The sequence below is a fragment of the Pseudomonas sp. SST3 genome (assembly GCF_003325755.1).
In genome coordinates this window covers 1-44,246 of record NZ_QORI02000029.1, presented here as the reverse complement: position 1 = coordinate 44,246, position 44,246 = coordinate 1, and the positions used below count along the sequence as shown (strand labels likewise).

Here is a 44,246-nt window from a genome sequence, read left to right as displayed (position 1 = left end):
CCTCAAGCAGATAGTTCTCGCCCTTGGGGGCTAGATTGTTGATCTCATCGCGCGGCGTGGTGAGGTTGCTGAAGAACTCGACGTCCTCACCCAGATATTTGTAGTGCCACTTCCACTGATAGCCGGTGATCTGGATGTCCACATCCGACTCGGACGCATCGTAGATATGGATCAGGGTGCGCGTTGCCGGCACTGCCATGCCCACCAGGATAAGCAGAGGTATGACCGTCCAGAGCACCTCGACTCGGGTGTTCTCATGGAAATGCGCCGACTCGAGCCGCTTGGAGCGGCGGTGGGCGAACATCGACCAGAACATCACCGCAAACACCAGCACGCCGATGATCACGCAGATCCAGAAGATGGTCATGTGCAGATCGAATACCGAGCGACTGACGTCCGTTACACCGGCCCGCATATTCACGTCCCAGGCCGCCTGGGCCTGACCGAATAGCGACCACAGCCCAATCCCCATCCAGACTCGTGGATGTCGCGACATTAGCGGGTTCCCCTTATGGTTCTTGTTATCCCGCCGACTGCCTGTCCGGTCGAAGAGCAGAGCAAACGCTCGCTACGACGACCTGGCTACGCTCTGATCTGGCTCCCCCCAATTCCTGGTTGCCAGTCCTCGCTTTGCACGCGCAGTCGGATTCAAACGGTACGCTTACGATCGGAGTATAGACAGCGATCCCGGACTGGCAATTTCATCAGGTGCCCGGGCTCGCTTCGACGTCTGAAGCACCGTGGTCATTCTTTTTCACCCCACGAATATTCATCACGGCCAGACACACCTGCAGAGCGATCAGCGCCCAGGCTTGGGCATACCAGCCCCAAATCACCCAGAGCAGGTTGCTCAGCAGAAAACACCAGAAGCCGACCGTACGTCGACCCGGTCTCAGCGAGCCGATCAACCAGGCGGCAAGCACCGTGACCACCATGGCCGGCCATTGCAAAAGATCGATCCAATCCACGATGCCTCCGGTGCGGGAATACAGGGATTGGTGCGGCAGCAGCCGAGGATAGTTCCTGCGTCGGCCCGCTTGCCGACGGGCGCGACGGCCGTGCGACAGTGCTCGCGCAGGCCAACCGACCCTCCTCTATAGGGTGGGCTTCAGCCCACCAAGGAATGTTTCGCTAAGGAAAGTTTCGCTACCCACAGCCGAGTCCTGCGGCAGCGGCCTGAAAACATTCTGTCCCGGCGCATTGGCTTGATCCGACACCCAATTTCGGTGGGCTGAAGCGGAACGCCGCCCGGCCCGCCCAACGACTGTCCGGCAGACGGCCACGGTGGTCACCACCCATTCCACCGTCGCAGGCTCTGTAGGGTGGGCTTCAGCCCACCAACGAACGTTTGAGACGGCCGCGGTGGTCAGTTATCCGTTCGGCCGTGGCATGCTCAGATCAGGCTCATCTGCTGCCCCGGCGGCGCGAAGCGACTGCAGTCGAGCCCGTAATTCTGATCGCGGCGGTTGTAACCCAGGCGCCGGCAGGCCAACTGGAAGCGCTGGGCGAGCAATTGCGCGAACTGGCCCTCGCCGCGCATGCGGCTGCCGAAACGGCTGTCGTAATCCTTGCCGCCACGGGACTGGCGCACCAGGCTCATGACGTGGGCGGCACGTTGTGGAAAATGTTCCTGCAGCCACTCATCGAACAGCCCCGCCACCTCGTGCGGCAAACGCAGCAGCACATAGCCGGCCGAATGCGCACCCGCTTGCCGCGCTGCCTCGAGCATCCGTTCGAGCTCCATGTCGTTGATCATCGGAATCATCGGCGCGCACATCACGCTCACTGGCACACCGGCGCCATGCAACGTGCGCAGCACCCGCAGGCGCGCCGCGGGCGAGGCGGCACGAGGCTCCATGATGCGCTTGAGCTCGTCGTCCAGCGTGGTCAGGCTGACCGATACGCTGACCAGTTTCTGCTCGGCCAACGGCACCAGCAGATCCAGATCGCGCAACACCAGCGAGCCCTTGGTAATGATGTGCACCGGATGTTTGTAGCGCAGCAGGATCTCCAGCGCCTGGCGCGTCAATCGCTGCTCGCGCTCGATCGGTTGATAGGCATCGGTGTTGACCCCCAACGCGATAGGCTGTGGCACATAGCCGGGTTTGCTCAGCTCCTGCTCCAACCGCTCGGCGAGGTTGGTCTTGGCGATCAGCCGCGTCTCGAAGTCGATCCCCGGCGACATGTCCCAGTAGGCATGGCTCGGCCGCGCGAAACAGTAGATGCAACCGTGTTCGCAACCCCGATAGGGATTTACCGATCGGTCGAAACCGACATCCGGTGATTGGTTGCGGGTAATCACGCTCTTCGCCGTCTCGCTGCGCACCTCAGTGGCGCGGGTCGGCGGCACGTCCTGCTCCCAGCCATCGTCGTACGCCTCGCTGCGCGTCGGAGCGAACCGATTATCTGGGTTGACGGACGTGCCGCGACCGCGCGGCGTACTCGACATAACGCCCATGGAAGCCTCCGCATACTGTTCATACATACAGTATGCCGTACCGATCGACTCATTTACTGCCAACCGTCGGGAAAAAAGCGAACCGATGGGGAATTATTTAGGCTCACTCCTGCCAAACAGAGCCACGGCTGCAAACCCAGCTTTCTTTGGTATCGACAAGGAGGTGAAGATGCCCGCCCACCCAGGCGCCCTGTTCACTCGCGAGAACAATTTCGACTTCCTGAGATTTTTCGCTGCGTCGCTGGTCTTGCTCGTTCACAGCTATCCGCTGGCCGGACGCCGCCCCGACGAGCCCATCGAACTGCTGACCGGTTACGAGAACGGCGGTGAGTTCGCCGTCGCAATCTTCTTCGTCATCAGCGGTTATCTGATCACGTCATCCTGGATCGCCAGCAGTAGTGCCAGAAGCTTCCTGATCAAGCGCGCGTTACGTGTCTTTCCAGCTTTGGTACTGGCGGTCCTACTATCGGCGTTCGTCATCGGTCCGCTGGTGACCGAGGACAGCATGACCAGCTACTTCTCGTCGCCGGTCACCTGGACGTACCTGCAGAACATCTTGCTCATCACGCGCTTCGAACTGCCGGGCGTGTTCGGCCAGAACATCTATCCGGACGTCGTGAATGGATCGTTGTGGACGCTTCCGCTCGAGGTACTGATGTACATTGGCGTGCTGATCATGGGTTTGGTGGGATTGCTGAACCGCCGCCTGATCTTCCTGCCCATCGCCGGCCTCGCCCTGGGTCACTTCTGGCTACTGGGCAGGCTCGGAATCGAGTCGTTTTTCATCAACAACATCTTCAAGCTGGGCCTGATGTACTACACCGGTGCGGCTATTTTCCTTTACCGCGACTCATTGCCCTGGCGCGGCTGGATTGCTGCGGTGCTGGTCGCGGCATTGGCGCTGACGTTCCACACCGCTGCCGGGCCGTTCGTTTACGTCATTGCATTGCCCTACCTGGTGATCTACCTCGCCTATGCGCCGATCCCTCTGATTTCCCGGTTCGGCAAGTACGGCGACTTCTCCTACGGCATGTACATCTATGCGTTCCCGTTCCAGCAGCTCACGGTCTACCTGCTCGGTCACCAGATCGGAGTGTTCTGGCTGACCGTTATCAGCCTCGTACCGACCTTGCTGCTGGCGATCTTGTCCTGGCACCTGATCGAGTCGCCAGCGATGAAGCTCAAGCAACGCTTTTCTGGCGTGCCACAGGCAGGCCTGGCGGCCCCCAAGACCGTGGTGTGAATCAGAAACGCGATGCCGAATTGGCCGACTGCGCCGATAGCCTGGTAGGGAACTTGCTCTACCTCCCGGCCGGCGTGCGTACGGTAATCGCCGAGTGGGTCGGCGAGGCGGTCAACGTAGTTTGACGGGCTCCGGCGGGCCACCTTCCTGCTGCCAGGTGCCCTGGAGTTGACCGTCGCGGTCTAGCTGAAGCTTGAGCATTGCAGGTATCGCGCTTTGCTCCTGAAGCTGTATACGACTCGCGTCAGGTTGTTGCCGCGCAACGAGATCGACCTTGCTAGCGCCTTTGTCGCGAAAGTAGACGGCTCTGGGCCAGCCTTCAGCGCTTGGCGGCGTGATCACCAGCGTGATTCGGTCGCGGTGGCCAATCTCGCCACGGTATACGCCGCCGATCTGTGGCTTCGCCAGCTGCCGGCAATCGGGGCGTTGCTCCAGCAACAGACAGCGTCCGTACGAACTTAAATCCTCGGCCAGATCGACATAAGCGAAACTGTTCGAAAACTCACCCAGATCATCCAGCGAGCGGACCGCATGTGCCGAGCACCGTTCGGCGACTAGGGTCAGTTGCGTCTGCCCGAGCACAAGCCGGTCATGGTCGAGACGGGTATCGCGATGACGCGGCAAGCAGTGTTCGTATATTTCGCGCTGAATCGCGACGGACTCCGCCTCGTCGCCAGTGCCGCTGTTATTAGCAGGAAGCCGGGCCAGGAACGTTTCGATGCGCTCTACCCGCGCCTGACTTATCCGCCCACCCAGGCGCTGCAGGCCCGGCTCGCTGAACAGGTCCGCCAACGAGAGCGGCGAACCATCTGCCAGCGCGAAGGCATAGCTGTTGCGGCCCAGGCTGAGATAGGCACCGTAATACTCACCGATGATGTCCAGCGAAAGAAAGCCGGGCGTCTTTGCATTGATTTCGTAGTCCAGGCTGACCACGCCGTGTCCGTCGCCCTCCTTCGGCCAGACTCGCTCGAACGGCGATTGCTCGAAACCGCCCGGCAAGCCGTCGAGTTCGAACGCATGCAGGTAGATGTTGATCCGCTCAAGCGCAGTCGATTCGCCTTCGAACAACGGAAAGCGATAAGTCGACCATTCGCTCCGCGTGGCTTCGAGGGTACTGATGCTCGAATCGGCAAGCGACGATTGTGGGGCGAGGACAGCGAGACAAAAAGACAGCAATGGCATGTGGCGTGTCATCAACGGGACCTTTTTAGCCGGTACTCGCCGCTTAGAGAATACGGCATGACGCCTGAGAATAGACCTATCACTCGGTTGGCAGGGATCGCATGCCCCCGCTGCGCGTGTCAGGCCACCGTGCCACCCTTGCTCGCTCAGGTTGGAAAACGGCGCACCTGCACCTTGCTGTACTGGGACTCTGCATCATCGCTGAGTTGAATGACGCCACGCTGCGCCAACGCGCGGGCGCGCCAGTAGAGAAACAGGTCGGTGGCGAAGAAACCGTCGCAGCGACCCATAACGTCGGCCATGGCACCAGCAAGCGGCATCCAGTCGTCGCCGCAAGCGGCTACCAATTCGCCGTCAATCCGAGAGTGGTCTTCGCCAACGAAACGCCCGCCAACCCAGCGACGTATCGCGGCGTTCTCTTTTACGGCGGCTCGCCACTGGTTGGCGAGTTCGGCGACGCGAGCGGGCTCGACGAGGCGTGGCTGATAAAGCGCTGCCAGGGCGTCTGGCGCACGCATCGACACCGCCATACGCGTGCCGACGCGACTATCGCCCGTGCCGCAGACAACTTCCTGGAAAGGCAGTGAGGAGCCTTCCAATGCCGCTGCCACCCGCGCCAGCATCAGCTGTTCGGAGGCGCTATCGCCATGCCAGACCGTTACCGGCCGCGACTGGTCAGGCAACCGCGTCAGCCACTCGGCATCATTGGCAATGCCCGAGAAATCCGGACGAGGCTCCAGCCCGGCAGGCCAGACGCCTTCCCAGAACGCCATTCGTGTCTTGCACGGTGCTGACTCGATATCCGCGAGCGGTCCGACCGCCAAGTCATCGCGCAGAACACGGACCACGTCGCCGCTTCCTTCGCCCAGCAGCTGCCGGACGCTGTCAGCGGCGAGATCGCCACAGGTGATATGCCACATGGCGATTCTCCGGTCTGTCAGTCAGGCTTTTTCTTCAGCTTTGGGTTGGGGAAGAACTGCACCGCCTGGACCTGCGGGTCGGCCGCTTTCGGCTGCGCCTTGTTGACCCGCGTCCCTAGCTCGGACGGCACAGACTGGCCCTGCGCATTGAGCGTGTCGGCGTAGCCGCATTCGACGCATTCACGATGCGGGACGCCGTCGACGTCCCACATCTTGATGCTGTCGCTGGCGCTGCATGCCGGGCACACGGCGCCGGCGATAAAACGTTTGGTGGTGACTTGCACATCGTCGTTCATGCCACTTCCTCGCTCAGGCCGAGGTGGCGCAGGAGTGCGTCGGTAGACGGCTCGCGGCCCCGGAAATCGACGAACAGCACCATGGGTTCCTGGGAACCGCCGCGTGCCAGGATGGCATCGCGGAAGGCCCGGCCGGTCTCGGCGTTGAATACGCCTTCTTCCTCGAAACGCGAAAAAGCGTCGGAGGACAGCACTTCGGCCCACTTGTAACTGTAGTAACCGGCCGCGTAACCGCCGGAGAAGATGTGCGCAAAGCTGTTCGGGAAGCGGTTGCTGGCCGGCGGACGCATCACCGAGACTTCGTCGCGAATGCTTTCCAGCACCTCGAGTACGCTGCGACCGTCGCCATGGGTGGCGTGCAGTTCGAAGTCGAACAGCGAGAATTCCAACTGGCGCATCATCATCAGGCCGGACTGGAAGTTCTTCGCCGCCAGCATCTGGTCCAGCTTGTCCTGCGGCAGGCGCTCACCGGTCTGGTAATGGCCAGAGATCAGCGCGAGGCCTTCCGGCTCCCAGCACCAGTTTTCCATGAACTGACTCGGCAGCTCGACCGCATCCCAGGCTACACCGTTGATGCCCGACGCCCCGGCATGCTCGACCTGAGTCAGCAGGTGATGCAGACCATGGCCGAATTCATGGAACAGCGTGGTGACTTCGTCGTGGGTCAGCAGTGCCGGGCGCTCGCCCACCGGCGGGGTGAAGTTGCAGACCAGGTTGGCGACCGGCGTCTGCAGTGTGCCAAGGCAGGTCCGGCGTTTGTCGCGGGCGCCATCCATCCAGGCACCACCGCGCTTGTTGGCGCGGGCGTAGAGGTCGAAGAAGAAGCGCCCGACGTGCTCACCCTTCTCGCGGATCTCGAACAGGCGAACATCAGGGAGCCAGCTGTCGAAGTCTTCCAGCTCGTGGATCTCGATGCCGTACAGGCGTTTGACGATGGCGAACAGCCCGGACAACACCTTGTCGATCGGGAAGTAGGCGCGCAGCTCTTCCTGATTCAGGCTGTAGCGCTGCTGGCGCAGCTTCTCGCCGAAGTAGTTGACGTCCCAGCTCTGCAAATCCGTGGTGCCGTGCTCGGCAGCGAAGGCGCGCAGCTCCTTGAGGTCGCGCTCGGCGAACGGCTTGCTGCGCTTGGCCAGATCACGCAGGAAACCCAGCACTTGCTCGGTGCTTTCGGCCATTTTCGTGGCCAGCGACAGCTCGGCGTAATTGCCAAAGCCCAGCAGCCGGGCCAGTTCCTGGCGCAGGTCGAGGATCTGTTCCATCACCGGGCCATTGTCGAACTGGCCGGCATTCGGCCCCTGATCGGAAGCGCGGGTGGAATAGGCAACGTAGACCTCTTCACGCAGCGCACGGCTGTCGGCGTAGGTCATCACGGCGTAATAGCTGGGGAATTCCAGGTTGATCAGCCAGCCATCGAGCTCCTTGGCCTTGGCCGCTTCGGCCATCTGCGCCTTGGCCGAGTCGGTGATACCGGCCAGCAGGCTTTCGTCCATGACGTGCTTGGTCCAGGCCTGGGTCGCGTCGAGCAGCTGGTTGGAAAAGGTGCTGCCCAGCTCGGCGAGCTTCATGCGGATCGCGCCGAAACGCTGCTGCTCGGCGGGCGGCAGGTCGATACCGGACAGGCGGAAGTCACGCAGTGCGTGTTCGAGAATGGTCTTCTGGGCGACGTCGAAGCCATCGGCCTCGGGGCTCAGCGACAACGCTTGATAGGCGGCGAAGAGGTCGGCGTTCTGGCCGAGTTCGGTGGCATAGGCGGATAGCTTGGGCAGGCAGGCCTCGTAGGCGCTGCGCAGTTCCGGATTGTTGCGCACCGCGTTGAGGTGGCTGACCGGACCCCAGGCGCGGCTGAGGCGCTCGTTCATTTCGTCCAGGCCGACCACCAGCGTGCTCCAATCGAGGCTTTCGGCCGGACGGCTGAGCAGTTCCTGCAGCGCGACTCGGTTGTCACCGAGTACGGTATCGACGGCCGGCTCGACATGCTCCGGACGAATCTCGGAATAGGGCGGCAGGTCGAAATCCCGAAGCAGCGGATTGGTATCGGTCACGGCAGTTGCCCCTTCTGAATAAATGATTACCGGCGCATGTTAAAGACAATTGCCCGACCGCGCAGCCTGGAAAGGGCTCGATAGAGCGGCGCTATGGCTCGCCGAGCCCGCAGGACCTATGCGATGACGAAAAGCGCCCGCCACGATGCATCATCGAGCCCGCCTCGCTCGGCCGAGTAGCTATTTTAAATGCGACGGTTTCCTGCACTACGGGTTCCCATGGCCAGCCGTTGTAGGAGCGAGGGGGACGCCAAGTCCTTGCTCGCGATCACAGCTGTGCAGCTTCCAGCAGCGTTGTGTTCGCTACTTTGGATCGCGAGCAGCGGCCGGGCGTCCTCCCGGGCTCCTACAGGTTGTTACGGGTGAACCGACATAGCGCGGGCAAGCGATTTCCTACGAAGCCGCAGGCGACTCCACGGGCACCTCGGGCCGACGCGCATAACGCTGCGCCAGCACCGTGCAGACCATGAGCTGGATCTGGTGGAAGAGCATCAACGGCAGGATGATCATGCCGACGGCACTGGTGGCGAACAGCACCTGAGCCATGGGCACGCCGGTCGCCAGGCTCTTTTTCGAGCCGGCGAAGAGGATGGTGATGCGGTCTTCCAGGTTGAAGCCGAACGCCTTGGCCAGCACGCTGGTCAGCCACAGCACGATGGCCAGCAACAGGCAGCAGGCCACTGTCAGCCCCAGCAGATGACCGAGCGGTACGATCTGCCAGAGTCCGTCGACCACCGCGCCGCTGAATGCCGTATAGACCACCAGCAGGATCGAGCTTTGATCCACGGTCTTCAGCCAGGTCTTGTTGCGTGTCACCCAGGCACCGATCCAGCGACGCGCCACCTGCCCAGCGATGAAAGGCACCAGCAATTGCAGGACGATCTTGCCGATGGAATCCAGGGTCGAGCCGCTCTCGCCTTCGACACCCATGAGCAGCAACACCAGCAGGGGCGTAAGGAAGATGCCGATCAGGCTTGAGGCCGCCGCACTGCAGATGGCCGCCGGCACATTGCCACGCGCCAGCGAGGTAAACGCGATGGCCGACTGCACGGTGGCTGGCAGCGCGCAAAGGTAGAGCATGCCCAGGTACAGCTCGTCGCCGACCATTGGCGTCAGCACCGGCTTGAGCGCGAGCCCCAGCAGCGGAAACATGACGAAGGTGCAGGCGAATACCAGCAGGTGCAGGCGCCAATGGCCGGCGCCGGCGAGGATCGCTTCGCGCGACAACTTCGCGCCGTGCATGAAGAACAGCAGCGCAATGGCCGCCGCCGTCAGCCACTCGAAGAACACCGCGCCGCGCCCCTCGCACGGAAAAAGCGTGGCGATGGCGACCACCGCCAGCAGGGCCAGGGTGAAGTTATCGAAGAGGATGCGGAGCTTGGCCATGAACAGTATTCCTTGGGACTTGCAGACGACAGGAATCGACCTTAACGTGAGTGAGCCCTTCCGACTAACGCCAGGCAGGCACTAAATGTCGCTAAACGGACAAGAAGCCGCGCTGATCACCCGCCTTGGCGAACTCGAGACGCTACCGCGGCCGGTCTATGGCCAGCTCGACTCGCCGCCAAATCTCAAGCTCGGCTACCGCCACAGCCACCCCTGGGTTCAGCTGTCCCATGCGGTCGAAGGCGTGCTCGAAGTGCGCACCGACAGCGGTCGCTTCATCGCGCCGCCGCTGCGTGCGGTATGGATTCCCGCCGGTATCACTCATCAGGTGTTCTGCGCCCCGGATACCTGCATTCGCAGCCTGTACATCGACCGCAGCGTGGCGGGCGATGCGCCCGACCGCTGCCGGGTGCTGCAGGTGAGCCCGCTGCTGCGCGAGCTGATCCGCCATTTCAGCACGCTGCCCGAAGCCTATGCCGAGGATGGCGCCGAGGGCCGGCTGGTACAGGTGCTGCTGGACCAACTGGGTTGCGCCCCGGAAGTCGAGCTGGTTCTGCCATTGCCGGCCGAGCCGCGTCTGCACCGTCTGTGCAAGCGTCTGCAGGCCCGTCCCGATTCGCAGGAAGGGCTGGCGGACTGGAGCCGCACGTTGGGCGTATCGGAGCGCACCCTGAGCCGGCTGTTCCTGCGCGATACCGGGCTGACCTTTCGTGCCTGGCGCCAGCGACTGCGACTGCTCAGCGCGCTGCCCGCGCTGGAACGCGGCGAGCGTGTCACCGACGTCGCCCTGGGCTGCGGCTATGAATCGCTGTCAGCCTTCATCGCTGCCTTTCGTGAACAGTTCGGCGCCACGCCTGGCGAGTTCTTCCGCTCCGGCGCCCAGCACGGCGGCGACCATGTCCACTGATCATCCCCGCGAGATGCCGGCACGCGTCCGCTACCCTTCTGGAAACCCTGCCCGGGTTTCCCCACGACCCGTTCAGGAGCCGTTCATGAGCATACGCACCTATCAGAATCACACCCCCAAGCTCGGCGAACGCGTTTTCGTCGACCCCAGTGCCGTGCTCATCGGCGATATCGAGATCGGTGAAGACAGCTCAGTCTGGCCGCTGACCGTGATCCGCGGCGACATGCACCGCATCCGTATCGGCAAACGCAGCAGCATCCAGGACGGCAGCGTGCTGCACATCACCCATGCCGGCCCGTTCAACCCCGATGGCTTCCCGCTGACCATCGGCGATGAAGTCACCGTAGGACACAAAGTCACCCTGCACGGCTGCACTTTGGGTAGCCGCATCCTGGTCGGCATGGGCTCGATCGTCATGGACGGTGCGGTGGTCGAGGATGAGGTGATCATTGGCGCTGGCAGTCTGGTGCCACCGGGCAGGACACTCGAAAGCGGTTATCTCTATGTCGGCAGCCCGGCCAAACAGGCGCGCCCGCTGACCGAAAAGGAACGCAGCTTCTTCAGCTATACCGCCGGCAACTACGTGAAGCTGAAGAACCAGCACATGGCCGAAGGCGTTTGAAGCGCCAGACGGACGCCCAATCCAAGCCATAACCCATCACTGAACGAGCCCTTTTCATGCACCACTCCACCATTCTTTTCGACCTCGACGGCACCCTCACCGACCCACGCGAAGGCATCACCCGCTCGATCCAGCATGCATTGGCGCGGCTGGGGATCGACGAGCCGGATCTGGCCAAGCTCGAACCCTTCATCGGGCCGCCGCTGCTGCAAGCGTTCATGGAGTTCTACGGCTTCGACGAGCCGCGGGCGTGGGAAGCGGTCGGCCATTACCGCGAGCGCTTCAAGACGGTCGGGTTGTACGAAAACCTGCTGTTCGACGGCGTATTGGACATGCTGGAGCACCTGCGCGGCCAAGGCCGCACGTTGTACGTGGCGACATCGAAGCCCTCGGTTTTCGCCCGCGAGATCGCGCGGCATTTCGCCTTCGACCATCACTTCAAGGTGATTTACGGCAGCGAGCTGGACGGCACCCGCACCAACAAGGTCGAGCTGATCGCCCATCTACTCGCCGAGGAAGGGCTGGACCCCGAACGCACGCTAATGGTTGGCGACCGCAAGCACGACCTGATCGGCGCGCGCAGTAACGGCCTGCAGGCGGCAGCGGTAGGTTACGGCTTTGGCAGCCACGCCGAGCTGATGGCCGAGTCGCCGGCGTACTACTACGCGACGCTGCCGGCGCTGCGCGCAGCGTTCAGCTAATGCATCTGGTCACGCTCGGGGGCGAAGGTCACCGGGGGCGAGCCGTCGGCATTGATCTGCTCCACGCGCGCCGGGCGACCTTCGGCATCGAGCCGGACGCGACCAATGCCTGCGCCATTCCACAACCGCTCACCGGATCGGCTGCGGCTTGGCAGCCACGGCTGGACCCGTACGCGGCGGCGCTTGGTGAACCAGTTCAAGGGCGAGCGCGGTGAATACAGCCAGCGGTTGAGCCGATCAAAGACGTCCAGCAGGCGCCGCGGAAACTCGTTTTTCACACCACTGCTGGTGATCTGCCAGAGATTCGGCCCCTCGTCGCGCCCACGGATGCGCACCTGATAGGCAAAGGAGTAATGCACGTCACCCGAGAGGACAACGTAGTTACCCGGCGTACGGGTATGACGGAAAATGTTGAGCATGACCTGCGCCGCGCCGCGATGGGCCATCCAGTTCTCCGCGTCGACCAGCAATGACAGCCCGGCCCAGCTGAACACGCGCTGTACGGTCTCGATCAGCTTCACCCCGAACATCGGAGCCGGCGAGACGATGACCACCGAGCGATGATCCAGGATGTGCTGCTGCAGATCGGTGAGCGCTTCCCAATCCATCAGGCCCGAAGGCCGACTCAGGTTGCCCTCGCTACGCCAGCGGCGGGTGCGGGTATCGAGTACCACCAGCGCCGGTTCGCCGGGCAGCACATAGCCCCAGTTGCCGTGCTGCAACAGCTCGTCCACCACCCGGTCGTGCAGGGCGCGATCGAGTTGGCCGTCGTTTCCGCTGGTCAGCAACGCCTCAACCGCTTGCAACGGCGCGGCACAGGCGTCGGGATCATTGCCCCAGGCCTGGCACAGCAGATAACCGGCCAGCGCATTGCCGACGATGCGCCGCGAGAAGGGATGACCATAGGCGGTTTGCTCCCAGCGTGCGCTGAGGTTCCAATCGTCGGTGATGTCGTGATCGTCAAAAATCATCAGCGACGGCAAGTGCGCCAGCGCCCGCGCCACTTGCGGCAGCCCCTTTCGGAACGCGTCGATGCAGGCCGCTTCGCGTGCGTAGCGCTGGGTCATTTTCTCATCCAGCGTCGGCGCCTGCGGATCGATCAACGTCCAGGGCACCGGTGACCAGACCAGCAGGTACATCGCCAGCACCTCGCCCAGCGACACCAGATGGTTGTGCGCGTTGGAGGTAGTGAACACCGGCTTCTCGACGCCGCCGAAGAAGCGCTCGCGTAGCGCCGCGTTGGATTTGAATGCAGGCAGCAGCTGCTCGCGTCGGTAATAGGTGGCCGGGTGTGCCATGAGCTCGTCACTGTCGGAGACGACCGCTCCTTCCAGACATTCGCCATACAGGCCAAGACGCCGGACCAACGCGTGAATGGCCACCAGGGTTGGCCCGGCGACATCGTCTGCGTAGATCTGATCGCCAGTCATCAGCAGCGCGGCCGGCCATTGCTCGGGTTCTCGACGCGCTTCGGCGACCAGCGCATCGACCAACACCAGCCCGTCCGACGACGCGTGATGGGGTTTGCGGCAGGAGCCGTGCAGCAGATCGTCATAGCGCGACCGCACGACAAAAGCCGGGAAGCACATGCCTTCGTGGATCAGGTGCGGCGACCATGTCGCGACGCCCTGCTCACGGCCATCGCGCAGAATCAGCAGGTCGTATTCGATCAGCCGATCGACGGGCAACGGTCTGTCGAGGCGCACATCGATCAGGTGCAACCAGGCCGAGGTGCCGATACGCAGCTGACGGCAGTTCGCGTCGTTCAGCTCCACCGAACACGGTGCATGGCCCTCGGGCTGCAGCGTCAGGCGCACCGTCAACGGCTCCCTAGCCACCAGCCAGAGCACCAACCGTTCGGCCTCGAGCCGGCGCAACAGCGGGCCGGCAATTACAACGGGTAAGGACGAAAGCGCATCGGAAGGCACAGAGTGGGTCATGCAACTGCTCTTGAGCGGAGTGAACAGGGGTCAGAGTGTAACGAACCCCGCCGGTGCGCCTACGTCCGATCCTTCAAGCGCTGCATGCGCACGGCTCCGCAAAGCCCGCCCGGACCAGAAAAGCGCAAAAAAAAAAGCGCGCCCGAAGGCACGCCAAAAGGATGAAGCGCACGCGTATCTATTTGATCTGGACCATCAGATCTCGCCGCACCAGCGTCTTGATCTTGATGAGATGGTCGTCTTCCTGATCCTTTGCCTTCTGGAAACCCTTGGCTATCTTCGGATGGCCACCCGCTTCGGCCAGCTCGATAAGCAGCTCCCAAGCGGCGTTATCCTCGAGCTCGATGGTCAGCAGGGCACCCATGCCTTGGGCGAGGTTGGTTCGTGGGTCGGTCAGCACCTGCATCACGCCCATGGCTTTCACTCCCGCCACATCAGCGCACGGCGTCTGCGCTGTAGGGTCCGCGCCGAGCGTCTCGATCGCCTCGGCGACCATGTTCATATGTTCGAACTCTTCGTCCCGAATGTGCTGCAGCACTTGGATAAGCTCCGAGTCGGCCGGGCCCAGCGCCTTGGCTTTGGCGATCATCGCGTCGTACAGACGCACACCGCTGCGCTCGAAGGCCAGCCGCTCGCCCAGCTTGTCCACCAGCAGTTCCGGGCTTTTGCCCAATGCCATGTCGAAGGTTGACTTGAGCATGCCCTTGGCTGAACCGGGGACGGGCACCGAGCCGATGCGGTCGGCCTCCTCGGCGCGCTTGACGCGCTCGAGCATGATGCCTTTGGAATCACCCGGAACGTCGGGTTTGATCTGTTCAACCGCGTCAAGCAGGCTTTGGGTGTCCTGGGGGGACATCTGCACGCCGGTGACGTTGTGACCTAACTTCGCTGAAGTCGCCATGTCAGTTCTCCTCAAGAAATCTTGCGCTTGCCCATGAGTTCGCCGCCCGGTGCCCACTGATAGCCCGCCGATACGATGTTCGAGGCGATGCCTTCGGAGTTGAGCTGGGCGCGGTAATCGAGCGAGTTCTGCGGCTCTTCACTCTTGTCGACATACTGGGTACCGCTGGTGCGCAGATTGACTTCGGCAGCCAGAACTTTGCGGACGAACTCGCGCTGGCTCTTGAATTCGATCATCTTCGGCAACGGGCCTCCGAGAATTTCCGCCGGGTCGCGGCGCTCGATGTTCTTGAAATGCTCGCAGGCGACGGTCAGATGCCCGAGCTCGTAATCGAGGAAGCGCTCCCACATGGCCTTGATGCGCGGGTTGGTCTCTTGCTCGGCGCAGCTGGCGTAGGCGTAGACCTCCATGGCCTCGTGCACCAGCCATTTCTCCATGAAGGATTCCTGCGGATCGGCCAGCGAGCCGTACTGGGTCACGTGCTGCTCTTCCACCGAGGCGATCTCGGCATAGAGCTGGCGTGCCAGCGGGTCGGCGAACAGCGGGCCGACGTTCTGGTAATAGTCGTGAGTCTGGAATTCAGCCGCGGTGATCAATGCACAATGGATCTTGGTGATCAGCGCCGCCTGCTCCTTCTCGTAGCTATCGCGCAGGTCGTTTGTCGGATGGCGATGATGCTCGGAGGTCTGCCGGCCCGGCACGATATCGGTGTAGCCCTGCAGGATGTTGTTTGCATCCTTGCCTTCGAGGCGATCGAGCATCGCCGAATAACGGTACAGGTGGTCAAAATCTTCCAGCAGGCCGAAGCGGTAGGTTTGCGCCTGGTAGGGATCGGGCTCGTTCTGAGCGACCGCAGCGGTCACCTCGATCGCCACCTGCTCATAGGCAACGGTGGTTTCCAGCGGCGAATGGTCGGCGGAAATCAGCCAGTTGACCATCGTGGCCTGGTGCTGCTCGACGCGACGAATCTCAGCAAGCGGGCCGCGTAGCTGGCCGGTGATGCGGGCGATGCCATGCTTGAGGCGCAGCGCATCGGTTTCGACACCGTTCATCAGGATGATCCGCACCCGGGTAAAGGCGTCGTCATCAAGTTTGCTGATCGGTTTGCCCGCCATTTCCTTCCAGGTGAACTTCTGTTTTTCGAGCGGCGTGCCCTTGTTGTCGAGGATGCCGGATAGATTGTCCATGGAGCCTCCATTGAACGGCTTTCTTTTAGGTGGACGTTTGAGCGCGTACGGCTCAATCACGGGTCAGCCAGGCTGACGTCCTAAAAAATGGACGGGGGCAAGGGGAAAACAATTCCATGGTTTGTGGCTTGAAAAAGCCGGAAGTCGATAAGTGGCGCAGCCAACCCCTTCGAACAGGACGCTATCCGACCTTCAGCGAAACATCGCTACGCCTTGTCACGGCTGGCTTTTAACGAAGCGACGAAGGACTCAGCGAAGCGCCTCGAGCTGCTGCGCCCGCTCGTCGGCCGGTAGCTGGCCCAGAGCTTCAACCCGTTCATGAAAACGCAGCCAATCGCCGCCGACCTGCTCGAACAATGCCGCGAACGCCGGCACCCAACGATCATAGAGGCCGAACGGTAGAAGGCTGGCGTTGTTCAGTGGCTGGGCCATCCAGCGGTCGAAACGGGAGTCGCCCTTCCACGCACCGTCACGCAGCTGGCGGTAGGCCTGACGTAATCGCGTGAACTCAGCCTGCTTGGCGGCGCGCATGGTCGCTTCGTCTAGGTCCGAGGCATACAGCTCGGCCAGCCGTTCGCGGGTATCGAGCATCAAACCGCTGAATTCAGCATAGCGTCGCGGCGCTGTCTCATCGATCGGTGGCAGACCGCGGCTGGCACGCCACTGACGCGAGCCCTCACGCTCGACGAAGGACGCATACGACTCGTTAAATGCCGTGTCACCGGCGATATAGAGCTGCTGATGCGCCAGCTCATGAAAGATCAGCGCGGCCAAGCGCTCGTCGTCCCAGCGCAGCATGGAGCTGAGCAGCGGGTCATCGAACCAGCCCAGTGTCGAGTAGGCCTGAACACCGGTCACCAGGGTGTCATAGCCTTCACGCTTGAGGATGGCTGCCGCCCCGCGTGCCCGGCCCGGTTGGTAGTAGCCGCGATAGGCCACACAACCGGCTATCGGAAAACAGTGGGTCAACGGCGCCACGGAGAACGCCTCGGTGGCAAACAGATTCCACACCACGAATGGCCGCTGGATATCGGCGTAAACGCGATAGCTGTCGTTGTCCGGCAATGCCAACGTGGTGCTGGCGAAGCGTCTGGCCTGCAGGGCGAGACCAAGCCGCTGGCGCAATTGCGGGTCGGTTTCGGGACTCTTGATGATCGTGGCGACCGGCTCGCGCAGCTGCAGCACCTTCAATTGGCCGACCGCCAATTGTCCGTAGTAGGTGCTGCATCCAGTCAGACCAACCGCCAGCAGCAATGGAACCCAACGCCCGCTGCGGTTGTCGACTAGGGCGGTTTTCAGCTTCGAAATGAACAAACGCCTGCTCGCATTTGAAGACCCGAACGGTCGGTGCGCTGAGCCTACAACGACATCGAAGCCCACCCAACCATTGAAGGCACCCGTGCCCTTGCAGCAGACCGCCCCGTCAGCGGCCGGAGATCTATCCATGCGAACCCTGATGCTTGCTCTTGCGCTGTCCACCCTCGGCGGCTGCGCCCTGTGGATGCCCCAGCCAGACCCGAACCAGGCCTGGATCGAGCTGGCCCCGCGCGATGAAACCGAATTGAAGGCCGTTGCGGTGGACCAACGCCCTCTGAACGACCATCGCTACTTCCAGGTGACGCCGGGCAGCCACCAGCTGGGCATGCACTATCGCTTCGAGGTGGGTGCGGCCAACGTCGGCGGCGACAGCGAAGCGCTGGAGCGCAATTGCCGCTTGACCCTGGAGTACGACAGCTTCGATGCCGGTGCGCGCTATCGCCTGGTCGCCGGCGGCTATGGCTTCCGCCCGTGGGCACGGCTCTATGATCAGCATGATCAATTGCTCGCCCGAGCCAGCGAACGCGGCTGCGGCGGTGTGGCCATCCGGTGAGCTGCCAGCTCCGTTCATCCCACTGACTGGAGGCGTTGAAAAAGCGCCGCCGCTGGCTCAGTCTCAGCAGACGACCGCGGCAGCACTGGGCTAGCTGCGGCCTGTCGAGGAATCCATCATGCGCCTGCTATTTGTCCTGCTACTGGTCGCCGGCCTAACCGGCTGTGCCGGCCCGCTGCCCGTACACAATCCAGACATGGCCTGGGTCGATATGAGCGCGCAGCCCAGCGACATCTTCATGTCAGACCGGCTGGATGACAAACGCACGCCGGACGGCCGCTTTTTCCAGGTCAGCCCCGGCGCGCATGAACTCGAGGCACGTTACGAATTCGAAATCAGCAGCGGCGGATTAGGCGACTTCGGCGACACCGAGTACCTGCGTTGTACCATGGTCATCCGCTATGACGATTTTCAGGCCGGGCGGCGCTATCTGTTTCAGGCGCGCTCGCTGGGCTTCACGCCACAGGGCTGGCTGTACGACGAGCAGCGCAACGTTCTTGCCCGCGCCGAGGCCGAGCACTGCTACTGAGTCGTCCTTGCCAGCCGCCGCGGCCAACGGAGAGATAAAACGATGTCCCGTATCGAACATACCCGCTTTTCCACCTTGGACCTGGCGCCGATCCGCGATGACGGCGACGCCGGGCTCGCCCTGCGCAACGCCCTGGCACTGGCGCAGCATGTCGAAAAGCTCGGCTTCGAGCGCTTCTGGGTGGCCGAACACCACAACATGGACGGCATCGCCAGCGCCGCCACGTCGGTATTGATCGGCTACCTGGCGGCCGGCACGTCGCGGATTCGCCTGGGTGCCGGCGGGGTGATGCTGCCCAACCATGCGCCGTTGGTGATCGCCGAGCAGTTCGGTACGCTGGAAGCGCTTTACCCCGGGCGTATCGACCTTGGCCTGGGTCGTGCGCCGGGTGCCGACCAGTTCACGGCCCACGCACTGCGCCGCGACCGCATGGGCAGTGCCGACGACTTCCCGGCGGATGTCGAAGAACTGCAGTTGCTTCTCGGCCCCCGCCAACGCAACCAGCGGGTGATCGCCATGCCCGGGGTCGGCAGCAACGTGCCGATCTGGCTGCTCGGCTCCAGCCTGTTCAGCGCTCAGCTGGCGGCGGCCAAGGGTCTGCCCTACGCCTTCGCCTCGCATTTCGCGCCGCGCTACGCTCATGAGGCGATTCGCCTCTATCGCGAAAACTTCCGCCCCTCGGAGGTACTCGACAAGCCCTACGTGATGCTCGGCGTGCCGTTGATGACCGCCGACACCGACGAGCAGGCCGAGTACCTGGCAACCACCGCCTACCAGCGCATCCTGGCGCTGATCCGTGGCCAGAGCCTGGTGCTGGTGCCGCCAGTACAAAGCATGCAAGGCAAATGGCTGCCGCATGAGCAGGACGCGGTAGGCAACTTTCTCGGCATGGCGCTGATCGGCGGGCCGGAGAAGATCCGCGCGCGGCTGGAGATCCTGCTGGAACAGACCCAGGCCGACGAGTTGATCTTCACCTGCGATTTCTACGAAACCGCCGACCGCCACCACGCCTTCGAGATCCTCGCCGGCCTGCGTTGAACCGCTCCAGTAGGAGGCGCGCCCCGCGGCGAATGCAGGCCGCAGGCCTGCCAAGGCCCCAAAAGCTTCGCCCCGAGGGCGGGCCTCCCACAAAAGCAAAAAAGCCAAAAGCCCCAAGCCAAAAAGCTCAAAGAGCTCAAAGAGCCAGAAGCCAGAAGCCAGAACCCAAATCCCTGCACAAAGCCGCTCCAGTGGGAGGCGCGACCCGCGGCGAATGCAGGCCGCAGGCCTGCCAAGGCCCCAAAAGCTTCGCCCCGAGGGCGGGCCTCCCACAAGAACAAAAAAGCCAGGGGTCCAAAGCCAGAGACCCAAAGCCAAAGCCCAAAGCCCAAAGCCCAAAGCCCAAAGCCTTGACTGAACCGCTCCAGTAGCAGGCGCACGCTGCGACGAACGCCGCTGAACCCCATCGAACCATCCCGATCGAACCACCAGCCATGCGCACTTCTGCGCGTCAGGCTTGTTTGCGGAAGGCTGAATGAATTTTCTCGAATGGATGGCCGTACTCGGCGTCCTGCTATTGATCCTCGCCCTGGCATCGGCCTACCTGCGCTGGCTGCCGGTCACCACGTCGCTCATCTACCTCGGCTTCGGGCTGCTGATCGGACAGCTCGGCATCGGCCTGTGGGAGATGGAATTCCTGCTGATCGCCGGCTGGATGGAGCACCTCACCGAGGTCGTGGTGCTCGTATCGCTGTTCGTCAGTGGCCTCAAACTCCGCATGCCGCTAGGCCATCCGGCCTGGAGGAGCACGTACATCCTGGCCGGACCGGTGATGGTCGCCTGTATCGCCGGCGTCGCGCTGTTCTGCCATTACCTGCTGGGGCTCGGCTGGGGGCTAGCGATACTGACCGGCGCGATCCTGGCGCCCACTGATCCGGTACTGGCCAGCCTGGTTCAGGTGAACAATTCCCGCGACAGCGATCATGTACGTTATGGGCTGTCCGGCGAGGCCGGATTCAACGATGGCACCGCGTTCCCCTTCGTGGTGCTCGGCCTGCTGCTGATCGAGCAGGAAACCCTGGCCCTGGGCTGGGTCGGTGAATGGGCGCTGCATCGGCTGGTCTGGGCCGTTCCGGCCGGGCTGCTGTTCGGCTATATGCTCGGCAAGCTGATCGGCAAGCTGGCGATCTATCTGCGGACCCGGGATACCGACACTTCGATGTCGCCGAACGACTCGCTGGCGCTGGCCCTGATTGCGCTCGCCTATGTCGGCGCTGAGCTCATCGGCGCTTGGGGCTTTCTCGCGGTATTCGCGGCGGGCCTGGGCTTGCGCCGCGCCGAAGTCTCGGTCGCGAAAAAATCCGAAACGCCGTCCGAAGAGTTGATTGCCGACGCCATTCCGCATGTGGTCGAAGGCGGTCTGTCACCCCGTGAGCTTCCGCTGGCCGGCAAACGCATCGATGAACCCAAGATGGCCGCAGGTGTGATGATGGGCGATATCCTGACCTTTGGCGGGCAGCTGGAGCGCAGCCTGGAGGTGCTGCTGGTGACCATGCTCGGCGTGCTGGTGTCGGTGCACTGGGATTGGCGCGCGGTGCCCCTGGCGTTCGCGCTGTTTCTGCTGATCCGGCCATTGAGCGTATGGCTACTGATGCCACGTCGCTACCTGGATCGATCCCAATTGCTGACCGTCGGCTGGTTCGGCATCCGTGGCATCGGCAGCCTGTACTACCTGAGCTTTGCGGTGACTCATGGGCTGCTGCCGGGTGAAGCCGAGCAGGTCATCCAGCTGGTGATCCCGGTGGTGGCGCTGAGCATTCTGATTCACGGCCTCAGCACCCAACCGCTATTGCGACGCTACGAGCGCAGCCGAACGACCTGACGAATCAGCGAGCGCCAGGCTGCCCCGGACAGCCGACCTTCAGGCGCTGGCCGGGTGGCCTGAAGCGATCAGCTGTCAGCGAGGCGAAAGCCGACCTTCATGGTGACCTGATAGTGGCCGACCTTGCCGTTTTCGACATGACCACGAATTTCGCCGACCTCGAACCACTCGACATTGCGCAGCGTTTTGCTGGCTTCGGCGATGCCGTTCTGGATCGCCTCGTCCACGCTGGTGCGCGAGGAACCGACGATCTCGATCTTCTTGTAGGTGTGATGATCCGACATGAATGTATCCCCTTGTGGTCTGAGGAGCCTCCGCTCGGAATTGACGCGTCCTGTCCATTGAGGCCCGTCCAGCCCGTCGGAAGTTCAGCGCAGCGGCTCAATTGGAATACCGATAAGGAGATTCGACGGGGGTGGATGCGTGTACAAGCCAGCCAATGCGGCGGCAAACCCCCAAGGCCGTAGGGTGGGTGTTTCGTCGTTTTCTGTTCGACGACTGCGCTTTCATGCGGAAAATGTTCACGACCGCCCTCGCGGCTAAAAGCCCTCGAACCGTAGGGTGGGCTTTAGCTCACCGGTAAGCTCAACCCCTCTGGTGGGCTGAAGCCCACCCTACGAGACGGCGCTCACACGAGGCCACCACGCTCGCCAATCAACCCAGCCGGATTATTCGAGGCGCCGGTAGCGGTAATGCTGCGCCTTGAATATCTGATTGAAATACCGCCCCAGGGAATCGGCTTCTAGCAGCGCCTGTACCACCTCAGCGGGTACCTGTTCGTAGCGGTATAGCGAGCCGTTGTGAAACAGCACCTCCAGCGCTTGCTCATCCGGGTCGTAACCCAGCTCCCGGAGGCTGCGCGATTTAACCGCGACGCGCTTCATACCGCCGGATCGGGCTGCTGCTTGAAGCCCTCGGCCTGCATGCGCCACAGCGCGTCAAACGCGCCGCCACGGTTGCGCAGCTCATGCGGCGGGCCGTCTTCGACGATCTGACCGTCGCGCAACACGATGATCCGGTCGAAGCTCGACAGCGTTGAAAGACGATGTGCCACGGCGACAACGGTCCGGTGATGCACAAGATTGTTGAGCGCCGCCTGGATTTCCGCTTCGGATTGAGTGTCCAGCGCCGACGTGGCCTCATCGAGGATAAGGATCGGTGCGTCCTTCAGGAACGCCCGAGCGATCCCCAGGCGTTGGCGCTGGCCTCCAGAAAGCATCACCCCGCGCTCGCCGACCAGGGTGTCGTAACCCTGCGGCAGCTCGCGGATGAAACTGTCGCAGAACGCGCTGCGTGCCGCTTCGACCACCTCGTCGTCAGTCGCACCGGGGCGACCGTAGCGGATGTTCTCGCGAATGCTGCGGTTGAACAGCGCGGTTTCCTGCGGGACCACGGCGATCTTCTCGCGCAGGCTGTCCTGGCTGACGCTGCGGATGTCCTGGCCGTCGATGAGAATGCGCCCATCCTGCACATCGTCCAGCCGCTGGATGAGATTGATCAGGGTCGACTTGCCGGCCCCGGATGAGCCCACCACGCCGACCTTCTCCCCGGCCGGAATATGCAGATCGAGATGACGGAACACGGCGCCGCGATCGGGATAGCTGAAACTGACGTCCGCAAAGGTGATGTCGCCTTCGGCCAGCAATAGCTGTGCATCGCTGTCCTCCAGGCCGTGAGGCTGAACGATGATGCGCAGCGTGTCATCGATGGCACCAATCTGCTGGGTCGCATCCACCAGCGCCAGCGCCAGATCGCGCGAACCATGCAGGATGCGGAACGTCAACGCGCTGACCAGCACCACGTCGCCAGCGGTCACTTCCCCGCCGACCCACAGGCTGATCGCCCAGATCAGCATGCCGCCGGCCATCACCGACAGGCAGATGTCGTGCATCACCCGCGCTTTTTCCAGGTACATCCAGCTGCGTCGCTGAGCGCGCGCTTCGTAACCGATCTCCTGCGCGAGCCGTTCGGCCTCGCGGTCGCGGGCGGAGAATGCCTTGATGGTCCACACATTGGACACCGCGTCCACCAGCTCACCGCCGACCCGCGCCGACTGCGCGGCGAAGCGTTGATGCTTTGAGCGCCCGCGGATGCCGAAGCCGGTGATCAGCGCGGCGACGATCGCGACGAATAGAATCAGCGCCACGGCCATCCGCACGTCAACGGTGAGCAGTACTACCACCGCACCGATGAAATCGACGATGGGCGGTACGATCTTCCATGCCAGACCGCCGTAGATGGCGCCAGCCGCCTGACCCACCGCGGAAATACGATTGCCCAACGATCCGGCGAAATGCTCGGTGAAGTATCGCATCGGGTGGCCGGTCAGATGCTTGAACAGGTCGACGCGCAGATCCACAACGCTGGCCACCACGGTACGGCAGCCGAGCCAGCCACCGAGGCGCCAGAACACGTTTTCGACGACGATCAGGCCGACGAACAACCCCAGCGGAAACCAGACGTTGGCAGCGCCGCGATCCGAGGAGCCCTGAGCCATGGCATCGACCAGCAGCTTCATGCCGTACTGCACGGCCACCGCACAGCTGGCAGCGCCGACGATCAACGCCAGCAGACCGCCGAAATGCCAAGGCCGCACGCAGATGTAGTGCCACAGAAAGGCTATCGGTCGGCTCGGCAGCGGCACCGCGTGTGGCTTCGCCTTGGGCGCCTGAGCCGGGGCGTTCATGGCAATGTTTCGGCGAGCTGCGGGGCGTGGTTGAGCTGGCTGAAACGCGTCTGCTGTAGTCGCAGCTCGTCGGCCAGGCCTTCGTGTACGCAGCGGTTACCGTTTTCGTCCGGGAAGCCCAACAGGCCGACCGGACAGTGGCGATCATCGGTCCAGCCGGGGTAGTCCAGCACCGGATACAGACAGATGCCTTCGACCGGAACCCCGCGCTGCATGGCCAGCCCGGCCTGCTCACTGACGTAACGCAGCCAGTCGCCGCGCACGTCACCCTCGGCGCCGGTTTCGGCGATCAGCAGCGGGCGCTTATAGCGTTGCCAGATCTCCGTGAGGATGCCCTTGAAGGGACGGTAGTCCGGGTTATCGCGTTCAATGGTGCGGCCGTCACCGTGGTACCACTGGTTGTCCGAGTAATAGTTCACCCCGAGCACGTCGAGGTAATGCGGTGCACCGCCGAGGCCGGGCCAGGCCTCGCCGCAGAGCATGTCCCAGGCTTCGAACTGCGATTGACGATAGCGCTCCGCCTCGCGCTGCGGGCCGGGGCGGTCGTTGCTCGCCGCCACGTGAATGGCCGGATCGACCTGAACGAAACGTGCCCGCGGCTCCACGTCACGGATCGCTTCCATCGCCGCGATGGTCGCGCGCACCAGCTGATGTTTTAGTTCGAAGCCTCGGCCGCGGGTCATCGGGTTGAAATACGCCTCATCACCACCGGCCCAGGCCCAGAACGAGATTTCGTTGAGCGGCGCATAGAAGGGCACCGTATCGGTTTCATCCTTGATCAGCTGCGCCGCCGCCGCGGCATAGCGGGCGAAACGCTCGACGAACTGCGGCCGCCAGATATCCACATTGTCCGGCCAGCCGTAATGGCACAGGTCCCAGATGACCTGGGTGCCCTGACGCTGCGCCGCCTGCAGCATCGGCAGGAAGCTCGACCAGTCGTATTCGCCGGACACCTGCTCGATCAGGTGCCAGCGCAGGCCGTCGCGTACGCTGTGCAGGCCATGACGATGCAGCACCGCATAGTCATGGGCGGCCCAGCGATCGTGTCCAGTAGCAGCGAGCAGATCGAGACGCCGGCCGTCGCTGCGGCGGTGACTGGAGCATTCGAATCCCCCCATGAAAAAGCTCTTGAACAGCGTGGGCTGATGCATCTTGCGCCTCGTCTCAGGGTGCCTGTTCAGCCAGCGACTGGCTGTGTTCGGTGCTTTCGCCGGGCTCAGGACCGCGCTCGGCTTCCTCGATGCGTTTGTACAGCGCCAGCGCCTGCCCCACCACCTGGTCCATGTTGTAGTACTTGTAGGTGCCGAGACGCCCAACGAAGGTCACGCCCGGCGTCTCGTCGGCGAGCTTCTGGTAGCGCTTGTACAGCTCGGCGTTTTCCGGCCGTGGGATCGGGTAGTACGGATCGCCCTCGGCGAGGGGTATTCGTAGGTGATGCTGGTCTTCGGATGGACCTGCCCGGTGAGGTGCTTGTACTCGCTGATACGCGTGTAGGGCACGTCCTCGCTCGGGTAGTTGACCGTGCCGACGGCCTGGAACTGCTCCTGGTCGAGCTGCTTGTGTTCGAACTTCAGCGAGCGGTACGGCAGCTTGCCGAAGCGGTAGTCGAAATACTCGTCGATCGGCCCGCAGAAGATCAGGTGATCGTGCTGCACCTCGTCGCGGATTTCCCGATAATCGGTGTTGATCATCACCTTGATGTTCGGATGCGCGAGCATCTTCTCGAACATCTTCGTATAACCGTACTTGGGCATCTGCTGGAAGGTATCGGTGAAGTAGCGGTCATCGGTATTGGTGCGCGTCGGGATGCGCGAGGTCACCGACTTGTCCAGCTGCGATGGGTCCAGCCCCCACTGCTTGCGGGTATAGCCGCGGAAGAACTTCTGATACAGCTCACGGCCGATGCCGTTGATCACCACGTCTTCGCTGGTCTGGATGTCATCCACCGGCTCGGCACGACTGGCGAGGAAATCAGCTGCTTCCTGCTCGGTGGTCATGCTCAGGCCATAGAGCTTGTTCAGCGTGGTCATGTTGATCGGGATCGGCACTTCCTGGCCGTCCACCTGTGCCAGTACGCGATGCTCGTACGGCCGCCATTCGGTAAAGCGCGACAGGTAGTCGACGATGCGCTGGGCGTTGGTGTGAAAGATGTGCGGGCCGTAGCGATGGATCAGTACACCGGCTTCATCGTAGTGGTCATAGGCATTGCCGCCGATGTGCGGGCGCCGATCGACCACCAGCACGCGCTTGTTCAGCCCCGCCGCCAGGCGCTCGGCCAGTACGCTGCCGGCGAAACCGGCACCGACGATCAGGTAATCGAAGCCGCGGCGGCCACTGGACGAGCCGTTGCTGGCGCCACCGCCTGCGTGCTCGGGATTGCTGTCTCGCAGGCTCACATCGCGCATTGCATCTTCTCCTTCATCAACGCCCAGGTATGGTCCCAGGACATGTCGCCAAGAATCTCGTCGGCGGTCTTCAGCAGACGGTCGCGGTCTTCCGCGTCGGCCAGCGCTTTTTCCACCGCATCGATGAACGCATCGGGCGTGTCGGCGATATGGACGATCTCGGTATCGCCATAGGTGCGCACCACGTCCTTGATCGGCGTGGACACCACCGGGCAGCCGCCAGCCAGGTATTCGGGGGTCTTGGTCGGGCTGATGAAACGCGTCGATTCATTCATGGCGAACGGCATGATCGCCACGTCCCAGCCAGACAGATAGCGCGGCAATTCGTCGTAGGTCTTGCCGCCCAGGTAGTGAATGTTGTCGCGCTGCGGCAGGTCCGCCGGATCGATCTTGACCACCGGGCCGACCAGCACGAACTGCCAGTCGGGGCGTTTTTCCGCGACCTCGGCGACCAGCTGGATATCGAAGCGCTCATCGATCACGCCGTAGAAACCGAGCCGAGGCTGCGGGATCTCCGCCTGGTCATCGGGATCGGCCTGAGTCCGCCGCGCTTCGGCGAAATGCGCCACGTCGACGCTGCTGGGAAAGGCGTGGGCGTTGTCGTGCAATTTGCGCTTGGCTTCCCAGATGCTGTAGCCGCCGGTGAAGACCAGGTCGGCGCGCTGCAGCAGTTCGCGTTCGCGCTCGACCAGTTCCGGTGGCGCGCCGCGGAAGGCGGACAACTCGTCCATGCAGTCATAGACGGTGAGTTTGGGCTTCAGATGCCCGGCATAGCCCAACGCCATGGGCGTGTAGTACCAGAGCAACAGCTCGTTGACGCCGAGCTTGTGAAGATAGCCATCGAGCAGGTCGCGCTGTACGCGCAACGCCGTATCGCCCTCGCAGCCCTGCGGCAGGCGCGGAACCAGCACCTGCACGTCGTTTTCCTCGGGACGCACTTCCAGCCAGGGCTGGGCGTCCTCGGTGGGAATCGGCTCCTCGACGAACAGCACGTTGAAATCCCGCGCGAACCGGGACATCAGGTGCTGGGGGCGCTGATAGACAAAGCTCCAGCGAAGATGCGAAAGACACAGCAGCGTCGGCACCCGCTCATCGAAAACAACTTCGGGCGGCGTTTCCCGCTTGTCCGGGGATTTTCCAATCTCGTATTGATAAGGGCCGGCCCAGCTCATGGCTACCTCGTACAGATGGCGAAGTCCTCCAGAGTCCCTTCTGCCGCATCGCATAAACCCCCGCAGCCTGCGTAGGTAGGAAGAGTCGAGGCGCGCTGCAGCCTGAACAGCGGTGGCGATCCCAAGCGCAGCTCGCCGGCTATGGACGACACAGGGCGAGCCAAGGTTCCCCGTAGCGCAACCGGGAGGTCGGTCATCGGCTGACCGCCGCCTCGTTGGAACTTGCTCGCACCTTCCCCCGTCCCTATCACAGGACGCCTGATTTACCCCGGCATCGGCGCCGTGTGCTTCAGCAGTCAGCACCGCCCGACTCGCCGACACCAACCCTGGAGATGCTTGCAGCGGCCGCGCTCATACGGTCAGCGGTGTATCTCCGTGCGCGTCGAATATTCGGTATGCGAGGTAGACACACATGATTCTCGTAACGGGCGGAGCCGGTTACATCGGGTCCCATGCGGTACTGGAACTGCTCCTGGCGGGCCACGAAGTACTGGTGCTGGACAACCTTTGCAACAGTTCGAAGATCGCGCTGGACCGAGTCGAAGCGCTCGCCGGCCGCAAGGCTCAGTTCGTCAAGGGTGACGTGCGCAACCGCTCGCTGCTCAATGCACTGTTCGCCTCATACCCGGTGACCGCGGTGCTGCACTTCGCTGGGCTCAAGGCTGTCGGCGAAAGCGTGCGCGAGCCCCTGCGCTATTACGAGACCAACGTCAGCGGCAGCATTGCGCTGTGTCAGGCGATGGCCGAAGCGGGCATCTTCAAGCTGGTGTTCAGCTCGTCGGCCACGGTCTACGGCGATTCGCCCAAGATGCCGATCACCGAAAACTGCCCGACCGGCCTGCCGACCAATCCCTACGGACAGTCCAAGCTGATGGCGGAAAACGTACTCAAAGGCTTGGCCGAATCCGATCCGCGCTGGTCGATTGCCCTGCTGCGCTATTTCAACCCCATCGGCGCGCATGAGTCCGGCCTGATTGGCGAGGACCCCAACGGCACGCCCAACAACCTCCTGCCCTACATGCTTCAGGTGGCGGTCGGTCGGCGCAAGCAACTCAACATCTACGGCGCCGACTACCCGACCCCGGACGGTACCGGTGTGCGCGACTACATCCACGTGGTCGACTTGGCCAAGGGGCACCTGAAGGCGCTGGAGCGGCTGAGCCTGGTGCACGGTGTTTCCACGTGGAACCTCGGCACCGGCCGAGGCTATTCCGTACGGCAGATGGTGACTGCGTTCGAAGAAGTCATCGGGCGACGGCTGCCACACGTGTTCAAAGCGCGCCGCCCCGGCGACATCGCTCAGTGCTGGTCAGACCCGACCAAGGCCCGGGAGGAGCTTGGCTGGCAGGCGGAGAAGGACCTGCTGGCCATGCTCACCGATGCCTGGCGCTGGCAGAGCCGCAATCCGCAGGGTTATGCCGTGGAACAGACCGCAACCGGAAAGACCGAAGCAAACCCCGAAACCGCGCTGGCGAGCTAGGCATCAGTGCGGTTGCGACCATCGAGAGTCATGTCAGGACGCGCTGCAGGCCAGTTCACGGCGGATCTTGGCCACGTCCAGCCGGCGGTTCAGCTGAACCACCCCGGTCAGCTGCGGATCACGCACTGCGAGCCTCAGAAGCGCCGTGCGGATCTGCGCTGCCGTCGCACAAGGATTCAACGACGCGTACAACGCAGCAGCACCCGCCACGTGGGGCGCAGCCATCGAGGTGCCGCTCATATAGGCATAGCCGGCCGCACCGGTGGAAGTCGGCACCGTGGACACGATGCTCACTCCCGGCGCCGCGATGTGCACATTGTTCACGCCATAGTTGGAGAAGCTCGCACGGCGGCCTGCCTTGTCGATAGCGCCCACAGAAATCACGTTTGGCAGCGTGTAGCTCGCCGGATAGCTGGGCGTTTTATCGATGTTGAGTCCGCTATTTCCAGCAGCGGCAACGAACAGGATGTTGGCGTTACCTGCGGCCTTGATCGCATCGTAAAGCGCCTGCGAATAACCACCCCCGCCCCAGGAGTTGTTGGTGGCGACCAGATTGATCTTCTTCGCCAGCTTCAGCTTCGTCAGGTAATTGATGGCCTTTACCGCACCCGCCGTCGTGCCGCCGTTGGCGCCGAGGAACTTGGCGGTAATGAGCTTGGCCGTAGGGCATACGCCGAACACGCCCACGCCATTGTTAGCGACTGCGGCGACAGTCCCGGCCACATGGGTGCCATGATCATCTGCCGGTCCGTCGTAGATACTGGCGTTGTTGGCGGCGAAATCCCAACCCTGAATGTCGTCGATGTAACCGTTTCGGTCATTGTCCTTGCGGTCAGCGCGGCTGCCTTCGCCCGGATTGATCCAGGTATTGGCGCGCAGGTCACCGTGGGCGGTCATGACGCCTTCATCAATGATGCCGATGTGAATCTTGTTCGAGCACAACGCTCCGGCATTCCAGGCGCCTAGCGCGCCGCTACCGTAAGGCGAGGCCGGTGACGTGGTCGCGCCCTGCATGCCCCAGAGCAGGCTCAGTCCCGGATCTTTGGGGTTGGCGAGCTGGCGATGATAGATCCAGTTGGGCTCGACGAAGGCCACCGCAGGATCGGCAGCGAGCCGTGCGATGAGCGCCGCATTCACCTTCTTGCCTTTGCCCAGCTTGGCCTGCACCAGATCGCCTTTGGCGTCCTTGCGGGCCGCCTTGTCGAGCAGCTTCTGTGCCGCCTTGGCGCCCTGCTTGCTCAGCGCGGCACTCTTTGCCGCCTCCGACGCGCCAGGCTTGAATTGCACCAGCAGCTCGCCCTCGACGAAGGCTCTGCCCGCCTTGAGTGAGGCGTCTACCGCCGGGTTCGGCTTGGCCGCTACCTGCTCTGCGCCAGCTGCCAATACAACGAACAGACAAAGACCGACACGCCGCTTCTTGACCATCACTGTTCTCCTCGAACAACTGCAGATAGCCTGCGCCGAATCGCCAGGCAGGTCCCAGGGAGGGACGATAACGACTGTATCGGCAGCGACAGCGGCGGTTGAGTGACAACGGACAAACGGCTCGCCGCCTGTCGGTGACCTAGCCCGTAGGGTGGGCTTCAGCCCACCGAGAGACACCGACATTCCCCATCTGACCGCCCATCCACCGACACCCATCGAAACGCTTGGCCCGCCGCTACCGCTCTGCTGCTTCCCTGCCGCTCAGCTCGTTGCGCAGCCACTCGGCCAGCCGCTCCGCACGGCGATCCAGCCGGCGGGACGGTACCCAGAGGGCCAGCCTGGCGCGGGTCTCGACAAATCCCCAAGGCGCCAGCAAGCGCCCCTGGCGCAGATCGTCAGCCACCAGCTGTTGCGGCGCGATGGCCACGCCGAGTCCTGCCAGCGCCGCTTCCAGCAGGAAATAGAGATGCTCGAAACCCTGGCCCATCTGCAATCGGGCCGGATCGAGGCCGTTGCCGATCGCCCAGGCCGGCCAGGCCTGAGGACGCGATACGGTGTGCAGCAGCGGCTCGCCAAGCAGCTCGCCCGGTTGCGCCTGGCTCAGGGCGGCACAGCGTGGATGGTGCGGACTCAATACCGGCCCGATGCACTCGACGACCAACTCGTGCACCTGCATGTCCGCCGGCCAGGGCGGCTCGGCATACCAGAGCGTGGCGTCGAGGCCGGCGCGCCGCGGGTCCAGCTCACCCTCGCTCGCCGACAGCTGCAAATGCAGATCCGGCAGTTCACGGTTGAGACGATCCAGTCGCGGGATGAACCAGCGCGCCAGCAGGCTACCCGGGCAACCCAGCACGAAAGGCGCATCGGCGGTCTGCTGGCGCAGCTCAACACAAGCCCCCCGCAGCCGCTCGAAGGCATCGCCCGTCGCATCACGCAGTCGCAGCCCGGCATCGGTGAGTTTTACGCCGCGACCTTCCTTGCTGAACAGGACAACGCCTAGGTGTTCTTCCAGCAGGCGAATCTGCCGACTGATCGCCCCATGGGTCACGCTGAGTTCGACTGCCGCCTGGCTTACGCTTTGCAAGCGTGCCGCAGCCTCGAAGGCGCGCAGTGCATTAAGCGGAGGAAGTTCTTGGCTCATCGGTGAGTTTTCCTGACAGATTGCGGCGATCTTATCGCTTTTTATCGGACCGCAAGTCGGTTAATTTTCACCCTATCGCGCATCCGCCGTTACGCGGAGCACCGCTTCCCTGCAGGAGATGACCATGACCTCATTGCGCAACGGCCCTGACGCCAAGGGCCTGTTCGGCCACTTCGGCGGTCAGTACGTCGCCGAAACCCTGATGCCGCTCATTCATGAGCTGGCCGCCGAATACGAAAAAGCCAAGACCGATCCCGAATTCGCCAAAGAGCTGGCCTATTTCCAGCGCGATTATGTCGGTCGCCCTTCCCCACTGTATTTCGCCGAGCGCCTGACCGAGCATTGCGGCGGTGCGAAGATCTACTTGAAGCGTGAAGAGCTGAACCACACCGGCGCGCACAAGATCAACAACTGCATCGGCCAGATCCTGCTGGCCAAGCGCATGGGCAAGCAGCGCATCATCGCCGAGACCGGCGCCGGCATGCACGGCGTGGCCACCGCCACCGTTGCTGCGCGCTTCGGCATGCAGTGCGTGATCTACATGGGCACCACCGACATCGATCGTCAGCAGGCCAACGTCTTCCGCATGAAGCTGCTCGGTGCCGAAGTGATCCCGGTCACCGCCGGTACCGGCACCTTGAAAGATGCGATGAACGAAGCCCTGCGCGACTGGGTGACCAACGTCGACAGCACCTTCTACCTGATCGGCACCGTCGCCGGCCCGCACCCTTATCCGGCCATGGTGCGCGACTTCCAGGCCGTGATCGGCAAGGAAACCCGCGACCAACTGCAAGCCCAGGAAGGCCGTCTGCCCGACTCGCTGGTGGCCTGCATCGGCGGTGGTTCCAACGCCATGGGCCTGTTCCACCCCTTCCTTGATGACCAGGGCGTGAAGATCATCGGCGTAGAAGCGGCCGGCCACGGCATCGAGACCGGCCAGCATGCCGCGAGCCTCAATGGCGGCGTCCCCGGCGTACTGCACGGCAACCGCACCTTCCTCTTGCAGAACGAAGACGGTCAGATCATCGACGCCCACTCGATCTCAGCCGGCCTCGACTATCCAGGCATCGGCCCCGAGCATGCCTGGCTGCACGACATCGGCCGTGTCGAGTACACCTCGATCACCGACAACGAAGCGCTCGCCGCCTTCCACAAGTGCTGCCGCCTGGAAGGCATCATCCCGGCCCTGGAAAGCGCCCACGCGCTGGCCGAGGTGTTCAAGCGCGCACCGACCCTGCCGAAGGATCACCTGATGGTGGTCAACCTCTCCGGTCGCGGCGACAAGGACATGCAGACCGTCATGCACCACTACGACGAACAGGAAGAACATATATGAGCCGCCTGCAGACGCGCTTCGCCCAGCTGAAACAGGAAAACCGCGCCGCGCTGGTGACCTTCGTGACCGCTGGCGACCCGGATTACGCCACCTCGCTGGAAATCCTCAAAGGCCTGCCCGCCGCGGGCGCCGACGTGATCGAGCTGGGCATGCCTTTCACCGACCCGATGGCAGACGGCCCGGCGATCCAGCTGGCCAACATCCGCGCCCTGGCCGCCAAGCAGGACCTGGCGAAAACCCTGCAGATGGTCCGCGAGTTCCGTCAGGGCAATCAAGACACGCCGCTGGTGTTGATGGGCTATTTCAACCCGATCCACAAAATGGGCGTCGAGCGCTTCCTGGCCGAAGCCGTGGAAGCGGGCGTGGATGGTCTGATCGTCGTCGACCTGCCGCCGGAACATAACGAAGATCTCTGCGACCCGGCCCAGGCCGCGGGCATCGACTTCATCCGCCTGACCACCCCGACCACCGACGACAAGCGCCTACCTGTCGTTCTTAACGGCAGCTCGGGCTTCGTCTATTACGTCTCGGTGGCCGGCGTGACCGGGGCGGGTTCCGCCACCCTGGAGCACGTCGAAGAAGCCGTCGCGCGCCTCAAACGCCACACCGATCTGCCGCTGTGCATCGGCTTCGGCATCCGCACACCGGAGCAGGCGGCGGCCATTGCCCGTCTGGCCGATGGCGTGGTGGTCGGCTCCGCATTGATCGACAAGATCGCCAGTGCTGGAAGCTCTGACGAAGCCGTTAAAGGCGTTCTTGGCCTTTGCCGAGAGCTATCCGGAGGCGTACGCGCCGCCCGCGGGTGAACCGGTAGGGTGGGCCGGGCGGCGCTCCGCTTCAGCCCACCATTGCCTCACCCCTCGAGCTCAAAGCTGGTGGGCTAAAGCCCACCCTACAAAAGCGTCTCGACCGGCCCCATTGCTCCGAACCCCGGCGGACCGTAGGGAGGGGTTTCCTTGTGGGCTTCAGCCCACCGTCGCGCGTCGAACCCCAACTTCAACACCGTTAAGCCCACCTTTTCCGCTATGCCCCAATCGCCATATCCATGTAGGCAAGGAGGCCTCCATGTCCAACTACCGCCGAAGCCAGGTGCCCGGCGGCACCTGGTTTTTCACCGTGACATTGGCTGACCGCCGGTCCCGACTACTCGTCGAAGAGATAGACCATCTTCGTCATGCTTACCGCCAGGCGCAGCAAGCCCACCCATTCCGCACCCTCGCCATCTGCGTCCTGCCCGATCACCTGCATGCCATCTGGACGCTTCCGGACGGCGACTCCGACTTTGCTGGCCGCTGGAGCCTGTTGAAAAGCACCTTCTCCCGACAATTACCCGCGCACAGTCGAAACCCAAGCAAGGTCCGCAAACGCGAGAAAGGCATCTGGCAGCGCCGGTACTGGGAGCACCAGATACGGGATGCATCCGACTTGCAGCGCCACGTTGATTACATTCACTACAACCCGGTCAAGCATGGCCTGGTCGAGCGGGTTGCCGATTGGCCCTATTCGAGCTTCGAACGATACGTGAAGAACGGGCTAGTGCGAGGCGACTGGGTAGGTAGCACGGTGGCCGATGGCTGCTTTGGTGAGTAATCGTCGTTCATCTCTGCCTTCACGGGCATCTCGGTCTTGGCGGGCTGAAGCCCACCCTACAAGGGTCGTGATATCACCGACGCCACGCCCAGACCGCAGCCGTAGGGTGGGGCTTTAGCCCACCGCCTGCCGCGGAGCCAAGCGAACAACCTGACCCATCAACGCCGCCCGATGGTTTTGGTGGGCTGAAGCCCACCCTACGAGTTTGTCACGGAATCAGGGGTTACATACCCTGCTGCGGGCCTTCGGGACTTGGTCGTTTGAACATCGCAGAACAAACCATTCCTCATCGATGACCAATATCGATCTGCTTGATTTCGGCAGCGATGGCCGAACGCGTAGCATGCCCTGCACATCCCCAGTACCCGCTCGAGGAGATTGTCCATGCCTGATACCCCTTACGTACCGCCGAAAGTCTGGACCCACGACGCACCTTCGGGCGGCAAGTTCGCCAGTATCAACGCTCCCACCGCCGGCGCGCGGGAGCAAAAGCCGCTGCCGGTCGGCAAGCACCCGCTGCAGCTCTACTCGTTGGCCACACCCAATGGCGTAAAAGTCTCGATCATGCTCGAAGAGCTGCTCGCCCTCGGCCACAGCGGCGCCGAATACGACGCCTGGCTGATCCAGATCGGCGACGGCGACCAGTTCGGCAGCGGCTTCGTCGAGATCAATCCGAACTCGAAGATTCCAGCCCTGGCGGATCACAGCGTCGACGGCGAACCGCTGCGCGTGTTCGAGTCCGGTTCGATTCTGGTTTATCTCGCGGAAAAGTTCGGCGCCTTCCTGCCGACGGAAACCCGCACCCGCACCGAGACCCTCAACTGGTTGTTCTGGCAGATGGGCTCGGCGCCCTTTCTCGGCGGCGGCTTCGGGCACTTCTACGCCTACGCGCCGGAGAAGTACGAGTACCCGATCAACCGCTACTCCATGGAGGTCAAGCGCCAGCTCGATGTACTGGACCGCCAGCTGGCCGACAACCGCTTCGTCGCGGGCGATGATTACAGCATTGCCGATATGGCGATCTGGCCGTGGTACGGCGTACTGGTCCAGGGCGAACTCTACGAGGCCGGCGAATTCCTCTCCGTACAGGATTACAAGCATGTACAGCGCTGGGCCGCCGAAGTGGCTGGGCGCCCCGCCGTGGTCCGCGGACGCAAGGTCAACCGCACCTGGGGCGACGAGTCGGAGCAGGCTCCCGAACGTCACGACGCTTCGGACCTGGATTAAGCCGCACATTGAAATATCGGGGCGGAAAACGAGCCGTTCTCCGCCCGTCGATATCCGTCGCCGTAGGGTGGGCTTCAGCCCACCAACGTTCAACTGAACGGCTGAACCGAAAGGCGCCCAGCCCACCCTACCGCTTGCTTCTATCGGCGCCGCTCGATCGTCAGCAGTAGCTACAGCTTGAATCCGAGCGATCCTGCCACCGGCTTCGGCTCGCACCCGCGTGTTGCAACGCCACCGCAACGCTCAGTCCAATCGAAAGACTAATCGCCACCCGCGCCACCGCAATGTCGCTTGGAACGACTTGCCGTTCCGACCGCTGATCCTCCCTCGCTGAACTATGGCGGTACAGCCAGACCCAATATCCATGAGCGTTGCTCTTGATCGCCGATGAGGCAGCCATCGTTTCCGGTTGCTCGCACCCAGACGTGTCGTCAGGCCTATAAGCGCAGCGCTCGTCTACCCAGTTGTTCAACACAACGCGAGGTGAACCATGAAACACACATTGGTAGCAGCGTTCGCAACGCTGACCGATGCCACTCGAACCCAGGGCGACCTGATGGCGCGGGGCATTGCGAAAGAGCAGATTCATTCAGTAGGCGCCGATAGCGCTGAAATCCATGCCTATGACGCGCCCTACTCCACTGCGGGCGGCACTCTGGACCGCGAGCATCACGAATCCAAGGTCGCGCATTTCTTCAAATCGCTGTTCGGCCATGAACCGCACGATGAGCATCGCCGCCACGCCACCGCCTATCCTGAGGCCGTGCGCCGGGGCTCTCTGGTGATCGCGGTTGACGTGTATGACGAAGATCAGCTGATCCGTGCGCGGGATGCACTGGAATACAACGGCGCGCTCAGCATCGATGACAACGGAGCCGGTGCTGGCGCGACGCCCGGCTATGCCGGACCCACCAGCCCTTATGCCGGTGCGACTGGCGGCGACAGTCATCTCGACAAGCATTTCGCAGGGACCACCCACACCGCGAGCGATACGCGGCCGGCGGGCAGTGCGCACCTTGACACGGGAGCACCTGTCGGCGGCGCGGCGGCTACAGGCCATACCACCACGACGGGGCCAGCCGAGACTGACCGCTACGGTGTCGGGAGCGCGGCCAAGCGAGCAGGCACGGGCTATCCGGAAACGGCCGCCACTGCCGCTCCAACCGGAGGCGGTCTGGCTGGCGAGACGGTCGGTACGCGCGATGCCACCCAAGGCATGGATGCGACTCAGGCCGGGGCCTGTACCGATCGTGTCTGTGTGATCAAACGGCCAGGTTGATTGCCAACGCTACGTAGTCACGGGCCGCTTACTGCGGCCCGTTTTCCATAGGCAGCGATCATCTCCGAATCTCTCCGCGGCTGGCGCAACGATCACGGTCATGCTGAAGCGAAAACGCTCGCCTACAGACCCGACGGATATCGGGCTATTCAGCCACCCTACGAAGCGCATGCAAGCTGCAGCATCCATCGCCGTTGCAACACTTGTGTAGGGTGGAAAACGGCAACGCCTTTTCCACCTTTGCGGCTTCCACTTCTAGGTCAGTTGCCCTCGACTATCGCTCCAGCGCCTGCCGTATCCCGGCGCTCCCCAATGTCAGCGCGACACAGTCCTCCGTCAGCCCCAGCGCGGCGTTGGTCAGCGCCTTCTTCTGGTAAGGCTTGCGCAGCTTGAGCCCGATCTCGGACGCAATCAGCGCCGCAGACGCCCCGATCAGCGCCGGCAGCCATACCGGCTCGCGCCGTGCGCTGGCCAAGGCCGCCGCCGTCACCCCTCCGGACAGTGCGCGAAACATCATCGACGGAACAATCGTCCGATCCGGTGCGAAGGGCATCTTGTCCCCCAGCAATTCGGCGGCAGCCATTGGCAGCAGGAGTTGCTGCGCGCGGCGCGACGCCAAGGTGCGCGCCGGCTCGTCAACGTTATCCATATCGTCCCGCGCAGCCAAAGCACGGCTGACCATCGTCGGCGCCAGCATGCTGCGCATGCCCGTCACCGCGCCAAGCGCCAGGGCGCCCCAAAACAGATTGCTGGATGTCATTGCCGTTTCTCCCGGTGGTTGTTAATTGCGACCGGACGCTCGCTGCCAACGTTCGTTGCGGCACGCGACTTGCGACGGACGACATGACTACCGGGCGATGCGGCGGCTGACATCAGCGAAACCGCACGTCGCCTCTCGCCAAAACGCCAACAAGCGGTCATCAACCTGCCACGCGCGCTTTCTAGTTTCGGTCCGACCCCACCGCACCGAGGAAACAACAATGCAAACGCGCGTACTGAATTGGCTGTTCGCGGTAAGCCTGATCGGCCTTGCCGGCCCAACGCTGGCCCAACAGGCACTGCCCGAGCACGGCTCCATTGAGCAGGACTACCGAGACCAGCAGCAGGACGGCCTGAGCGCCAGACAGCGGGCCAGCGAGCGCCGCAGCTGGCGCGCGCCGGACTGGCGACCGGAGCCGGTGGTGTCGGTCAATATCCTGAGCATCAACGACTTTCACGGCCAGCTCTCCCCGCGCACCGTGGCCGGACGGCCTGCAGGCGGCGCTGCGGTACTCGCCTCCTACCTGAAATCGGCCAGCGGCGAATACACCCTTATCGTGCATGACGGTGATCAGGTCGGCGCCTCCCCGCCCAACTCCGCCTTGCTGCGCGACGAGCCTTCGATCAGCCTGCTCAACCTGTTGGCCAATGCGCATTGCCGCCCGTTCGGCCGCCAGATGGAAATGTCCCGCAGCGCGCAGACGCTCGCGCAGCAGCGCTGCAACCTGATCGGCACCCTCGGCAACCACGAGTTCGATAACGGCAAGACCGAGCTGCTGCGTCAGCTCACCGGCGGCAACCACGCCAACGGGCCGTTCCTCGAAGACGAATGGCAAGGTGCCCGCTACCCCACGGTTTCAAGCAACGTAATCGATCAGGCGACTGGTGAATCTCTGCTGCCGCCCTACTCCATCTACTATGCCGGCGGCGTGCGCATCGGCGTGATCGGAGCCGTGCTGAAGGAAACCCCGTCCATCGTCTCGCCGAGCGGCGTCGCCGGCCTGCGCTTCATCGACGAGGCGGACGCCATCAACCGCTCGGTAGCGGAACTGCGTCGCCAAGGCATACGCGCTATCGTGGTCGCCTTGCACCAGGGCGGCCAGCAGACCAGCTACGACGGCGCAACCAACCCTGAGGCGGACGAGGTGACAGGGCCGGTGGTGGACATCATCGAGCGCCTGGATGATGAGGTGGATGTGGTGATTTCCGGTCACGCCCATGGCTTCACCAACGCGCTGGTGCCCAACGCCAGCGGCAAGCCGATCCTCGTGACCCAGGCGTTCTCGGCGGGCACCGCCTATGCGGATATCGAACTGGTAGTCAGCCGCCGCAGCCGCGATATCGTCGAGAAGTCCGCTGCCATCCTAACCACCTGGGCCGACCAGGGCCCAGGCCTTTCGCCGGACCCAGAAGTCACCGCACTGGTGGCCCAAGCAGACGCACGAGTCGAGCCGCTGGTGGCTCGCGTGGTTGGGCTTGCGCAAACCGCCCTCACCCGCACCGAAACGCCGGCCGGCGAATCGGCGCTGGGCAACCTCATCGCCGATGCTCAACGCGTAGCGACCGACGCCCAGATCAGCTTCATGAACCCGGGCGGCATCCGCGCCGACCTGGAGAGTGGCGAGGTGAGCTGGGGTGAGCTGTTCGCTATCCAGCCGTTTGCCAATGACCTGGTTTCCATGGACCTGACCGGCGCGCAGATCAAGACCATGCTCGAACAGCAGTGGATCGGCCAGAGCTACCCTCGCCTGCTCAAACCCTCCGGTATCCAGTACAGCTGGTCCGCCAGCCGCCCCGAAGGCAACCGCGTAATCGAGATGCGCGACGCCGCCGGCGCGCTCATCAACCCGGCGGCAATCTATCGGGTCACGGTCAACTCCTTCCTGGCGGGCGGCGGCGATAACTTCACCGTACTCACCGAAGGTACCAACCGCGTCGTCGGCCCGGTGGATCTGGATGCGCTGGTGAGTTACATCGAGTCACTGCTACAGCCGTTCGGTGCGAGTGTCGAGGGACGGATTCAGCGGGTTGATTGATCTGCTCAGCTAAATAACAAGAGAGGCGGATAGGTGGTCTGTCACCTCCTCTAGAGGGAGCGCATCGAAGGGGGCAAGCCAGTAAACGGATGGCTGCATCAGCCATCCAGGACCCTTCTATTGCGCGCGCCGAAGCCGGTGTTAAGGCGCTTGAGCCTGGATCCTCGCAATCCGGCTCATTGCTTTTTCGCAACGCATGAAAAAAGGCGGCTCGAGGCCGCCTTTCATATTTGTTCAGCAGTTTTGTTCAGCAATTTACTGACCGAGCAGACCGGCACCCTGTACCGAACCGAAGGCAAAGCCGATGAATTCCTGCACGCTCATGTCGCGGCCGTTCAAGGTCACTTTGTCGTTGGCGTAATGCAGCGAGCTGGCGAGGCGGTCACCTTGCAGCTGGAACCAACCAGTATTGATCGCCACACCACTGAACAGCTCGGTCGTGGCATCAACCTGCTGCTGCACCGCACCCGAGTCTGCCTGGGCGCCGCCCTGCTGGCGCTGCGCAATCAACCCTGCAACATCGCGCACGAGGCTCTTGTCGATGCCGGCCTCGGCTTTGAGCGAAGCGAGCATGCTGGTGATCATCACGTCAGGCGTGAACGCATCGTCGCTCGGGCTGCGCAGGTCGAGCACAACGGACAGGCGGGCAGCGCCGTGCGCGGTCTCGAAGCCGAACTCGTCGAGCGCCAGGGTGGGATTGTGCTCGAGCAGTTGCAGGGCCAGCGCCTGCAGCTCCTGCTGCTGGGCGTCGGTCATGCTGGCGAGCGCATCTTGCGGGGTGGGGCTGCTGTCGAGAATTTCCTTGTAGCTGTCGACCAGCGCCTTGACGCTGCTTTCCTCTAGATTGCGCAGGCTGAAGGCAACGACGAGGTTACGCAAGGTCTGGCCCTGCGCGCTCACCTCGCCGATGCGGTAGGCGAACGTCTGGTCAAGGCCGCGGTTGCCACGGCTGAGCATTTCGTCGATGGAGGCTTTCTGGATGACCACCGCGGGCTCGTCGCCGGCCTGGATTTCCATACGTTCGAGCGTAATGGCAGACGGACCTTCACCGAAGCCGTCGGCGTAGTCCTGCTTATCAATACTCAGGCCGAAACCGAGCAGGCTCACGCGCACTGGCTTACCGCTGTCGCTGCGTTGCAGGTTGATATCGACTTCCGGCAGTTCACCGTCCATGCGCACATCGGTGGCGTCTTTCGACGCATCGAAGGTGACAGTGCCGGCGGCGACACGGACGGTGCCGTCTTCGTTCTGCATGTTGAGGGCGGCCGAACGCAGCTCGCCGGACTGGCCGCCGTCGTAGCCGATGGCGACGTCGCCCACCAGCGGCGTTTCGCCCGAAGCGGCGTCGAAGAGCTTTTCGGTCAGCGGTGTCCGCTCAAGCTGAAAATGGCTCTGAGCAGCGACCGGCATCAGTTGGCCACGAGCCAGACGCGAGACGGGGAATGGACCGTGCTCGAGGCGGTCCTGCAGGATGACCGAGTACTGCTTGGTGTTGCCTTCATCATCAGGCACTTCAACATCGATCTGGTAGCGGGCGGCGCTGGACAGCAGGCCGCGGTCGAAGCTGAGCAACTTCAAGCTGACGTCGGCACCGGCGCCAACGCTCATTTCGCGCAGCTTGACGTTGGCCTGGTCGACGGCGTCGCGGGCGGTCGATTCGACCTGGGTGCTGGTGTAGAAGGTGGCGGCCCCGAAAAGGGCCAGGGGTACGGCAACGGCGAGTGCGAGCTTTTTCATTGAAGCATCCTGTGCAGCGGCTGGGCAGACGTCCTGTCAGCCGATAGTTGGCGAGCGGCGGCACTCTATCAGCGAGGCTGCGTAGCCTCCAGCGCGCGATGCAACGGAATCAAAAGCGTGAGAACGCGACAACAAACCGCGCCATCACCACCGATACAATCCATAGATCACCACGCCCAGGCCAAACCCCATCTGCGCCAACAGAAGCGCACGAATGGCGAAGGTATAGCTGATGACCGGGTTCTGCCCCAGCGCATCGTTGGCAAAAATTCGGTAGCTGGCGGGAAACTCGGACTCGATCTCTTTGAGCGCCGTGATGGTCAGTTGCAACAGCTGGCGACTGCGCGCATCGACCAGCCAGAACACTATCGCCAGCAACACGGTGAAGGCACCCAGCAACATCAGCAAGCCTGGCGAGAAACCCCGCTCCAAGGCGGCCAGCACACCGCCATCGGCAAAGATCGCCAGCACCACGAAGAAATTGAAGCCGCGCAGGCGCTGCTCGGCATTGAGCTTGAAATGCGCCCAAACAAACCCTCGACTGTCCACGTGCCTCTCCTTTATCGAATGGCCGGGCCTTGCTGGCCCACCGAATCCGGCGATGCGGCGCGGCGGCTCTTTTGCAAACTAGTGGCCTGTACGGTTAGTTGGCTAGCTCAAGTTCGCAGGTTGAGCCTTACCTGTGGGAGGCCCGACCTCGGGGCGAAGCCTTTGCCCTACACCGCGACACTACAACTTGACAGCCCTGCGGGCTGCATTCGCCGCGGGGCGCGCCTCCTACAAGATTGCGGGCCGGCTTGAATCCATGGAGAAACGTTTTAACCGTACTAGCCACTAGCCAAGGTTGCTGGAAAAGCCTCAACGCCCCTCACATGAGAACGTGGTCGGTGCGATAAATCCCATGGCGGGCAATTCAAATAGCGGAGCAAAGCCAGCCGTTTGCTCGTGCAATGGGTGAGTCTCGAAGCAAGCCCGAGCAGCCCTCGCTTGCAGCTGCGGCGCCGAGTCATATGGCTCGATCTTGTAGTTCGTCAGTTCATCGCCCGAGCAGGACGCGAACATGAGCAACGGCCTGCTGCTCACGCCTGGCCCAATCCCCGGCAATCTCCACAAACGGCTGCTGATGCCGCTCAAGCCAGGTTCGGCAAGCCTCATGAAAGTGCCAGCGCTCGCCGACATCCGGTTGGCAACGCTGACCATCGGCATGCCACTCGGCGCCTTCCGGTGACAGCAGCAAACGCTGGTCATACCGCCGCGCGAGCAGCTCATTCTCCAGCCACGCCGGGCAGCTGCCGAACAGCGTCTGGCTCCAGACCATGTTGCTCAGCAGATGCGTATCGAGGATCAGCAGCTCAGGCGCCGTGCTGCGCGCGGCGTCTTCCCACAGGAGCTGGCCTCGCGCGATTGCGGAAATATCGTCCAAGCAGGTGTCGCGCTGCTCCTGCTCGATGAAATGACGGACATACTCGCCCACCACCACCCCACCGAAGCGTTGCTGCAACCGCGCGGCGAGCCAACTCTTACCCGTCGACTCGGCTCCGGTGAGCACCAATACTTTCATCGGACCGCGAGCCTCACCTGCCGCCATTCGCGTATGCCCGCGATCGCCAGCAGGGTGAACAACCCGTAAAGCCCCGCGGTGAGCCAGTAGCCTTGGAACAGGAAGAACCCGACGTAGAGCGTGTCCACCACGATCCACAACACCCAGCACTGCCACCGCTTGAGCGCCATCCACAGCTGCGCAAGCAGGCTGAAGGCTGTCAGCGTCGCATCCGGCCATGGATAAGCCGCTTCGGTAGTAGTCGCCATCACCAAGCCCAGTCCAACGCCACCCAGCACCGCCACAGCCAGGCCCGCGCCCACCTCCATCGCCGTCGCGCCCACCACAGGCCGGCCGCCTTCCCCACCGCTGCCCCGCGTCCACTGCCACCAGCCATACAACTGCATGGCGGCGAACACACCGTTGAGCAACACCTGCGAATACAACCGCGCCTCAAAGAAAAACCAGGCATAGAGCGATACCATTACCAACCCAATGGGCCAGCACAGCGGGTTCTGCCGCACGGTAAGCCAGACGGCGAGCACACCGAGGACGGAGGCGATGAGTTCGAGGGTGGTCATGGGGCTGGGTCAGCGGTAGAAACGGGTGGGCATGATACGGCAGGTGTAAGGCGTTGCTTGATACGCGCCGGGACAACTCGGAGTAACCGTAGGACAGATGCGAGGCATCGCCATTGAAAGTACGCGTGGACAAGCAAAGCGTTGTCCACCCTGCGCCACCAAACTAGCCTGCTCCGCCGACGCTTCGGTATTGCGTAGGGTGGACAACGGCGGAGCCTTTTCCACGCACCACTCCCAGACTACCTCGCTATAAATAACGTTTGGATCTGATTGAGCGCGACCAGCAAGCGAGAGGACGGATAAATTAATCTGTCCCCTTTTTCCGTTGGCTCGCGATAGAAGATGCAAAGCGCCATCAGCTGGCGGAAACGTTAACAAGTTGGACTCCTCGGGATGGCGGAGTCGATGAGCTCCGCCAGACTTGTTAGGGTCTTGAGCCTCCACTCATAGATTACGAAAGGAACTCGTATGGCCAAGCCCGCTGCTCGCTTATCCGACACCCACTCCTGCCCCATCCCCGGTCACGGTTTCCAACTCGATAGCGGTTGGTTCGCCGGACGTCTTATTCAACAACCTACCTGCTGCCCGAGTCGGCGACGCCAGTAGCTGTGGCGGCGCGATATCAGAAGGCGAAGCCACGATTTTGGTCAACGGCAAACCGGTTGCATTCCTCGGCATGCTGATCGCATTCTGTTTCGCCCGAGAACATTGCTGTTCTATGCCGAGGACAACTACGACTTCAACGACGATGGCTCAGTGTTCAGCCAGCCGCTGGGCTTCTGGAACTTCGATGGTATCGCTCCCA

At 62.9% G+C, this 44,246-nt stretch carries 41 protein-coding genes and 2 pseudogenes; 18 read left to right on the top strand and 25 right to left on the bottom strand.

Translation table 11 applies throughout. The features are described from left to right. The 3 genes from DQ405_RS20870 to DQ405_RS20860 all read right to left on the bottom strand — a co-directional run. Positions 1–496: cytochrome c oxidase subunit II (locus DQ405_RS20870; protein WP_168425952.1), on the bottom strand; the 496-nt coding region annotated here is incomplete at its 3' end. A gap of 208 nt (positions 497–704) precedes the next feature. Next, on the bottom strand, positions 705–935 hold the full coding sequence (locus tag DQ405_RS20865; protein WP_178114178.1) for a hypothetical protein: 231 nt from the start codon (positions 933–935) through the stop codon (positions 705–707). Between the two features lie 458 nt (positions 936–1,393). Beyond that, the gene (locus tag DQ405_RS20860) at positions 1,394–2,458 is read right to left on the bottom strand and encodes a PA0069 family radical SAM protein (RefSeq protein WP_168425950.1); all 1,065 of its coding nucleotides are present in this window, start codon (positions 2,456–2,458) and stop codon (positions 1,394–1,396) included. Between the two features lie 169 nt (positions 2,459–2,627). On the opposite strand from DQ405_RS20860, the gene DQ405_RS20855 reads away from it, so the two are divergent. Together DQ405_RS20855 and DQ405_RS28140 are read left to right on the top strand one after the other, a co-directional pair. Beyond that, a complete protein-coding gene (locus tag DQ405_RS20855; protein WP_168425949.1) occupies positions 2,628–3,701 on the top strand; it encodes an acyltransferase family protein in 1,074 nt (357 codons plus the stop codon). Then, the gene (locus tag DQ405_RS28140; RefSeq protein ID WP_274597426.1) at positions 3,698–3,826 is read left to right on the top strand and encodes a hypothetical protein; all 129 of its coding nucleotides are present in this window, start codon (positions 3,698–3,700) and stop codon (positions 3,824–3,826) included. The genes DQ405_RS20855 and DQ405_RS28140 overlap by 4 nt, the downstream gene beginning before the upstream one ends. Here DQ405_RS28140 and DQ405_RS20850 read toward each other — a convergent pair. From DQ405_RS20850 to DQ405_RS20830, 5 genes are all read right to left on the bottom strand, one after another. Then, on the bottom strand, positions 3,813–4,895 hold the full coding sequence (locus DQ405_RS20850) for a hypothetical protein (RefSeq protein ID WP_168425948.1): 1,083 nt from the start codon (positions 4,893–4,895) through the stop codon (positions 3,813–3,815). The genes DQ405_RS28140 and DQ405_RS20850 overlap by 14 nt on opposite strands. Before the next feature lie 134 nt (positions 4,896–5,029). Continuing rightward, positions 5,030–5,803, bottom strand: coding sequence for a DUF1835 domain-containing protein (locus tag DQ405_RS20845; protein ID WP_168425947.1), 774 nt, complete (start codon positions 5,801–5,803; stop codon positions 5,030–5,032). A gap of 17 nt (positions 5,804–5,820) precedes the next feature. Beyond that, positions 5,821–6,099 carry a YheV family putative zinc ribbon protein gene (locus DQ405_RS20840; RefSeq protein ID WP_168425946.1) on the bottom strand — a complete coding sequence of 93 codons (279 nt, stop codon included), beginning with the start codon at positions 6,097–6,099 and terminating at the stop codon, positions 5,821–5,823. Next, positions 6,096–8,144: an oligopeptidase A gene (prlC, locus tag DQ405_RS20835; protein ID WP_168425945.1), complete on the bottom strand. Its 2,049-nt coding sequence runs from the start codon at positions 8,142–8,144 to the stop codon at positions 6,096–6,098. The genes DQ405_RS20840 and prlC overlap by 4 nt, the downstream gene beginning before the upstream one ends. Positions 8,145–8,537: 393 nt before the next feature. Next, the gene (locus DQ405_RS20830) at positions 8,538–9,530 is read right to left on the bottom strand and encodes a bile acid:sodium symporter family protein (protein ID WP_168425944.1); all 993 of its coding nucleotides are present in this window, start codon (positions 9,528–9,530) and stop codon (positions 8,538–8,540) included. An 85-nt stretch (positions 9,531–9,615) separates the two neighbouring features. On the opposite strand from DQ405_RS20830, the gene DQ405_RS20825 reads away from it, so the two are divergent. The 3 genes from DQ405_RS20825 to DQ405_RS20815 all read left to right on the top strand — a co-directional run bounded on the left by DQ405_RS20825 (position 9,616) and on the right by DQ405_RS20815 (position 11,760). Beyond that, a complete protein-coding gene (locus DQ405_RS20825) occupies positions 9,616–10,437 on the top strand; it encodes an AraC family transcriptional regulator (RefSeq protein ID WP_168425943.1) in 822 nt (273 codons plus the stop codon). An 85-nt stretch (positions 10,438–10,522) separates the two neighbouring features. Then, entirely contained in the window at positions 10,523–11,059 is a 537-nt protein-coding gene (locus DQ405_RS20820; RefSeq protein WP_168425942.1) for a gamma carbonic anhydrase family protein, read from the top strand. Positions 11,060–11,115: 56 nt separating this feature from the next. Further along, positions 11,116–11,760 carry an HAD family hydrolase gene (locus DQ405_RS20815; RefSeq protein WP_168425941.1) on the top strand — a complete coding sequence of 215 codons (645 nt, stop codon included), beginning with the start codon at positions 11,116–11,118 and terminating at the stop codon, positions 11,758–11,760. Here DQ405_RS20815 and DQ405_RS20810 read toward each other — a convergent pair. The 4 genes from DQ405_RS20810 to DQ405_RS20795 all read right to left on the bottom strand — a co-directional run bounded on the left by DQ405_RS20810 (position 11,757) and on the right by DQ405_RS20795 (position 17,096). After that, positions 11,757–13,700, bottom strand: a complete 1,944-nt coding sequence (locus DQ405_RS20810) for an alkaline phosphatase D family protein (RefSeq protein WP_168425940.1) — start codon at positions 13,698–13,700, stop codon at positions 11,757–11,759. The two genes, DQ405_RS20815 and DQ405_RS20810, sit on opposite strands and share 4 nt — an antisense overlap. 178 nt (positions 13,701–13,878) lie before the next feature. After that, positions 13,879–14,601 carry a demethoxyubiquinone hydroxylase family protein gene (locus DQ405_RS20805; RefSeq protein ID WP_168425939.1) on the bottom strand — a complete coding sequence of 241 codons (723 nt, stop codon included), beginning with the start codon at positions 14,599–14,601 and terminating at the stop codon, positions 13,879–13,881. 11 nt (positions 14,602–14,612) lie between these two features. Continuing rightward, on the bottom strand, positions 14,613–15,788 hold the full coding sequence (locus tag DQ405_RS20800; protein WP_168425938.1) for a hypothetical protein: 1,176 nt from the start codon (positions 15,786–15,788) through the stop codon (positions 14,613–14,615). A 249-nt stretch (positions 15,789–16,037) separates the two neighbouring features. Then, entirely contained in the window at positions 16,038–17,096 is a 1,059-nt protein-coding gene (locus DQ405_RS20795; protein WP_342030436.1) for an aminopeptidase, read from the bottom strand. 136 nt (positions 17,097–17,232) lie between these two features. On the opposite strand from DQ405_RS20795, the gene DQ405_RS20790 reads away from it, so the two are divergent. From DQ405_RS20790 to DQ405_RS20775, 4 genes are all read left to right on the top strand, one after another. Continuing rightward, complete coding sequence (locus tag DQ405_RS20790) at positions 17,233–17,658, top strand: PA0061/PA0062 family lipoprotein (protein WP_168425936.1); 426 nt, start codon at positions 17,233–17,235, stop codon at positions 17,656–17,658. Positions 17,659–17,776: 118 nt separating this feature from the next. Next, positions 17,777–18,187 carry a PA0061/PA0062 family lipoprotein gene (locus DQ405_RS20785; RefSeq protein ID WP_168425935.1) on the top strand — a complete coding sequence of 137 codons (411 nt, stop codon included), beginning with the start codon at positions 17,777–17,779 and terminating at the stop codon, positions 18,185–18,187. A gap of 42 nt (positions 18,188–18,229) precedes the next feature. Continuing rightward, positions 18,230–19,225, top strand: a complete 996-nt coding sequence (locus DQ405_RS20780) for an LLM class flavin-dependent oxidoreductase (protein WP_168425934.1) — start codon at positions 18,230–18,232, stop codon at positions 19,223–19,225. A 475-nt stretch (positions 19,226–19,700) separates the two neighbouring features. Further along, positions 19,701–21,047 carry a cation:proton antiporter gene (locus tag DQ405_RS20775; RefSeq protein WP_168425933.1) on the top strand — a complete coding sequence of 449 codons (1,347 nt, stop codon included), beginning with the start codon at positions 19,701–19,703 and terminating at the stop codon, positions 21,045–21,047. 68 nt (positions 21,048–21,115) lie between these two features. Here DQ405_RS20775 and DQ405_RS20770 read toward each other — a convergent pair whose 3' ends face one another. The 6 genes and pseudogenes from DQ405_RS20770 to DQ405_RS20745 all read right to left on the bottom strand — a co-directional run bounded on the left by DQ405_RS20770 (position 21,116) and on the right by DQ405_RS20745 (position 27,310). Beyond that, the gene (locus tag DQ405_RS20770) at positions 21,116–21,331 is read right to left on the bottom strand and encodes a dodecin (RefSeq protein WP_168425932.1); all 216 of its coding nucleotides are present in this window, start codon (positions 21,329–21,331) and stop codon (positions 21,116–21,118) included. A 384-nt stretch (positions 21,332–21,715) separates the two neighbouring features. Continuing rightward, a complete protein-coding gene (locus tag DQ405_RS20765) occupies positions 21,716–21,931 on the bottom strand; it encodes a KTSC domain-containing protein (RefSeq protein ID WP_168425931.1) in 216 nt (71 codons plus the stop codon). Then, positions 21,928–23,733 (bottom strand): ABC transporter ATP-binding protein, encoded by a 1,806-nt coding sequence (locus DQ405_RS20760; RefSeq protein WP_168425930.1) that lies wholly within the window; start codon positions 23,731–23,733, stop codon positions 21,928–21,930. The genes DQ405_RS20765 and DQ405_RS20760 overlap by 4 nt, the downstream gene beginning before the upstream one ends. Beyond that, complete coding sequence (locus tag DQ405_RS20755) at positions 23,730–24,884, bottom strand: beta-glucosidase (RefSeq protein WP_168425929.1); 1,155 nt, start codon at positions 24,882–24,884, stop codon at positions 23,730–23,732. Before DQ405_RS20755 ends, DQ405_RS20760 begins: the two co-directional genes overlap by 4 nt. A gap of 13 nt (positions 24,885–24,897) precedes the next feature. Next, positions 24,898–26,138, bottom strand: a pseudogene (glf, locus tag DQ405_RS20750) (UDP-galactopyranose mutase). After that, positions 26,126–27,310, bottom strand: coding sequence for a glycosyltransferase family 1 protein (locus DQ405_RS20745; protein ID WP_168425928.1), 1,185 nt, complete (start codon positions 27,308–27,310; stop codon positions 26,126–26,128). Before DQ405_RS20745 ends, glf begins: the two are co-directional and overlap by 13 nt. Before the next feature lie 412 nt (positions 27,311–27,722). On the opposite strand from DQ405_RS20745, the gene galE reads away from it, so the two are divergent. After that, positions 27,723–28,790, top strand: coding sequence for a UDP-glucose 4-epimerase GalE (gene galE / locus DQ405_RS20740; RefSeq protein WP_168425927.1), 1,068 nt, complete (start codon positions 27,723–27,725; stop codon positions 28,788–28,790). Between the two features lie 33 nt (positions 28,791–28,823). On the opposite strand, the gene DQ405_RS20735 is transcribed toward galE, so the two are convergent. Together DQ405_RS20735 and DQ405_RS20730 are read right to left on the bottom strand one after the other, a co-directional pair. Then, positions 28,824–30,215, bottom strand: coding sequence for a S8 family peptidase (locus DQ405_RS20735; RefSeq protein WP_168425926.1), 1,392 nt, complete (start codon positions 30,213–30,215; stop codon positions 28,824–28,826). Between the two features lie 235 nt (positions 30,216–30,450). Further along, entirely contained in the window at positions 30,451–31,356 is a 906-nt protein-coding gene (locus DQ405_RS20730) for a LysR family transcriptional regulator (protein WP_168425925.1), read from the bottom strand. 124 nt (positions 31,357–31,480) lie between these two features. Between DQ405_RS20730 and trpB the strand changes: the two genes are divergently transcribed. The 5 genes from trpB (at position 31,481) to DQ405_RS20705 (ending at position 36,788) form a co-directional block, all read left to right on the top strand. After that, a complete protein-coding gene (gene trpB / locus DQ405_RS20725; RefSeq protein WP_168425924.1) occupies positions 31,481–32,692 on the top strand; it encodes a tryptophan synthase subunit beta in 1,212 nt (403 codons plus the stop codon). Beyond that, positions 32,689–33,498, top strand: a complete 810-nt coding sequence (gene trpA, locus DQ405_RS20720; protein WP_168425923.1) for a tryptophan synthase subunit alpha — start codon at positions 32,689–32,691, stop codon at positions 33,496–33,498. Before trpB ends, trpA begins: the two co-directional genes overlap by 4 nt. Before the next feature lie 259 nt (positions 33,499–33,757). Further along, positions 33,758–34,282, top strand: coding sequence for an REP-associated tyrosine transposase (locus DQ405_RS20715; RefSeq protein WP_168425922.1), 525 nt, complete (start codon positions 33,758–33,760; stop codon positions 34,280–34,282). 384 nt (positions 34,283–34,666) lie between these two features. After that, on the top strand, positions 34,667–35,509 hold the full coding sequence (yghU, locus tag DQ405_RS20710; RefSeq protein WP_168425921.1) for a glutathione-dependent disulfide-bond oxidoreductase: 843 nt from the start codon (positions 34,667–34,669) through the stop codon (positions 35,507–35,509). A gap of 490 nt (positions 35,510–35,999) precedes the next feature. Continuing rightward, the gene (locus DQ405_RS20705) at positions 36,000–36,788 is read left to right on the top strand and encodes a hypothetical protein (protein WP_168425920.1); all 789 of its coding nucleotides are present in this window, start codon (positions 36,000–36,002) and stop codon (positions 36,786–36,788) included. Between the two features lie 274 nt (positions 36,789–37,062). Here DQ405_RS20705 and DQ405_RS20700 read toward each other — a convergent pair whose 3' ends face one another. After that, complete coding sequence (locus DQ405_RS20700; protein WP_168425919.1) at positions 37,063–37,548, bottom strand: DUF4126 family protein; 486 nt, start codon at positions 37,546–37,548, stop codon at positions 37,063–37,065. A 220-nt stretch (positions 37,549–37,768) separates the two neighbouring features. Here DQ405_RS20700 and DQ405_RS20695 point away from each other — a divergent pair, with 220 nt between their 5' ends. Further along, entirely contained in the window at positions 37,769–39,583 is a 1,815-nt protein-coding gene (locus DQ405_RS20695) for a bifunctional metallophosphatase/5'-nucleotidase (RefSeq protein WP_168425918.1), read from the top strand. 255 nt (positions 39,584–39,838) lie between these two features. Here DQ405_RS20695 and DQ405_RS20690 read toward each other — a convergent pair whose 3' ends face one another. The 4 genes from DQ405_RS20690 to pnuC form a co-directional block, all read right to left on the bottom strand. After that, entirely contained in the window at positions 39,839–41,320 is a 1,482-nt protein-coding gene (locus DQ405_RS20690) for a YdgA family protein (protein ID WP_168425917.1), read from the bottom strand. A 144-nt stretch (positions 41,321–41,464) separates the two neighbouring features. Beyond that, positions 41,465–41,869, bottom strand: coding sequence for a hypothetical protein (locus DQ405_RS20685; protein WP_168425916.1), 405 nt, complete (start codon positions 41,867–41,869; stop codon positions 41,465–41,467). A 487-nt stretch (positions 41,870–42,356) separates the two neighbouring features. Further along, a complete protein-coding gene (locus tag DQ405_RS20680) occupies positions 42,357–42,881 on the bottom strand; it encodes an AAA family ATPase (RefSeq protein ID WP_168425915.1) in 525 nt (174 codons plus the stop codon). After that, positions 42,878–43,441 (bottom strand): nicotinamide riboside transporter PnuC, encoded by a 564-nt coding sequence (gene pnuC, locus DQ405_RS20675; protein WP_168425914.1) that lies wholly within the window; start codon positions 43,439–43,441, stop codon positions 42,878–42,880. The genes DQ405_RS20680 and pnuC overlap by 4 nt, the downstream gene beginning before the upstream one ends. 481 nt (positions 43,442–43,922) lie before the next feature. On the opposite strand from pnuC, the pseudogene DQ405_RS27575 reads away from it, so the two are divergent. Beyond that, positions 43,923–44,069 (top strand): annotated as a pseudogene (locus DQ405_RS27575) (PAAR domain-containing protein); the annotation flags it as partial. Next, on the top strand, positions 44,048–44,246 hold a 199-nt coding region (locus DQ405_RS28685), incomplete at its 3' end, for a DUF6402 family protein (RefSeq protein WP_446730903.1). The pseudogene DQ405_RS27575 and the gene DQ405_RS28685, both read left to right, overlap by 22 nt.

What these genes read in the sequence shown, in the direction of transcription:
- DQ405_RS20845 (WP_168425947.1), bottom strand. Translation starts at nt 5,803, where the DNA reads ATGTGGCATATCACCTGTGGCGATCTCGCCGCTGACAGCGTCCGGCAG.
- DQ405_RS20735 (WP_168425926.1), bottom strand. Translation starts at nt 30,215, where the DNA reads ATGGTCAAGAAGCGGCGTGTCGGTCTTTGTCTGTTCGTTGTATTGGCA.
- DQ405_RS20775 (WP_168425933.1), top strand. Translation starts at nt 19,701, where the DNA reads ATGAATTTTCTCGAATGGATGGCCGTACTCGGCGTCCTGCTATTGATC.
- DQ405_RS20860 (WP_168425950.1), bottom strand. Translation starts at nt 2,458, where the DNA reads ATGGGCGTTATGTCGAGTACGCCGCGCGGTCGCGGCACGTCCGTCAAC.
- DQ405_RS20855 (WP_168425949.1), top strand. Translation starts at nt 2,628, where the DNA reads ATGCCCGCCCACCCAGGCGCCCTGTTCACTCGCGAGAACAATTTCGAC.
- DQ405_RS20765 (WP_168425931.1), bottom strand. Translation starts at nt 21,931, where the DNA reads ATGAAGCGCGTCGCGGTTAAATCGCGCAGCCTCCGGGAGCTGGGTTAC.
- pnuC (WP_168425914.1), bottom strand. Translation starts at nt 43,441, where the DNA reads ATGACCACCCTCGAACTCATCGCCTCCGTCCTCGGTGTGCTCGCCGTC.
- DQ405_RS20820 (WP_168425942.1), top strand. Translation starts at nt 10,523, where the DNA reads ATGAGCATACGCACCTATCAGAATCACACCCCCAAGCTCGGCGAACGC.
- DQ405_RS20760 (WP_168425930.1), bottom strand. Translation starts at nt 23,733, where the DNA reads ATGAACGCCCCGGCTCAGGCGCCCAAGGCGAAGCCACACGCGGTGCCG.
- DQ405_RS20805 (WP_168425939.1), bottom strand. Translation starts at nt 14,601, where the DNA reads ATGGCGACTTCAGCGAAGTTAGGTCACAACGTCACCGGCGTGCAGATG.
- DQ405_RS20810 (WP_168425940.1), bottom strand. Translation starts at nt 13,700, where the DNA reads ATGACCCACTCTGTGCCTTCCGATGCGCTTTCGTCCTTACCCGTTGTA.
- DQ405_RS20755 (WP_168425929.1), bottom strand. Translation starts at nt 24,884, where the DNA reads ATGCATCAGCCCACGCTGTTCAAGAGCTTTTTCATGGGGGGATTCGAA.
- trpB (WP_168425924.1), top strand. Translation starts at nt 31,481, where the DNA reads ATGACCTCATTGCGCAACGGCCCTGACGCCAAGGGCCTGTTCGGCCAC.
- DQ405_RS20745 (WP_168425928.1), bottom strand. Translation starts at nt 27,310, where the DNA reads ATGAGCTGGGCCGGCCCTTATCAATACGAGATTGGAAAATCCCCGGAC.
- DQ405_RS20700 (WP_168425919.1), bottom strand. Translation starts at nt 37,548, where the DNA reads ATGACATCCAGCAATCTGTTTTGGGGCGCCCTGGCGCTTGGCGCGGTG.
- galE (WP_168425927.1), top strand. Translation starts at nt 27,723, where the DNA reads ATGATTCTCGTAACGGGCGGAGCCGGTTACATCGGGTCCCATGCGGTA.
- DQ405_RS20865 (WP_178114178.1), bottom strand. Translation starts at nt 935, where the DNA reads ATGGTGGTCACGGTGCTTGCCGCCTGGTTGATCGGCTCGCTGAGACCG.
- trpA (WP_168425923.1), top strand. Translation starts at nt 32,689, where the DNA reads ATGAGCCGCCTGCAGACGCGCTTCGCCCAGCTGAAACAGGAAAACCGC.
- DQ405_RS20800 (WP_168425938.1), bottom strand. Translation starts at nt 15,788, where the DNA reads ATGGACAATCTATCCGGCATCCTCGACAACAAGGGCACGCCGCTCGAA.
- DQ405_RS20680 (WP_168425915.1), bottom strand. Translation starts at nt 42,881, where the DNA reads ATGAAAGTATTGGTGCTCACCGGAGCCGAGTCGACGGGTAAGAGTTGG.
- DQ405_RS20830 (WP_168425944.1), bottom strand. Translation starts at nt 9,530, where the DNA reads ATGGCCAAGCTCCGCATCCTCTTCGATAACTTCACCCTGGCCCTGCTG.
- DQ405_RS20825 (WP_168425943.1), top strand. Translation starts at nt 9,616, where the DNA reads ATGTCGCTAAACGGACAAGAAGCCGCGCTGATCACCCGCCTTGGCGAA.
- DQ405_RS20790 (WP_168425936.1), top strand. Translation starts at nt 17,233, where the DNA reads ATGCGAACCCTGATGCTTGCTCTTGCGCTGTCCACCCTCGGCGGCTGC.
- DQ405_RS20780 (WP_168425934.1), top strand. Translation starts at nt 18,230, where the DNA reads ATGTCCCGTATCGAACATACCCGCTTTTCCACCTTGGACCTGGCGCCG.
- DQ405_RS20730 (WP_168425925.1), bottom strand. Translation starts at nt 31,356, where the DNA reads ATGAGCCAAGAACTTCCTCCGCTTAATGCACTGCGCGCCTTCGAGGCT.
- DQ405_RS20840 (WP_168425946.1), bottom strand. Translation starts at nt 6,099, where the DNA reads ATGAACGACGATGTGCAAGTCACCACCAAACGTTTTATCGCCGGCGCC.
- DQ405_RS20690 (WP_168425917.1), bottom strand. Translation starts at nt 41,320, where the DNA reads ATGAAAAAGCTCGCACTCGCCGTTGCCGTACCCCTGGCCCTTTTCGGG.
- DQ405_RS20850 (WP_168425948.1), bottom strand. Translation starts at nt 4,895, where the DNA reads ATGACACGCCACATGCCATTGCTGTCTTTTTGTCTCGCTGTCCTCGCC.
- DQ405_RS20695 (WP_168425918.1), top strand. Translation starts at nt 37,769, where the DNA reads ATGCAAACGCGCGTACTGAATTGGCTGTTCGCGGTAAGCCTGATCGGC.
- DQ405_RS20705 (WP_168425920.1), top strand. Translation starts at nt 36,000, where the DNA reads ATGAAACACACATTGGTAGCAGCGTTCGCAACGCTGACCGATGCCACT.
- DQ405_RS20815 (WP_168425941.1), top strand. Translation starts at nt 11,116, where the DNA reads ATGCACCACTCCACCATTCTTTTCGACCTCGACGGCACCCTCACCGAC.
- DQ405_RS20770 (WP_168425932.1), bottom strand. Translation starts at nt 21,331, where the DNA reads ATGTCGGATCATCACACCTACAAGAAGATCGAGATCGTCGGTTCCTCG.
- yghU (WP_168425921.1), top strand. Translation starts at nt 34,667, where the DNA reads ATGCCTGATACCCCTTACGTACCGCCGAAAGTCTGGACCCACGACGCA.
- DQ405_RS20785 (WP_168425935.1), top strand. Translation starts at nt 17,777, where the DNA reads ATGCGCCTGCTATTTGTCCTGCTACTGGTCGCCGGCCTAACCGGCTGT.
- DQ405_RS20715 (WP_168425922.1), top strand. Translation starts at nt 33,758, where the DNA reads ATGTCCAACTACCGCCGAAGCCAGGTGCCCGGCGGCACCTGGTTTTTC.